The sequence below is a fragment of the Novosphingobium nitrogenifigens DSM 19370 genome (genome assembly GCF_000192575.1).
GTDB lineage: Bacteria > Pseudomonadota > Alphaproteobacteria > Sphingomonadales > Sphingomonadaceae > Novosphingobium > Novosphingobium nitrogenifigens.
Genome location: NZ_GL876926.1, coordinates 930787 through 987821, shown reverse-complemented (window position 1 = coordinate 987821; position 57035 = coordinate 930787). Strand labels below are relative to the sequence as shown.

The 57035-nt window shown below is 63.8% G+C and carries 55 protein-coding genes (2 of these 55 only partly in view); 28 read left to right on the top strand and 27 right to left on the bottom strand.

The genetic code is table 11. The features are described 5' to 3' along the window. The 6 genes from ahpF to Y88_RS04730 all read left to right on the top strand — a co-directional run. Nucleotides 1-133: the end of an alkyl hydroperoxide reductase subunit F gene (gene ahpF / locus Y88_RS04755; RefSeq protein WP_008066767.1), read on the top strand. Its footprint begins 1424 nt before the window's first position; the window shows 133 of its 1557 coding nt (coding positions 1425-1557); the start codon falls outside the window, past its left edge; the stop codon is at nt 131-133. A gap of 98 nt (nt 134-231) precedes the next feature. Then, entirely contained in the window at nt 232-1695 is a 1464-nt protein-coding gene (locus tag Y88_RS04750; RefSeq protein ID WP_008066765.1) for an ATP-binding protein, read from the top strand. A gap of 95 nt (nt 1696-1790) precedes the next feature. After that, nucleotides 1791-2174: a c-type cytochrome gene (locus Y88_RS04745; RefSeq protein WP_008066764.1), complete on the top strand. Its 384-nt coding sequence runs from the start codon at nt 1791-1793 to the stop codon at nt 2172-2174. Nucleotides 2175-2376: 202 nt separating this feature from the next. Further along, complete coding sequence (locus Y88_RS04740) at nt 2377-3675, top strand: sugar MFS transporter (RefSeq protein WP_026166804.1); 1299 nt, start codon at nt 2377-2379, stop codon at nt 3673-3675. A gap of 138 nt (nt 3676-3813) precedes the next feature. Then, nucleotides 3814-4266 (top strand): RrF2 family transcriptional regulator, encoded by a 453-nt coding sequence (locus tag Y88_RS04735; RefSeq protein WP_008066761.1) that lies wholly within the window; start codon nt 3814-3816, stop codon nt 4264-4266. 87 nt (nt 4267-4353) lie between these two features. Further along, entirely contained in the window at nt 4354-5160 is an 807-nt protein-coding gene (locus Y88_RS04730; protein ID WP_008066760.1) for an outer membrane protein assembly factor BamD, read from the top strand. A gap of 60 nt (nt 5161-5220) precedes the next feature. Here Y88_RS04730 and Y88_RS04725 read toward each other — a convergent pair whose 3' ends face one another. Next, on the bottom strand, nt 5221-6291 hold the full coding sequence (locus Y88_RS04725; RefSeq protein ID WP_008066759.1) for a glycosyltransferase family 4 protein: 1071 nt from the start codon (nt 6289-6291) through the stop codon (nt 5221-5223). Beyond that, entirely contained in the window at nt 6288-7220 is a 933-nt protein-coding gene (locus Y88_RS04720) for a UDP-2,3-diacylglucosamine diphosphatase (RefSeq protein ID WP_050805614.1), read from the bottom strand. The genes Y88_RS04725 and Y88_RS04720 overlap by 4 nt, the downstream gene beginning before the upstream one ends. A 224-nt stretch (nt 7221-7444) precedes the next feature. On the opposite strand from Y88_RS04720, the gene recN reads away from it, so the two are divergent. From recN to Y88_RS04700, 4 genes are read left to right on the top strand one after another with little or no spacing between them, the layout of a single operon-like run. Beyond that, entirely contained in the window at nt 7445-9109 is a 1665-nt protein-coding gene (gene recN / locus Y88_RS04715) for a DNA repair protein RecN (protein ID WP_018075358.1), read from the top strand. A 30-nt stretch (nt 9110-9139) separates the two neighbouring features. Then, the gene (locus tag Y88_RS04710; RefSeq protein ID WP_008066756.1) at nt 9140-9811 is read left to right on the top strand and encodes a GNAT family N-acetyltransferase; all 672 of its coding nucleotides are present in this window, start codon (nt 9140-9142) and stop codon (nt 9809-9811) included. Nucleotides 9812-9829: 18 nt separating this feature from the next. Then, complete coding sequence (ligA, locus tag Y88_RS04705) at nt 9830-11878, top strand: NAD-dependent DNA ligase LigA (RefSeq protein WP_408637189.1); 2049 nt, start codon at nt 9830-9832, stop codon at nt 11876-11878. 6 nt (nt 11879-11884) lie between these two features. Next, nucleotides 11885-12517, top strand: coding sequence for a LysE family translocator (locus Y88_RS04700; RefSeq protein ID WP_008066751.1), 633 nt, complete (start codon nt 11885-11887; stop codon nt 12515-12517). Nucleotides 12518-12545: 28 nt separating this feature from the next. Here Y88_RS04700 and Y88_RS04695 read toward each other — a convergent pair whose 3' ends face one another. Then, entirely contained in the window at nt 12546-13559 is a 1014-nt protein-coding gene (locus Y88_RS04695; protein WP_008066749.1) for a 50S ribosomal protein L11 methyltransferase, read from the bottom strand. Between the two features lie 242 nt (nt 13560-13801). Between Y88_RS04695 and sdhC the strand changes: the two genes are divergently transcribed. The 3 genes from sdhC (at nt 13802) to sdhA (ending at nt 16498) form a co-directional block, all read left to right on the top strand. After that, nucleotides 13802-14230 carry a succinate dehydrogenase, cytochrome b556 subunit gene (gene sdhC, locus Y88_RS04690; protein ID WP_018075359.1) on the top strand — a complete coding sequence of 143 codons (429 nt, stop codon included), beginning with the start codon at nt 13802-13804 and terminating at the stop codon, nt 14228-14230. Nucleotides 14231-14305: 75 nt separating this feature from the next. Then, entirely contained in the window at nt 14306-14689 is a 384-nt protein-coding gene (sdhD, locus tag Y88_RS04685) for a succinate dehydrogenase, hydrophobic membrane anchor protein (RefSeq protein WP_018075360.1), read from the top strand. 3 nt (nt 14690-14692) lie between these two features. Further along, nucleotides 14693-16498, top strand: coding sequence for a succinate dehydrogenase flavoprotein subunit (gene sdhA / locus Y88_RS04680; protein WP_008066740.1), 1806 nt, complete (start codon nt 14693-14695; stop codon nt 16496-16498). Nucleotides 16499-16620: 122 nt separating this feature from the next. Here the strand turns inward: sdhA and Y88_RS04675 are convergent, their stop codons facing one another. From Y88_RS04675 to ypfJ, 12 genes are all read right to left on the bottom strand, one after another. Continuing rightward, nucleotides 16621-17460: a F0F1 ATP synthase subunit gamma gene (locus Y88_RS04675; protein WP_008066739.1), complete on the bottom strand. Its 840-nt coding sequence runs from the start codon at nt 17458-17460 to the stop codon at nt 16621-16623. Beyond that, nucleotides 17453-18958: a F0F1 ATP synthase subunit alpha gene (locus tag Y88_RS04670; RefSeq protein ID WP_008066737.1), complete on the bottom strand. Its 1506-nt coding sequence runs from the start codon at nt 18956-18958 to the stop codon at nt 17453-17455. The genes Y88_RS04675 and Y88_RS04670 overlap by 8 nt, the downstream gene beginning before the upstream one ends. Continuing rightward, the gene (locus Y88_RS04665; RefSeq protein ID WP_008066735.1) at nt 18945-19682 is read right to left on the bottom strand and encodes a hypothetical protein; all 738 of its coding nucleotides are present in this window, start codon (nt 19680-19682) and stop codon (nt 18945-18947) included. Before Y88_RS04665 ends, Y88_RS04670 begins: the two co-directional genes overlap by 14 nt. A gap of 6 nt (nt 19683-19688) precedes the next feature. Further along, on the bottom strand, nt 19689-19943 hold the full coding sequence (locus Y88_RS04660) for a F0F1 ATP synthase subunit C (RefSeq protein WP_008066733.1): 255 nt from the start codon (nt 19941-19943) through the stop codon (nt 19689-19691). After that, a complete protein-coding gene (locus Y88_RS04655; protein ID WP_008066732.1) occupies nt 19940-20629 on the bottom strand; it encodes a F0F1 ATP synthase subunit A in 690 nt (229 codons plus the stop codon). Before Y88_RS04655 ends, Y88_RS04660 begins: the two co-directional genes overlap by 4 nt. Further along, nucleotides 20626-20883, bottom strand: coding sequence for an N-ATPase subunit AtpR (locus Y88_RS04650; RefSeq protein WP_018075361.1), 258 nt, complete (start codon nt 20881-20883; stop codon nt 20626-20628). Before Y88_RS04650 ends, Y88_RS04655 begins: the two co-directional genes overlap by 4 nt. Then, nucleotides 20880-21152, bottom strand: coding sequence for an AtpZ/AtpI family protein (locus Y88_RS04645; protein ID WP_008066729.1), 273 nt, complete (start codon nt 21150-21152; stop codon nt 20880-20882). Before Y88_RS04645 ends, Y88_RS04650 begins: the two co-directional genes overlap by 4 nt. Continuing rightward, on the bottom strand, nt 21149-21580 hold the full coding sequence (locus Y88_RS04640) for a F0F1 ATP synthase subunit epsilon (RefSeq protein ID WP_008066728.1): 432 nt from the start codon (nt 21578-21580) through the stop codon (nt 21149-21151). The genes Y88_RS04645 and Y88_RS04640 overlap by 4 nt, the downstream gene beginning before the upstream one ends. Beyond that, entirely contained in the window at nt 21577-23013 is a 1437-nt protein-coding gene (gene atpD, locus Y88_RS04635; protein ID WP_008066727.1) for a F0F1 ATP synthase subunit beta, read from the bottom strand. Before atpD ends, Y88_RS04640 begins: the two co-directional genes overlap by 4 nt. 105 nt (nt 23014-23118) lie before the next feature. After that, nucleotides 23119-23559 (bottom strand): hypothetical protein, encoded by a 441-nt coding sequence (locus tag Y88_RS04630; protein ID WP_008066726.1) that lies wholly within the window; start codon nt 23557-23559, stop codon nt 23119-23121. 202 nt (nt 23560-23761) lie between these two features. Further along, nucleotides 23762-24349, bottom strand: coding sequence for a hypothetical protein (locus Y88_RS04625; protein WP_232280913.1), 588 nt, complete (start codon nt 24347-24349; stop codon nt 23762-23764). Next, nucleotides 24342-25226, bottom strand: coding sequence for a KPN_02809 family neutral zinc metallopeptidase (gene ypfJ / locus Y88_RS04620; RefSeq protein ID WP_008066724.1), 885 nt, complete (start codon nt 25224-25226; stop codon nt 24342-24344). The genes Y88_RS04625 and ypfJ overlap by 8 nt, the downstream gene beginning before the upstream one ends. 263 nt (nt 25227-25489) lie before the next feature. On the opposite strand from ypfJ, the gene Y88_RS04615 reads away from it, so the two are divergent. From Y88_RS04615 to Y88_RS04600, 4 genes are all read left to right on the top strand, one after another. After that, nucleotides 25490-27010 (top strand): M28 family metallopeptidase, encoded by a 1521-nt coding sequence (locus tag Y88_RS04615; RefSeq protein ID WP_008066723.1) that lies wholly within the window; start codon nt 25490-25492, stop codon nt 27008-27010. Between the two features lie 105 nt (nt 27011-27115). Next, the gene (gene guaB / locus Y88_RS04610; protein ID WP_026166807.1) at nt 27116-28573 is read left to right on the top strand and encodes an IMP dehydrogenase; all 1458 of its coding nucleotides are present in this window, start codon (nt 27116-27118) and stop codon (nt 28571-28573) included. Nucleotides 28574-28594: 21 nt separating this feature from the next. Then, nucleotides 28595-29776, top strand: coding sequence for an RsmB/NOP family class I SAM-dependent RNA methyltransferase (locus Y88_RS04605; protein ID WP_008066721.1), 1182 nt, complete (start codon nt 28595-28597; stop codon nt 29774-29776). Then, on the top strand, nt 29773-30348 hold the full coding sequence (locus tag Y88_RS04600) for a tetratricopeptide repeat protein (protein ID WP_008066712.1): 576 nt from the start codon (nt 29773-29775) through the stop codon (nt 30346-30348). The genes Y88_RS04605 and Y88_RS04600 overlap by 4 nt, the downstream gene beginning before the upstream one ends. Nucleotides 30349-30402: 54 nt before the next feature. Here the strand turns inward: Y88_RS04600 and Y88_RS04595 are convergent, their stop codons facing one another. Further along, nucleotides 30403-30939: an RNA pyrophosphohydrolase gene (locus Y88_RS04595; protein ID WP_008066711.1), complete on the bottom strand. Its 537-nt coding sequence runs from the start codon at nt 30937-30939 to the stop codon at nt 30403-30405. After that, nucleotides 30936-31919, bottom strand: coding sequence for an alpha/beta hydrolase (locus tag Y88_RS04590; RefSeq protein ID WP_008066710.1), 984 nt, complete (start codon nt 31917-31919; stop codon nt 30936-30938). Before Y88_RS04590 ends, Y88_RS04595 begins: the two co-directional genes overlap by 4 nt. A 350-nt stretch (nt 31920-32269) precedes the next feature. Here Y88_RS04590 and Y88_RS04585 point away from each other — a divergent pair, with 350 nt between their 5' ends. The 3 genes from Y88_RS04585 (at nt 32270) to Y88_RS04575 (ending at nt 36642) form a co-directional block, all read left to right on the top strand. Beyond that, on the top strand, nt 32270-34165 hold the full coding sequence (locus Y88_RS04585; RefSeq protein WP_008066708.1) for a 2-oxoacid:acceptor oxidoreductase subunit alpha: 1896 nt from the start codon (nt 32270-32272) through the stop codon (nt 34163-34165). Between the two features lie 13 nt (nt 34166-34178). Next, nucleotides 34179-35195: a 2-oxoacid:ferredoxin oxidoreductase subunit beta gene (locus Y88_RS04580; RefSeq protein WP_008066702.1), complete on the top strand. Its 1017-nt coding sequence runs from the start codon at nt 34179-34181 to the stop codon at nt 35193-35195. A gap of 79 nt (nt 35196-35274) precedes the next feature. Continuing rightward, nucleotides 35275-36642: a cryptochrome/photolyase family protein gene (locus Y88_RS04575; protein ID WP_008066701.1), complete on the top strand. Its 1368-nt coding sequence runs from the start codon at nt 35275-35277 to the stop codon at nt 36640-36642. On the opposite strand, the gene Y88_RS04570 is transcribed toward Y88_RS04575, so the two are convergent. The 3 genes from Y88_RS04570 to purF all read right to left on the bottom strand — a co-directional run bounded on the left by Y88_RS04570 (nt 36630) and on the right by purF (nt 39328). Beyond that, the gene (locus Y88_RS04570; RefSeq protein WP_008066700.1) at nt 36630-37007 is read right to left on the bottom strand and encodes a PilZ domain-containing protein; all 378 of its coding nucleotides are present in this window, start codon (nt 37005-37007) and stop codon (nt 36630-36632) included. The two genes, Y88_RS04575 and Y88_RS04570, sit on opposite strands and share 13 nt — an antisense overlap. A 135-nt stretch (nt 37008-37142) precedes the next feature. After that, nucleotides 37143-37868, bottom strand: a complete 726-nt coding sequence (locus Y88_RS04565) for an SDR family NAD(P)-dependent oxidoreductase (protein WP_008066699.1) — start codon at nt 37866-37868, stop codon at nt 37143-37145. Beyond that, on the bottom strand, nt 37868-39328 hold the full coding sequence (gene purF / locus Y88_RS04560) for an amidophosphoribosyltransferase (protein WP_008066698.1): 1461 nt from the start codon (nt 39326-39328) through the stop codon (nt 37868-37870). Before purF ends, Y88_RS04565 begins: the two co-directional genes overlap by 1 nt. Before the next feature lie 285 nt (nt 39329-39613). Here purF and Y88_RS04555 point away from each other — a divergent pair, with 285 nt between their 5' ends. The 7 genes from Y88_RS04555 to Y88_RS04525 all read left to right on the top strand — a co-directional run bounded on the left by Y88_RS04555 (nt 39614) and on the right by Y88_RS04525 (nt 49980). After that, on the top strand, nt 39614-41008 hold the full coding sequence (locus tag Y88_RS04555; protein ID WP_232280912.1) for a GGDEF domain-containing protein: 1395 nt from the start codon (nt 39614-39616) through the stop codon (nt 41006-41008). 102 nt (nt 41009-41110) lie between these two features. Next, nucleotides 41111-42352 carry a lipoprotein-releasing ABC transporter permease subunit gene (locus Y88_RS04550; protein ID WP_008066696.1) on the top strand — a complete coding sequence of 414 codons (1242 nt, stop codon included), beginning with the start codon at nt 41111-41113 and terminating at the stop codon, nt 42350-42352. Next, nucleotides 42345-43028 (top strand): ABC transporter ATP-binding protein, encoded by a 684-nt coding sequence (locus tag Y88_RS04545; protein ID WP_008066694.1) that lies wholly within the window; start codon nt 42345-42347, stop codon nt 43026-43028. Before Y88_RS04550 ends, Y88_RS04545 begins: the two co-directional genes overlap by 8 nt. A gap of 22 nt (nt 43029-43050) precedes the next feature. Further along, entirely contained in the window at nt 43051-43542 is a 492-nt protein-coding gene (locus tag Y88_RS04540; protein ID WP_008066692.1) for a glutathione peroxidase, read from the top strand. A gap of 71 nt (nt 43543-43613) precedes the next feature. Then, nucleotides 43614-47204 (top strand): DNA polymerase III subunit alpha, encoded by a 3591-nt coding sequence (gene dnaE, locus Y88_RS04535; RefSeq protein WP_008066691.1) that lies wholly within the window; start codon nt 43614-43616, stop codon nt 47202-47204. 20 nt (nt 47205-47224) lie between these two features. Beyond that, complete coding sequence (locus tag Y88_RS04530; protein ID WP_008066690.1) at nt 47225-48865, top strand: long-chain fatty acid--CoA ligase; 1641 nt, start codon at nt 47225-47227, stop codon at nt 48863-48865. A 56-nt stretch (nt 48866-48921) separates the two neighbouring features. Further along, nucleotides 48922-49980 (top strand): tyrosine-protein phosphatase, encoded by a 1059-nt coding sequence (locus tag Y88_RS04525; RefSeq protein WP_008066689.1) that lies wholly within the window; start codon nt 48922-48924, stop codon nt 49978-49980. Nucleotides 49981-49996: 16 nt separating this feature from the next. Here Y88_RS04525 and Y88_RS04520 read toward each other — a convergent pair whose 3' ends face one another. The 7 genes from Y88_RS04520 to Y88_RS04495 form a co-directional block, all read right to left on the bottom strand. Further along, a complete protein-coding gene (locus tag Y88_RS04520) occupies nt 49997-51067 on the bottom strand; it encodes a PA0069 family radical SAM protein (protein WP_026166808.1) in 1071 nt (356 codons plus the stop codon). 61 nt (nt 51068-51128) lie between these two features. Next, the gene (locus Y88_RS19500) at nt 51129-51551 is read right to left on the bottom strand and encodes a hypothetical protein (RefSeq protein ID WP_232280911.1); all 423 of its coding nucleotides are present in this window, start codon (nt 51549-51551) and stop codon (nt 51129-51131) included. A gap of 30 nt (nt 51552-51581) precedes the next feature. Next, nucleotides 51582-51851: a radical SAM family protein gene (locus Y88_RS04515; RefSeq protein WP_008066686.1), complete on the bottom strand. Its 270-nt coding sequence runs from the start codon at nt 51849-51851 to the stop codon at nt 51582-51584. 57 nt (nt 51852-51908) lie between these two features. Beyond that, nucleotides 51909-52235, bottom strand: coding sequence for a ribonuclease E inhibitor RraB (locus tag Y88_RS04510; protein ID WP_008066684.1), 327 nt, complete (start codon nt 52233-52235; stop codon nt 51909-51911). 73 nt (nt 52236-52308) lie between these two features. Beyond that, nucleotides 52309-52794 (bottom strand): MogA/MoaB family molybdenum cofactor biosynthesis protein, encoded by a 486-nt coding sequence (locus Y88_RS04505; protein WP_008066682.1) that lies wholly within the window; start codon nt 52792-52794, stop codon nt 52309-52311. After that, complete coding sequence (locus tag Y88_RS04500; RefSeq protein ID WP_018075367.1) at nt 52784-54514, bottom strand: lytic transglycosylase domain-containing protein; 1731 nt, start codon at nt 54512-54514, stop codon at nt 52784-52786. Before Y88_RS04500 ends, Y88_RS04505 begins: the two co-directional genes overlap by 11 nt. Nucleotides 54515-54561: 47 nt before the next feature. Beyond that, complete coding sequence (locus Y88_RS04495) at nt 54562-55338, bottom strand: uracil-DNA glycosylase family protein (RefSeq protein ID WP_008066680.1); 777 nt, start codon at nt 55336-55338, stop codon at nt 54562-54564. A gap of 134 nt (nt 55339-55472) precedes the next feature. Between Y88_RS04495 and Y88_RS04490 the strand changes: the two genes are divergently transcribed. Then, nucleotides 55473-57035 carry the 5' portion of an electron transfer flavoprotein-ubiquinone oxidoreductase gene (locus tag Y88_RS04490; RefSeq protein WP_018075368.1) on the top strand. 84 nt of this gene lie beyond the right edge of the window, so only the first 1563 of its 1647 coding nucleotides appear in the window; the start codon lies at nt 55473-55475; its stop codon lies beyond the right edge, outside the window.

The window sequence follows — 57035 nt, the reverse complement described above, 5'->3', positions numbered from 1 at the left end:
TTGCGAAACCAATCTGCGCGGCGTCTTCGCCGCCGGGGACGTCACCACCGTGCCCTACAAGCAGATCATCATCGCGATGGGCGAAGGCAGCAAGGCGGCCCTGTCGGCTTTCGACTACCTGATCCGCAACTGACCGATCGGTCGCCCGGCCATCCACTCCTTGCGTAAAGGGGTGGATAGCCGGGCATCCGGGGCTTGCCGCGCCGGGTTCCTTCGTTAAAGCGTCCCCTTGTGAGCGCAGCCATTGTCATCGGCGCCGACCGTTCCGGTGCGCCGATCAGAATCGATATCGAAGAGCTTCTCGCGACCCGCCTGCTGGTGCAGGGTAATTCCGGGTCCGGAAAGTCGCATCTTCTCCGCCGGTTGCTTGAACAGAGCGCCAATCTGGTGCAGCAGGTCGTGATCGACCCGGAAGGCGACTTCGTGTCGCTGGCTGACCGCTTCGGTCACGTCGTGGTCGACGGATCGGCTTATGATCAGGCCGAGATCGTGCGCATTGCCGCCCGCATCCGCACTCATCGTGCCTCGGTGATTCTGGCTCTCGACGGTCTCGAAATCGAATCGCAGATGCGGTGCGCGGCGATGTTCCTCAACACGCTGTTCGATGCGCCGCGCGACGAATGGTATCCCGCGCTGGTGGTCGTCGACGAAGCGCAGATGTTTGCGCCTGCCGCAGCCGGTGACGTGGCCGATGATGTCCGGCGCCTCTCGCTGGCCGCGATGACCAATCTGATGTGCCGCGGGCGCAAGCGCGGTCTGGCAGGTGTGATCGCAACCCAGCGTCTGGCCAAGCTTGCCAAGAACGTCGCGGCGGAAGCCTCGAACTTCCTGATGGGGCGCACTTTTCTCGACATCGACATGGCGCGCGCTGCCGATCTTCTGGGTATGGAGCGCAAGCAGGCCGAAACCATCCGTGATCTCGAACGCGGGCACTTCCTCGGCCTCGGGCCCGCGATCGCGCGGCGCCCGGTTTCCGTGCGGATTGCCGATGTCGAGACTCGCGCCCGCAACGTGGTGCACGGGTTGATGCCCTTGCCCAATGTGGCAGGCTCGGAAATGGAGGACCTGCTGCTGACCGAAGTCAGCATGCCCGAAATGGCGCCGCGTCCTGCGCCTGTCCCTGAACCCGTGGTCGATGCCGGTGAATTGCTCGAACAGATCGAGGACAGCCAGCCGCTTGCCGAACAGGTCGAGCGTCCGGTTGAACCCAGTCTGTTCGAAGCAGAAGAAAACGCGAGCGCGATTGTCGAGATTCTCGCCGAAATGGCGGTCGAACCCGATTGCACGTTCCAGCCTGCCGCCCAGCTTTTCCAGGATTTCACCGTGCGTTGCCGCATGGCGCGGATCACCAACAGCGGGATCGATCTTGCAGCGTTCCGTCGCCGGTTCGCCATGGCGATCGCGGGCATTCCCGATGACAAGGCGCCGCAATGGCGAGAAATCGTCGCTCTTTCGGCCGATGTTCCCGACGATCTCCTGGCTCCGTTCCTGGTGCTGGCGGTTGCGGCAAGCGAGGGCGCGGTCTGTCCGGACGACGATCGTCTGGCCGAAGTCTATGGCACGCGTTCGTCGGGGCGTATCCGCCGCTTGCTCGACCATCTCGAGCGTCAGGGGCTGATCGTTGTGCGGACCGATTACGGCGGTCGCCGTTCGGTCGGCATCCCGGCACTGGGGCTCTTGACCCAGCCAGCCTGAACGGCAAACTGTGATCGCTAAAAAAGAAGTGGCTATTCAGCCCGCCGACAGCCATGGGCGCGTAAGCAAATACGGTCCTTAGGGGAGTTTTTGACATGAAGTTTGCCGCCGTGATGCTTGCTGGTGCCGCGCTCGCCGCCGCCGGGATTGCAACCAACGCCAATGCTGCCGGGGGTGACGCTGCCCACGGGAAGACCGTTTTCGCCCGTTGTGCTGCTTGCCACGACCTCAACACCGGCAAGACCCTGCTGGGCCCCACGCTGAAGGGCATTGTGGGCCGCAAGTCGGGCTCGATCGCCGGTTTCGCCTATTCGCCCGCGATGAAGGCCAAGGGTGTGGTGTGGACCCCGGGTAACCTCGACCAGTTCATCACCTCGCCGACCAAGTTCGTGCCGGGTACCCGCATGCCCTTCGCTGGCCTGCCCGATGCGAAGGATCGCGCCGACGTAATCGCCTACCTGCAGCAGGCGGCTCACTGAGCATCTGATCCAAGGCATAAGTTTTGGTGATCTGGAACGGTCGGTGCGCTTGAGCGCATCGGCCGTTCTGCGTTTTGGGGCGGTTTTTTTACAAGCTCGGGATGCGCCATACGTATGCGATTGGACTTCCTGCCTTTGAGAGGCCTAGCAATCGCCAACCACGATGGCGCCGAACTATGGCGCTGCGTCAGGAGAGGAAAACATGGCACTTGCCCCCGGCAGCACCGATGCCGCCGCATCGACCGACGAAGGCTATCACATCGATGCGCCCGAACTGCGCATGCTCGTCCTGGGCTTGTTCTTCCTCTTTGGGGGCATCACGTCGCTCAACGACGTCGTCATCCCCAAGCTGAAAGACCTCTTCACGCTCGATTACATGCAGGCGATGCTGGTGCAGACGGCGTTCTTTGCCGCCTATGCGATCATCGGCATTCCCGGAGCCGCCTTGGTCAAGCGGATCGGCTATATGCGTGGGGCAGCGTTCGGGCTTGCGACGATGATGGTCGGCTGCCTGCTTTTCATTCCGGCATCGAACAGCGCGACTTTCGGCCTGTTTCTCTTTGCCCTGTTCGTGCTCGCGAGTGGCGTGACGATCGTTCAGGTGGTTACGAACCCGCTGATCTCGCTCCTCGGGTCGCCGCATACGGCGCATAGCCGCCTGACTTTTGCTCAAGCGTTCAATTCTGCTGGAACTGTGATCTTTCCTTATTTCGGCTCGGTGCTGATTCTTGGGTCGTTGGCAAAGAAGAATGCAGGGAGCCTGACCGGGGCCGCGCTCGACGCCTATCGGGTCGCTGAAACGCAAGTGGTCGAGCATGCTTATCTCGGCCTTGCCCTTGTCCTCGCGCTGGCGGCAGGCATCGTCTTTGCCAATCGCAATCGCCTTCGCGGAGAGCATCATTCGGGCGGCTCGATTCTGGGCAGTCTCGACCTCTTTGCCCGCCCGCGCTTTGCCTTCGGGGTCGCCTGCATCTTTCTTTATGTCGGTGCCGAAGTCTCGATCGGCTCGCTGATCGTCAACTACATGAAGCAGGCGCATGTTCTCGGTCTCGACGAACAGAGCGCGGGCAAGATGATCCCGTTTTACTGGGGTGGGCTTCTGGTCGGCCGTTTCGCGGGCTCCGCGATCCTGCGCATGATCGATCCGGCAAGGGTTCTTGCGTTCAACGCGGTCGGGGCGATCGTGCTCATTCTGGTGACCGCGAACACCACGGGCGAATTGGCGGCTGTGACCTTGCTTGCGATCGGACTGATGAATTCGATCATGTTCCCGACGATCTTCAGCCTCGCGAGCGAAGGGCTGGATGAGCGCGCCGCCGACGGGTCCGGGATCCTGTGCGTCGCGATCGTCGGCGGCGCGGTTCTGCCGCCCTTGACGGGGCGTCTTGCCGACACGACCGGCAGCCTTCAGTTCGCACTGATCATTCCGGCGCTGTGCTACGTCGTGATCGGCGCCTTCGGTCTCTTTTCGCGCCACAAGGGGAAATGGGCGCAGGAGTGAGCGATTTTCCGCTACGACCACGGGGAAGGGGCGTGCATTGCCCCTTATCGTGCAAAAATTGTCGCGGTCATTCAGGCAAACGCGGGAAAACCTGACTCTTCACGTTGACAATCATCGCGGAGCGGCCATTCTCGCGCCATGCTGTCGCAGAAAACGCGTTATACGATCCGAGCCCTTCAACATCTGGCCGATGCCTTTGGGCAGGGATCCGTGCGGCTTGATGCGATTGCCGAGGCGCAGAATATCCCGCGCAAGTTTTTGACCGTAATCCTGTCGGAAATGGCGCGCGAGGGCATCGTCATTTCCCAGCGCGGTCGGGACGGCGGCTATGAACTGGCGCTGCCACCGGTCGATATCCGCTATGGCGACATCATCCGACTTTGTCGCGGCAGTCTGGCGTTGGTTCCTTGCGCCAGTCGCAACGCGCATGAAACCTGCGCGAATTGCCTGCCCGAGGAGGAATGCCGGTTGCGCGGGTTGATGCTGCAATTGCGCGATGAAACGGCAGCCATTCTTGATCGTATCACGCTTGCCGATCCGATTCAGGTCGAGCCGCCTTTCGATCAGATGGATGATCTCGCTCACGTCTGACGAAGACGGCACCTTTTCGCGACGTTCCGGGTCTTGTGACTGCGAACGTGGCTTGGCGGCGCGCAGGTCGCTGGTTATACGGACGGCATGACGCTTCAAGCCCTTGGCCGCCATCCGTTGCGCCTTCCGCTCCTTGCCCTTGCCACGCTGTCGATCGGCCTTGCCGGTTGTGCAGGCGGCAACAAGACAAAGAAGGACGTCGCATACGTCGCGCGTGACGTGGACACGCTCTACATGGCGGCAAAGCTGCGTCTGGATCAGGGCGATGCCAAGGCAGCAGCGGCGCTGTTCGACGAAGTCGAGCGTCAGCACCCTTATTCCCCCTGGGCTCGTCGCGCGCAGTTGATGAGCTCGTTCAGCTATTACATGGCCCGCGACTATGCCAAGTCGATCCAGGCGGCGCAGCGTTTCCTGTCGATCCATCCGGGGAACAAGGACGCGCCTTACGCCTATTATCTCGTCGCCTTGTGCTATTACGAGCGGATCAGCGACGTCACCCGCGACCAGAAGGATACCCAGCAGGCGCTGCAGGCTCTGAACGAAGTGATCCGTCGCTATCCTGCGACCACTTATGCGACCGATGCCAAGGTGAAGCTTGACTTGGTCAACGACCACCTTGCGGGCAAGGAAATGGAAGTCGGGCGTTTCTATGAACGCAGCGGCAAATGGCTTGCCGGGACCATGCGTTTCCGCGCCGTCGTCGACAAGTATCAGCAGACCAGCCACACGCCCGAGGCGCTCTACCGCCTGGTTGAATGCTACCTCTCGCTCGGTATCCCCGAGGAAGCGCAGAAGGCAGCTGCTGTTCTCGGCAACAACTATCCCGGCAACGAGTGGTACGAGCGCGCGTTCAAGCTGATGAACAGCAAGGCCCCGGGCATTCACGCCAGCTGACCGGAATTCCCGCCCCCCGGCCGGTTTGGGATGACCACGGGCCGGGGGGGGCGGGCAAGATCAGGCGGCGATGGCCGTCCGCTCCATGCGACAGGCGAGCGCTTCGGTGATGGCCGCCTCGAACTGGTCGGTGGCACGATCCCAGGAATAGCCGGCGCCGTAAACGGCAGCGCCGAGACGATCGCAGCACAAGGCGCGCCGGATTGCCGTGCCGAGATCCTCATCGAGTGCGCCCACCTGCATCGGCAGATCGGCGAGGGGGCCGCGCCCGCTCTGCCCCACGATGTCGAGGGGACCCGGAACCGGATAGGCCGCCACCGGCAGCCCGCAGGCCAATGCCTCGATCATGACCAGCCCGAAAGTATCGGTCCGGCTCGGAAAGACGAAGACGTCGGCCGAAGCATAGGCACGCGCCAGTTCCTCGCCCGCGAGCGCGCCGACAAAGACGGCTTGCGGATATTTTACCCGCAACCCGGCGAGATCCGGCCCGTCGCCGACGATCACCTTGGTTCCCGGAACGTCCGCGTCGAGAAAGGCGGTCAGGTTCTTTTCGACCGCGACGCGACCGACATTGAGCATGATCGGGCGTGGCAGCGAATCCCACTTGGGAAGCGGTGCATGATCGGGGCGGAACAAGTCCGCATCGATCCCGCGCGACCAGATGCGGGTATGCCCGATTCCCTGTTCGGCAAGTTCATCGGCCAGCGTCTGCGTCGAGACGAGCACGGCTTCGCTCGGCGCATGGAAACGACGCATCAACGGCCAGAAATGCGACGGGGACAGGCCCGTGCGCACGGCGGCATAATCGGGAAAGCGGGTGTGAAACGCGCTGGTGAACGGGATCTTGCGATCCTTGCACCACGCACGCGCGCTCCAGCCGATCGGGCCTTCGGTCGCGATATGGACGATGTCCGGGGCAAAATCGTGAAGCGTGCGGCGCGTGCCGAACCGGGGCGCCATGGCAAGACGGATTTCGCTGTAACCGGGAAGGGCGACCGTGAAGAACTGCGCGGGCGTGACCAGCATGACTTCGTGGCCGCGCCGTTGCAGGCATTCGACCGTCGTCGAGAGAGTGCGCACGACGCCGTTGACTTGCGGAGCCCAGGCGTCGGTACAGATGGCAAGCTTCATGCATTTTCCTTTGCGCGCGCGCTCGGTTCGCTTGCCGGGGCAAGGGGCTCGGCGATGTCCTCGATCGTTTCGGTCACGCGGATGCCTTGCGGGCGGGCGCATTCCTCGGCCCAGTCCACGATCGAGATTTCGCCCAGCGCATCTTCGACCAGCGCGGTGCAGCTTTCGACCCAGTCGCCGTCGTTGTAATAAGTGACGCTGCCGATCTGGCGGATTTCGGCGCAGTGGATATGGCCGCAGACAACGCCGTCGACGCCCATGTCGCGCGCTGCGTGGGCCACCGCTTCCTCGAAATCGCAGATGAACTGAACGGCGTTCTTCACCCGCTTTTTCATATAGGCGGACAGCGACCAGTAAGGCAGCTTGAACTGGCGGCGGATCACGTTGACCCAGCGGTTGGTCTTGAGCAGCACTTCGTAGGCCTTGTCGCCGAGAAAGGCGAGCCAGCGGGCATAGAGCACCACGCCGTCGAAGCCGTCCCCGTGCGTGACGTAAAGGCGGCGGCCGTCGGCGGTGACGTGGATGGCATCGAGCGCCAGTTCGACACCGCCAAAGCTCATCCCCGCATAAGGGCGCAGCATTTCGTCATGGTTGCCCGCGATCAGCACGACCCGCGTTCCCCGATGCGCCATTTTCAGCACGCGGCGGACCACTTCGTTGTGCGCGTCGGGCCAGTACCAGCCTTTCGACAGGCGCCATCCATCGACGATGTCACCGACGAGATAGAGCGTCTCGCACTCGATCGATGACAGGAAATCGAGCAACAGCGGGGCGTTGCAGCCGCGCGTGCCGAGATGGATGTCGGAAATCCACACCGTGCGCACCTTGCGCTTGGGGCGGAACCCGCGCGGTTCGGGAACGTCGAGCCAGGCCGGGATCGAGGCCGCCAATTCCGTGACGAGAGGCAACGAAGTCTGGGATGCCCTCATGAGCGCGCGATTTGCCATCGCCTGACCTTTATGCAGTGTGGTTACTGCCTCGAATCATTGTCACAATCACGTTTCGTTCCCATGGCAGTCTGTCACGTCGGTGCAACAAACCGGGCGCCTCCGGTTCGGGGCATTTCGACGGAGGATCAGGAATTGTCCCTTTGGGAAGAGAGGGTGACGCGGGCGATGACGCAGGGTAAGGCGAAAGGGTTCGGGAACCGGAAATGCTGACCGCTCTAGCCATCCGCAATGTCGTTTTGATCGAGGCGCTCGATCTGCCCTTCCACGCGGGCCTGTGCGTGCTGACCGGGGAAACCGGGGCGGGCAAGTCGATCCTGCTGGATTCGCTTGGACTCATTCTGGGCGATCGGGCCGATGCCGGATTGGTCCGTGCCGGTGCCGATCAGGCGAGCGTGACGGCGACGTTCGAATTCGATCGCTTGCCCGAACCCATTCGCGCGGCCTTGCACGAGGCCGAAGTGGATGTCGAACCGGGCGAGCCGCTTCTTATCAAGCGCCGTCTGCGTGCCGACGGCGGCAGCCGCGCGTTCATCAACGACCAGCCGGTCGGCGTTGCCTTGCTGCGCGAGATTTCACGTAATCTGGTCGAGCTTCACGGGCAGCATGACGATCGCGGTCTGGTCAATGCGCGCGGCCATCGCGCCCTGCTCGATCGGTACGCCCATGCCGATGTCGGCGAAGTCGCGACCGCCTGGACCCGCTGGGCCCGGGCGGAAGAGGAACTGGCAACCGCCCGTGCGGCGGTCGAGGCTGCACGCGCGGACGAGGAATTGCTGACCGCGCATCTTGCCGAATTGACCGCGCTTGCGCCCGTCATCGGCGAGGAAGAGGATCTCGCCGAACAACGCGCGGCCATGCAGAAGGGCGAGCGGCTTTCGGGCGATCTTTCGGCCTTGCAGAGCCTGTGGGAAGGGTCGGATTCGGCCCTCGCCATTCTGCGCAGCGCTGCGCGGCGGCTTGATCGCATCGCCGGGGAACACCCCTTGCTGGGCGAGGCGCTGGCCTCGCTCGACCGTGCCGTGATCGAGGCCGGAGAGGCCGAGGATCGGATCGGGGCGGCGATCGATGCCTTGGCTCATGATCCTTTGGCCCTCGACCGGATCGAGACGCGGCTGTTCGATTTGCGGGCGGCCGCGCGCAAGCACGGTTGCACGGTCGACGAACTGCCGGTGAAGATCATCCACATGCGCGAGGCGCTCGACGCGATCGAAAACGGTGAAGGACGTATCGCCGCACTCGAACGCGCGGCGCAGGAAGCAGGCCTCGACTATCGCGCCAAGGCCGAGTCTCTTTCGGTCGAACGTGCCGAAGCTGCTGGGCGGCTTGACGCGGCGGTGGCGCAGGAACTCGCCCCGCTCAAACTCGATGCGGCGCGTTTCCGGACGGCGGTGGTCCGCTTGCCCGAGGACCGCTGGGGCCCTGGCGGCGTTGATGCGGTCGAATTCCTTATCGCTACCAATCCCGGCAGTCCCTTTGCCCCGCTCGGAAAGATCGCGTCGGGTGGCGAACTCTCGCGCTTCATTCTCGCGCTCAAGGTTGCGCTGGCGGAAGAAGGCGGCGCCGCGACGGTCATTTTCGACGAAATCGACCGGGGGGTCGGTGGCGCAGTCGCCAGCGCGATCGGCGAACGGCTCGCCCGGCTTGCCCATGGCGGGCAATTGCTGGCCGTGACGCACAGCCCGCAGGTGGCAGCGCGCGGCAACACGCATTTCCTGATCGCGAAGTCGAGCGAGGGGATCGTGACTCGCACTTCGGTCACTTTGCTCGATCCGGCGGGGCGGCAGGAGGAAATCGCCCGGATGTTGTCGGGCGCCGAAATCACGCCCGAAGCCCGCGCTCAGGCGGACCGCTTGCTCGAACAGGCTTGATCGGGCAAGCGCGCGTTCATGACAGGAGACATGCATCCGCTCGACCGCCCGGTGTGGTCGGCGCTCAACGGCCCGCAATCCGCACTTGCGCAAGGAACCTTGCCCGCATTGCGGATCGATCCCGCTTATGGCCCGTTTGCGGCAGCTGCACCGGGACACGAGGCTGCGCTTGCAGGGCTGCTTTGGGACGCGGACGATGAAATCTGGCTGATCGAGGGGGCTATTCTCTCGCCGCCGCCCGGCCTTGCCGTGCGCAAGGAGGCCCATCTCGTGCAGATGGTGGCACAAGGCCCCGCCGGGGCCGCCGATGACGACGATCTGGTTCTGCTCGGCGAGGCTGATGTGCCCGAGATGACCTCGCTTGCGCTTGCCAATCGACCGGGCCCGTGGGGACCTTCGACATGGCGGTACGGCTCTTTCTACGGTGTCCGCCGGGAAGGGCGTCTCGTCGCCATGGCGGGGGAACGGTTGCGCCCGACGCCCGGCTTCGTCGAAGTCAGCGGTGTGTGCACCGATCCTGCCTTTCGCGGTCAGGGTTTTGCGGCAAAGCTTATTCGGCAAGTCATGGCAGGTCATCGCGCACGGGGCATGGCGTCGTTCCTGCACAGCTATGCCGACAATGCCGGAGCGATCGCGCTTTACGAGGCATTGGGATTCACGGTGCGGGCCGAGCGGTACGTTACTATTTTTGGAAAGGCTTGAGGCGTGACGATCGACGCCATGACCGAGGCGGATGCCGCCAACGAACTGATGCGCCTTGCCCGGCAGATCGCGTATCATGACCGGCTTTATCACACGCTGGATACGCCTGAGATTGCCGACGCGGAATACGACGCGCTCGTTCGCCGCAATGCCGAGATCGAGGCCGCGTTCCCTCATTTGATCCGTGCGGACAGCCCCAGTCGCAAGGTCGGGCATGACGTTGCCGCCTCGCCGCTGTCCAAAGTCACGCACGAGGTTCGTATGATGAGCCTCGACAACGCCTTTACCGACGAGGAAGTCGAGGAATTTGCCGCACGCGTGCGCCGTTTCCTCGCGCTTCCCGCCGAGGCCGAAGTGGCGATGACAGCCGAGGACAAGATCGACGGGCTGTCGTGTTCGCTGCGTTATGAACACGGGCGCCTCGTGCGCGCGGCGACGCGCGGTGACGGGCAAGTGGGCGAAGACGTCACTGCCAACGTCGCCTTTATCCCCGACATTCCCCAGCACTTGTCCGGCGATGTGCCCGAGGTCTTCGAGATCCGGGGCGAAGTCTACATGGCCAAGGCCGACTTTGCCGCGCTCAACGTCGCGCAGGAGGAAAAGGGGGAAAAGCGCTTTGCCAATCCGCGCAATGCGGCGGCCGGGTCGCTGCGGCAAAAGGATGCCAGCGTCACGGCCAGTCGTCCCTTGCGATTTCTGGCCCATGGCTGGGGAGCGCACAGCGGCCTTCCGGCGCAGACCCAGTACGACGTGATGCAAGTGATTGCCGGGTGGGGCGTGCCGGTCTCGCCCTTGTTGGTGCGCTGTGCGACGACGGCGGACATGCTCGCCCACTATCGCGCCATTCAGGCCCAGAGACCCGATCTTCCCTATGACATCGACGGAGTCGTCTACAAGGTCGACCGCCTCGACTGGCAGGAACGGCTCGGTTTCGTCGCCAAGGCCCCGCGGTGGGGCATGGCGCACAAGTTTCCCGCCGAACGCGCCGAAACGGTGGTCGAGGCGATTGATGTTCAGGTCGGCCGCACCGGCAAGCTGACCCCGGTCGGGCGGTTGCGCCCGGTGCTGGTAGGCGGCGTCACCGTCACCAACGTGACTTTGCACAATCGCGATGAAATCGCCCGGCTCGGCGTTCGCGTCGGCGATCGCGTGGTGTTGCAGCGTGCAGGCGATGTCATTCCGCAGGTCGTCGACAATCTGACGCGCGAGGAAGCGCGCGAGGCTTATGTCTTTCCCGACCATTGTCCCGAATGCGGATCCGAAGCCGTCGCCGAGGAAGGGGAAGTCGATGTGCGCTGCACCGGCGGGCTAATCTGTCCGGCGCAGCGTACCGAGCGGCTCAAGCATTTCGTCAGCCGCGCCGCGCTCGACATCGACGGACTGGGCGAAAAAACGATCGTCGAATTCTTCGCTCTGGGCTGGCTCGAAAGCCCCGCCGACATCTTCCGCCTCAAGAACCGCCGCGCCGACATCCTCGGGCGCGAAGGGTGGAAGGACAAGTCTGTGGAAAACCTGTTGATGGCGATCGAGGCGCGGCGGGCGCCCGATGCTGCGCGACTGCTGTTCGCGCTGGGTATCCGCCATGTCGGGCAAGTGACCGCGCGCGACCTCATGAAACGGTTCGTGACGTTGCCTGATTTGCGCGCCGTTGCCGAACGGGCTCACGCAGGCGACGAGGACGCGCGGGCCGAACTGCTCGGGATCGACGGCGTCGGCCCGGTCGTGGTCGAGGCTTTGGGTGAATTCTTTCACGAACCGCACAACCGCGCCGTTTGGGACGATCTGCTTTCAGAACTCAGCCCGCCGCCCTATATTGTCGAAACGAGGGCAAGCGTGGTTGCGGGAAAGACCGTTGTTTTCACCGGCAAGCTCGAAACGATGAGCCGGGACGAGGCCAAGGCGCAGGCCGAGGCGCTCGGCGCACGGGCGGCGGGATCGGTATCGGCCAAGACCGATCTGGTTGTTGCCGGCCCGGGCGCGGGGTCGAAGCTCAAGCAGGCAGCAGCGCTCGGCATCGAAGTGATCGACGAGGCGGCATGGGCCGAAATCGTCCGGAATGCGGGGTAGGGTCGGATGGCGTTGCATACCTGGTGGCTGTTCATCGTCACCGTTTTCTTCATTTCCGCTTCGCCGGGGCCGAACATGCTCCATGTCATGACGCGTAGCCTCGAACATGGTGTGTCGCTGGCGATCATGGCAATGATCGGCTGCTTCACGGCGGTCCTGTGCCTGCTGGCAGCGTCAGCGGCGGGGCTTACCGCAGTGCTCCTTGCCATTCCCGGCGCCTTTTCGGTCATGAAGATCCTTGGCGCGGGGTATCTCGTCTGGCTCGGCTACAAGGCGTGGACGTCCCCTGTCGCGGAAGGGGAAGGGACCGTCGATATCGCCCCGGAAACCAGCACGCCCTCGCGCTGGCAGCTGTTCCGCACAGCTTTCACGATCAGCATCAGCAATCCCAAGGCGCTTGTCTTTGCAGCCGCCTTCCTTCCGTTGTTTCTCGACCCCGCGCGGCCAAAGAGCGGTCAGTTCGCGGTCATGGTCGCGACATTCGGGGTGGTCGAATTTTCGTGGTATTTCATTTACGCGCTGGGTGGGCGCAGCCTTGCCCGCTGGTTGCAGCGTCCGGAACGGCGGCGCCTGTTCAATCGCGTGACCGGCGGCGTATTCGTCGCATTCGGCCTTGCCATGGCCGGGACGCGGGCCTGATCGAAAAGGCCCGCGCCGCAGCGCAGCTTCACCAGCGGCGCGACCATTCCGGCAATTGGCCGACGCGGGTCGTGCGCACCCGGCCCATCAGTCGCCGCCGCAGCCACAGGATCGACCAGTCGCCGCGGGTCATCCGGGCGGCAAGGCGCATGCCTGCTCGCGCATAGGCGGCCCGCACGGCCGGTTCCTGCGTCGTGAGCAGTCCGGCAAGCAGGATATGTCCGCCCGGCGCGACCGCTCCGGCAAAGGACGGGGCCAGTTCGACCAGCGGTCCTGCCAGAATATTGGCGATCAAAAGGTCATAAGGCGCACTCGTCGCAAGGAGCGGATGATCCATCCCGGGGGCGATCACCATGGCGAGCTTGCCTGGGCCGTCACCGAGCGAAACGTCGTTTGCCCGCGCATTTTCGACCACGACCGGGCCGCAGACGGCATCGATGTCGCTCGCGATCGCGCGCGCGCGCGGCCAGAGATGCAGGCCGGCAAAGGCAAGGAGGCCGGTGCCGGTGCCGATGTCGGCGAGATTGCGGATCACGACTCCGCGCCGCTTCATCGTTCCCAGCATCGCGAGGCACCCGGCCGTCGTTGCATGTTGGCCGGTGCCGAATGCCTGGCTTGCGGGGATCAGGAAATCGCGAACGCCCGGTTCGTCGAGCGGCGGAAATTCGGCGGTATGGACGTGGAACGGCCCTTCGCGGATGGGCTCCACGCCCGCCTGGCTCAGCGTGACCCAGTCGGTCGGAGGCAGGTGTTCGACTTTGGCTTCCGGCGCGTTTCCGTCGAACAGGGCTGCGAGCGCCGAAAGATCCTTCTTTCGCGGCTTGCGCGACAGCCACGCTTCGAGTTGCCAGTCCTCGGGACGGTCTTCGGCAATCTCGCTTCCGGCGATCACGATCTCGGGATCCCAGTCGAAGGCGTCCTCATGGGCGACGAGGGCGGCCTGAATCAGCGTACGTGGGCCGTGGAAAGTGACTTTCCAGGCATCGTCGGCACCGGCGAGGTCATCGGTATCGGCGACTTTGGGGGATGTGTTACCGGACACTCGGTTTGCTCCATTGGCCTTTTCGGCAGTTTCCCGGGCGCTTTAGGCAGCGTGGGCGGGGGCTGCAACGGGCTTTGGCAGGGGCGGTTTTGCGCGATCGGGCCGCCTAAATCGGCTCCGACTCTTAATACCTATGCATGTTACACCCCTGCACAGGTTGCGCGTTGCGGCATTTTCACTAATACGAATCGCAACCGCGTTGCGGGATATTCCCGCGACACCCTTTTGCTTGAGGAGTTTCCATGGCGCAGGCACACAGCAACAGGCCGATTTCGCCGCATCTCCAGATCTGGCGCTGGGGCCCGGCGATGCTGGTTTCCATCCTGCACCGTGTCACCGGCAACGGGCTTGCTTTTGCAGGCCTCGCCCTGTTGCTCTGGTGGGTCGGTGCGATCGCCGGTGGTGAACAGAGCTACCAGACTTTCATCAGCTTCGTCTGGACCGGCGCCGGTTCGCCTCTCGCCGCCCTGACCGCGATCCTGGCAAAGCTCGTCCTCGTCGGGCTGACCTGGGCGTTTTTCCAGCACATGGCCAGCGGCCTGCGGCACCTCGTGCTCGACATCGGCGTTGGCTACGAACTGCACACCAATGCGCGTTGGTCGGTGCTGACGCTGGTCTTCTCCGTCCTTGCCACCGCCCTGTTCTGGGCATTCGTGCTGATGCCGCGCTGATCGCGCGACCGGCTTTTCCGGCCTCGTCCGCTCCGCCGTCCGGAGCATGGGGCCGCCTCTTTGAACGAGGGTTACATGGGTAACGGTACTTCCATCGGCCGGGTGCGCGGGCTGGGTTCCAGCCATCAGGGTGCGCATCACTGGCTTCTCACTCGCCTGACGGCGGTGGGCAATCTCATCCTTATCCCCTACCTGATCGTCAGCCTCGCGCTGCTGCCTGACTTCGAATGGGCGACCGTCCACTCGTGGCTGGCCAAGCCGGTGCCCGCCACCGCGCTGATCCTGACCTTCATCAACACCTTCTATCATGCGCGCCTGGGCATCCAGGTCATGCTGGAAGACTATGTGCACGAAGAAGCCGGCAAGATTGCCGCGTGGCTTCTGGTCAACATCGTGCCCTTCGCCGCCGGCGCTTTCGGCGTCGTCTCGGTCATCCGCATCGCGCTGGGAGCTGCCTGAGCCATGACTGCCGCATACAAGATCATCGACCATACCTATGACACCGTGGTCGTCGGCGCTGGTGGTTCGGGCCTGCGCGCGACCATGGGTTCGGCTCAGGCCGGTCTGCGCACGGCGTGCATCACCAAGGTGTTCCCGACTCGCTCGCACACTGTTGCGGCACAGGGCGGCATTGCCGCTTCGCTGTGCAACAACACGCCCGACCACTGGACCTGGCACATGTACGACACCGTCAAGGGGTCGGACTGGCTGGGCGACCAGGACGCGATCGAATACATGGTGCGCGAAGCGCCGGCCGCGGTCTACGAACTCGAACACGCCGGTGTTCCGTTCAGCCGCAACGCCGACGGCACCATCTATCAGCGTCCGTTCGGCGGTCACATGCAGAACATGGGCGACGGCCCGCCGGTTCAGCGCACTTGCGCCGCGGCTGACCGTACCGGTCACGCCATGCTGCACGCGCTCTATCAGCAGTCGCTGAAGTACGACGCGGACTTCTTCATCGAATATTTCGCTATCGACCTGATCATGGAAAACGGCGTTTGCCGTGGCGTGATCGCGCTGTGCCTTGATGACGGTTCGATCCACCGCTTCCGCTCGCACGCCGTTGTGCTGGCGACCGGCGGTTACGGTCGTTGCTACTACACCGCGACGTCGGCTCACACCTGCACCGGCGACGGCGGCGGGATGGTGCTGCGCGCGGGTCTGCCGCTGCAGGACATGGAATTCGTGCAGTTCCACCCGACCGGCATTTACGGCGCGGGCGTTCTCATCACCGAAGGTGCGCGCGGCGAAGGCGGCTATCTCACCAACTCGGAAGGCGAACGCTTCATGGAGCGTTATGCTCCTTCGGCGAAGGACCTTGCCAGCCGTGACGTCGTGTCGCGTTCGATGGCGATGGAAATTCGTGAAGGCCGTGGCGTGGGGCCGCACAAGGACCACATCTACCTTCACCTCGACCACATCGACTCGAAGGTTCTGGCCGAACGTCTTCCCGGGATCACCGAAAGCGGCAAGATCTTCGCGGGCGTCGACCTTACCCGTCAGCCGCTGCCGGTCGTGCCGACCGTCCACTACAACATGGGCGGTATCCCGACGAACTATCATGGCGAAGTCGTCACGCTCGGCGCCGACGGCAACCCCGATACGGTCGTTCCGGGTCTCTTCGCGGTTGGTGAAGCAGCCTGCGTGTCGGTCCACGGTGCAAATCGCCTCGGCTCGAACTCGCTGATCGACCTTGTCGTGTTCGGTCGCGCTACCGGTCTGCGTCTCAAGGAAATCGTGAAGCCGGGCGCTGCCCACGCTTCGCTGCCCAAGGACAGCGCCGACCTCGCGCTTACCCGTCTCGACCACTTCCGCAACGCCAAGGGCGGTTCGCCGACCTCGCAGATCCGCGTCGAAATGCAGCGCGCGATGAGCCAGCACGCGGCGGTGTTCCGTACCGACGAAGTGATGGCCGAAGGCAAGGTGAAGCTTGCCAAGACCTACGAACGGATGCAGGACGTTGCCGTCTCCGACCGTTCGCTGATCTGGAACTCGGACCTCATCGAAACGCTCGAACTCGACAACCTGATCTCTCAGGCCAACGTGACGATGTGCAGCGCACACAACCGCAAGGAAAGCCGCGGTGCCCATGCGCACGAGGACTTCCCGACCCGCGACGATGCGAACTGGATGAAGCACACGATCGCATGGTTCGATGGCTGGGGCGGCAAGGGCGGCAACATCCGTCTCGATTACCGTCCGGTCCACGAATACACGCTGACCGACGATGCCACCTACATCAAGCCCAAGGCTCGCGTGTATTGATCACGCAGGCCCAAGCCTGATCGCGAAAAGGCCGGGGCGGAAACGTCCCGGCCTTTTTCTTTGGTTTGTCGATGGTTGCTGCGAAATCTTGTGCGGCTTGCGGAGCCGCTGCCGCATGGTCTTCAGACTTGTTGTGAAGAAGCGGCGAGCTCGGTGATTTCGCTGGTGATGGTTTCCTGGCGCAGGCGGCGTGCGTCGGCGGTCAGCGTGTCGAGGCGTTGTTCGACATTGCCGCGCGCAGCGATCATCGCGCGCATGCGAGCCTCGTTCTCGGCAGCGTAACTGAGCATCAGGGCTTCGCACAGTTCGGCGAAGACATATTCCTCGCTCAGCCGCGTCAACAATCGTGCGGGTGGAAGATTGAACAGGGGCGGCTGTCGCGATCCGCTTGGGGCGAACCGCCCGAAATCGAACGGCAGCAGATTGCGGTCGGCGATCCGCGTCTCGGCACTGTGGCCTGGACGGGCATGGACGATGGAGACCGAGCGCGTGTTGCCGTCGAGAAGACGCGCGTAAAGAAGATCGCCGACCCGCGTCGCAAGGGCAGGAATTTCATCGGCATGGGCTGCCATCGGCAAGCTGTGCCACGGTGAAATCCCCCGATCCTGCGCTTTGGCGAGTGCGTGATCGCCGACCAGCAGAAGGTCCTTGTCGGAGCGGACCTGTGCCATGGCGCGGTCGAGCAAGGCCTCGTCGTGGCGACCGGTAAAACCGTGTTCACCGCACAGGGCGATGACAAGATGCCCGTCTTCGCGCCGTGGGGGGCCTGCAGCCGCCGGCGCAAGAGCCAGTGTCTCGCCAATGGCCTCAGCCACGGTTCGCGCATGGGCGCGAATGCCTTCGAGTCGGGTTTCCGCTTCGCGCAGACGGACGGCAGCGATCCCGCGCATGGCGCCGATGACGGCGGACAACTGGCGAACGCTGCCGATCCGAGCTTCGATCTCGCTGAGGCGTTCAGCCATTGCCGACTGCGCGGATCAGCGCCGATTTTTGCGCATCGTCGAGCGTTCGCCCTTCTTCGATCGCGGTGATCGCGTCATGGGCGCCGGCATCGATCCGTGCGCCGACCTTGCTGCGCAAGGCGCGCAAGTCCTGCGTCGACAGCGTGTCGAAAGCGCCGTCTTCGAGTGCAGCGAGCAAGGCGATCTGGTCGATTGCCCGCAAAGGGGTGAAGCGCGGTTGTTCAAGCAAGGCGCGGATGGCCTGTCCGCGTGCGAGCTGTCCCTTGACCCGGGTGTCCGACATGCCGCCGAAACGCGTGAACATTTCAAGCTCGAGGAACTGTGCGTATTCGAGCCGGACACGTCCGGAAAACTGGCGCATGGCTGGTTTTTGCGCCTTGCCCCCGACGCGGCTGACACTGAGCCCGACATTGACCGAGGGGCGCTGGTTGGCGGCAAAGAGGCGGGAATCGAGAACGATCTGACCATCGGTGATCGAGATCAGGTTGGTCGGGATATAGGCGGAGAGATTGCCCGCGTCGGTTTCGGCAATGGGAATCGCGGTCAGGGACCCGCCGCCCAATTCCGCCGACAGCTTGCCCGCACGTTCGAGCAGGCGGGCGTGGAGATAGAAGACATCCCCCGGATAGGCCTCGCGCCCCGGCGGCTCGCGCGTGAGCAAGGCGAGTTCGCGATGGGTAGCGGCGTGTTTGGTCAGATCGTCGACCACGATCAGGGCATGCTGTCCCCGCGCGCGGAACCATTCGCCGATCGAGAAACCGGCAAAAGGTGCGATCCATTGCAGGCCGGGGGCAGCCGCTGCCGGAGCGACCACGAAAATGCAGCGTTCGGGCGCGCCATGGGCGCGAACGGCTTCGATGGCCCGCTCGACGGCGCTCGCGCGCTGGCCGACCGCGACATAGATGCAGATCATGTCGCTGTATTTCTGGGCGATGATGGCATCGAGCGCGAGCGAGGTCTTGCCTGTCGCGCGGTCGCCGATCACAAGTTCGCGTTGACCGCGTCCGAGCGCAAAGAGCGCGTCGACGACAAGGACGCCGGTTTCCACCGGTTCGGAGACGAGATCGCGCTCGATGATGGCCGGAGCCGGGCGCTCGATCGGCCAGGTTTCGTGACAGGCGGGAGCCGGGCGTCCGTCCAGCGGACGGCCGAGCGGATCGATGACCCGGCCAAGCAGGGCTTCCCCGACCGGGACCCGCACGACATCGCCCGTTCCGCTTGCCCGGGTGCCTGCTCCGAGGTCGGGCAGGTCGTCGAGCACGACGGCCTCGACCGTCTCGGTGTCGAGCGTCAGGGCAAAGCCCATCGCGCCGTTCGCGAATTGCAGCAGTTCGCCCATGCAGACTTCGGGAAGCCCGGCGATGCGGGCAATGCCGTCGGCAGCGTGAACGACATGGCCAAAGCTTTCCGAGGCAGGGCCGAGCGGAAGGGCGTCCAGGCGCGCCTGTTCGCGGGCCAGCCATTCTGCGTCGCGGGGGGAGGGATCAGCCTCGCTCATCATGGTCCTCGCGGGTGGCGATGTGGTCGAGATCGGCACGCAGGTTGTTGCGCACGATCGCGTCGGCGCTCGACAGTTCAAGGCCTGCGATCAGGGTGGGATCCTCGGCAAAGGTCAGGTCGAGCGTCTGCCCCAGCGCGGTTTCGAGCGTCTGTCGACACGTCTGCCGGGTTGCCTCGTCCGGAGTGCGGGCGAATGTCAGAGTGATCGGCCCTTGCGCAATGCGAGCGCGCGTGGCGTCGGGAAGGGCGCCCAAGGCTTCGACCAGTCCGGGAAGCCAGGCTTCGGCCCGGGTGAGCCCCGGCGCGCGAGCCAGCAGGCGCGCGGTGATGTCGGCGGCGAGCAGGCGCGCGCGCAAGCCGATTTCACTGTCCGCTTCGGCGAGAAGGCCTTTGGCCTTGGCTTCGGCTTCCGCGCGCGCCGTATCCGCTTCGGCGCGCGCTCCATCGAGCAGGGCCTTGCGCTGTTCCTGCGCTTCAGCTTCTGCAGCAGCGAGTGTCGCAGCTTTTTCGGCCGCGAGTTTGTCGCGCTCTGCGTCGAGAGCCTTGCTTTCGCTCTGAGCCTGATCCCGGGCGGATGCAGCCTCGTCGAGCAGGCGCTGCGCCTCGGCCTGTCGCGCGGCGACGATGGCGGCCAGCGGTTTCAGCAGGAAATGTCCCAGAAGCGCCACCAGAACCAGCAGGTTGATTGTCTGCAGGCCCAGTGTCCACCAGTCGATGGTCATGGCGCGTCAGCCGCCGTTGCCGTGGATGAACGGGTTGGCGAACAGCAGGAGGAGCGCGACGACGAGGCAGTAGATTGCCATGGTTTCGATCATCGCCAATCCGACGAACAGCGTGCGGGACAAGGTCCCCGCCGATTCGGGCTGGCGGGCGATGGCATCCATGGCCGCCGCGACGGCGCGGCCTTCGGCAAGGGCCGGACCGATCGCGCCGAAGGAGACGGCAAGTGCGGCGGCCAGAATGCTGATCTGTTCGGTGGTCATGCCGGTTTGTCCTTTTCGGTCCTGTCGTTGCCTTCGCTGACCGCCGCGCCGATGAAGACCGTGGCCAGAATGGCGAAAATATAGGCTTGTACCGCCCCCGTCAGCAGGTCGAGCGCCATAAGCGGGATGGGGACGAGCAGGCCCGCGAGCGAGAGAATGATGCCGACGACGAAGACCCCGCTCATGACATTGCCGAACAGGCGGATGATGAGCGAGAAGCTGCGGGTGATCTGCTCCACCAGATTGAGCGGGATCATGACCCAGGTCGGCTCGGCAAAGCTTTTGAGATAGCCGACAAGGCCTCTGGCGCGGATGCCGTAGGCAATTGTCGCGACCAGCACGATCAGGCCGAGCGCGGCATCGGTTTCGAGATGCGCCGTCGGCGGTTCGATACCCGGAACGAGCGAGCACCAGTTGGCGATCAGGACGTAGATCAGGATCGTGCCGATAAGGCCGCGATAAGGGGCAGGGTCGGATAGGATCACCTCGCGGATTTGCCCGTCAATCGTGCCCGCGATCATTTCCGCGACCGCCTGAACCCGACTGGGACGCATGGTGAGGTGACGGCGGAGCCAAAGGCTTCCCGCCAGCAAAGCGGCCATGATGACCCACGTCACGACCACAGGCTGCGTCACCGGAACCGGCCCGACGTGAAAGAGCGGTTCGAGGACGAGCGGGGAATTCACCGCCGCAACCCCATGATGACGATGCGTCCGGCAAAGATCCCGAGCGCGCCCGCCAGCAACGGGCCGGTGCCGGTGCGCGCAAGGGCATAGAGAGCGCCGCCCAGAACGACCATGCGCAGGGCATGAACCGCAAGGGCAGTGCCGGTGCGTCCATCGACGTATCGGGTGACCGCAAGGTTGAGGCTGGCAAAATGGACGAGGCCCAGCACCAGTCCGCCGAAAAAGGCGAGGATCAGGAGAAGGTTGGCAGTCATAGCTTGCGGTGCATCCATTTCCATGCGGCCCAGCCGCCGATCACCGCGCCCAGCATCAGCAGCGGCGCGGACCAGAAAATGCCGGTATCCAGTTTGCGGTCGAGCCAGCGCCCGGCGAAAAGGCCAAGCAGCATCGGGCCGACGATTGTCCACCCCAGAACGCCGATCTGTCCGAGGCGGGCGGCGAGCGAGGGTTCGGGATCGCGGGCGCCGGCATCGGACCGTTCGCGTGCCTTGCGCGCGGCTTCTTCCATGGCATTGCGGGTCATGACCAGTTGCCTCCGGAAGATCCGCCGTCGGGCATAAGGTAATGAACCATCTGTCGCACGGCACGGGCATGGAGGCGCGTCTGTTCGGCGCGGGCCCGACGGTCGGCGTCGGTTTCGCCTTCCTGCGCATGAAGGACGTCTCCGGCAAGATCGGCAAGCGCCCCGCCGGGAACGCCTTCTCGCGCGGCAATCGCCACCTGACCGTCGCGCACGGAGAGGACGCCCGCGCGCAAGGCGCAGACCTTTTCGCTGCCGTCGCTCAACCGCCAACGCACCACTGACGCCGGCAGGACGGTGAGGAATGCGGCATGGCCGGGCAGGATGCCGAAGCTGCCGGTTTCGTCCTCTGCGCGCAGGGCCACCACATCGTCGCAATCGACGAGCATCTGCGTCGGCGTCGCGATGGTGAGGTGGAGCGGCGCTCTCATGCAGCGGCCTTCTTTGCGGCGGCTTCCTTGGCCCGGCCTTCGTCGAGCGTCCCGATCATGTAGAGCGAGGCTTCGGCCCAGTCGTCGCATTCCCCGTCGAGAATGGCGCGGCATCCGGCAATCGTGTCGGCCAGCTTGACCGACCGGCCGGGCGTCCCGGTCAGTCCCTCGGTCACGGTGAAAGGCTGGGTCAGGAAACGCTGCAGGCGGCGAGCCCGCCCGACGATGCGGCGGTCTTCGGCACCCAGTTCCTCCATTCCGAGCAGAGCGATCACGTCTTCGAGCTCGCGGTAATGCTCGATGGCGCGCCGCACTTCGAGGGCGGTCGTCGCGTGTTCCTCGCCCACCACCAGTGGATCGAGCAGGACGGACGAGGAGGCGATCGGGTCGACGGCGGGATAGATCCCTTCGGCGGCCATGGCGCGCGAGAGGACCACCATCGAGTCGGCATGGGCGGCAATCGTGGTGACGGCCGGGTCGGTGAAGTCGTCGGCCGGAACATAGACCGCCTGAATGGCCGTGACTGAGGCACCGCCGACTGAGGCGATGCGTTCTTCGAGCGCGGCGACTTCGCTGGCGAGCGTCGGCTGATACCCCACGCGCGAAGGCAGGCGCCCGAGCAGCCCTGAGACTTCCGCGCCCGCCTGAACGAAGCGGAACACGTTGTCCATCAGCAGCAGGACATTGCGGCGCGCTTCGTCGCGGAACCATTCGGCAATGGTCAGCGCGCTCATCGGCACGCGCCAGCGGGCGCCGGGCGGTTCGTTCATCTGGCCGTAGACGAGGACGGTGCGGTCGAGCACGCCTGATCCGCGCATGTCGAGCAGCATTTCGTGTCCTTCGCGCGAGCGTTCGCCGACACCGGCAAAGACCGAAATGCCGTCATAGCCCGCGACCATGGCGTGGATCAGTTCCATGACGAGCACGGTTTTGCCCACACCGGCGCCGCCGAACATCGCCGCCTTTCCACCCTGAGCCAGCGGCGTCAGCAGGTCGATGACCTTGATCCCGGTCATGAACAGGTCGGACGTGCCGGTCTGGGCCGACAGCGGCGGCGCGGCGCGATGGATTGGCCAGCGTGGGGTGTCGCCGGGCAAGTCCGCGCCATGGTCGCCGACCGTGCCCGTCACGTCGAGCAGGCGTCCGAGCACGGTATCTCCCACCGGCACGGTGATCGGCGCCCCCGTCGCCAGGGCGACAGTCCCCCGGCGCAATCCGGCCGTCGGCCCGAGCGCGAGGGCGCGAACCTGCGTGGGGTCGAGGTGGGCCTGCGTTTCGGCGACGAGCACGCGGCCGTCGGCAAGAGCAATGTGCAGGGCTTCGTTGATTGCAGGAAGCGACCCTTGGGCAAAGGCGACATCGAGCACGGCCCCGCGCACGGCGGAAACCAGCCCATGGGAAAGGGTGTCGGCGTTGCTCTGTGTCGCGTTCATCAAACCTGCAATCCGTTCACTCTCTGTGGTGCGAGACTACGGAAATCCTGCTGATTTGTCAGCGGAAAATCCCGGTTTCGCGAAAGATGCCGGTGTATCGACCGGTCATTTGCGCTTTGCCGTCTCTTTCGGGGCCTGAGCTGGCAGCGGGGGGAAGGTGCAATGCTGGCTCACGCCATAGCCTTTGAGGAATGAGCGGCGCAGGCTGCCCGCGTAAAGATAGAGCTGGCGCTTGCGGTCGCTGGCATTGGCGCCGGATACCACCCGGACGACGCCGTCGAAGGGGATGAAGCTGCTGACCACTTCGCGGGCGGCAGTACCGACGGCACGCGTACGCTTTTCTCCGGTGGTAAGGGTCGGAGCGGAGTCGATGTCGGGGCCCAGCGCGCTGTCGAGTGCTGCAATTTCCAAGGCCAGCGATGCGCATGTTGGAGAGTTACGCAGTCCATAGGGGTCGGCGAGCGCGGCATCGAGAATCGGCGCGAGCCGATCACGCTTGATATTGAGGTCGTCGAGCGGCTTGGTGGCAATATCCTGCGCGGTCACGGGCTTTGGCGCGACGACGGTTTGCGCCGATAGGGGCAGGGCCAGCCCGAGGGCCGCAACCAGACCCAGGGGGAGGGCGGAGCGGGGGAAATTGGACATGGTGGGTTTCGCAGCCTCGCAATTCAGTGCCCATCATAGGACCGCAAGGCCTTGGAAAGCGAGTGCAAAGGGCGTTTGCAGGATTGCTGTCGTGCAATCGCGCTCATTTGCCGGTGTCTTTGCCTGCTCCTTGGGTGGCAAGAGCCTTGTCGCGAGGTGTCGCCGGGCCCGCCGGATAGCGGCAGCCATGGGTCGTTCCATACCCTTTCAGGAATGCGCGGCGCAGGCTGCCTGCATAAAGATAGAGTTCGCGTTTGCGCTGGGCGGCATTGGCGCCGGTGATTTCGCGGATCACGCCGTTGAAGGGGATCAGGCTGCCGACGGCCGCGCGGGCGGCATTGCCGAACGCCCGGGCCCGCTTCTGCTTGAGCGTTGGCGAGGGTGCGGTGTCGATATCCTGTCCCAGCGACGCGTTCAGTTTCGTCACTTCGCGCGCGAGTGCAGCACAAGTGTCGGGGTGCGGAATGCGGTAGGGATCCTCAAGCGCCAGCCGGAGCGTGTCCGGCACGCGGTCGCGTTTGAGATTGAGGTCGTCGAGCGGCTTTGTCGCGATGTCCCCGGCGGTGACCGGTTTGGGCGCAACGACAGTCTGGGCCTGCCCCGGCATGGCGGGCAAGGCCGCCAGCGCCATCGTTGTCAGCAGCAGGGGCCCAAACCGGAGGCGGGCGGAAGGACGAGGACGGTCAGTCATTCCCCTTGAACGTATCGCAGGCCTTCGGGTTCCCTCCGCTGTCGAGACCGGTCTTGAGCCAGTGCATGCGCTGTTCCGCGCTGCCGTGGGTAAAGGCCGCTTCGACCGGGGTGCGACCGGCTTCCTTCATCAGGGTGTCGTCGCCGATCTGGTGTGCGGCTTTCAGGCCGGACTCGATGTCCCCGGCTTCGATCCGGTCCTTGTTGAGCGCGGCCCAGACACCGGCATAGCAGTCGGCCTGAAGTTCGAGCTTGACCGACAGCGGGTTGGCTTCGCCCGGATTGCGTTCCTGGGCGGTGCGGACCTTGTCGGACGTGCCGAGCAGGTTCTGTACATGGTGTCCGAATTCATGCGCGATCACGTAGACGCGTGCGAAATCGCCCCCTGCGCCGAGCTTCCCGGCGAGTTCGTCATAGAAGCTGGTGTCGAGATAGATGCCCATGTCGCTTGGGCAATAGAATGGTCCCATGGCGCTTTGCGCTTCGCCGCAGCCGGATTCGCCTTCGCGCGAATAGAAGACCAGCTTGGGCGCGCGGAACGGCACGTCCATGCGGGCAAGGACCGGTTTCCACGTCTTGTCGAGCGAGGACAAGGCGTTGCAGCTTTCGTGACTATAGGCGTTGATGTTGCAGCTTTGCTGGAGCGTGTGCCCGCCTTGCACGGCGGACGAACCGCCGACCGGGCCATGGGCGGCAAACTGGAACGCGCCGAAGAGGGCGACCCCGCCCAGGAGGACCGCGACGCCGGTGCATCCGAACATGCGCCAGACCGTGAAAAGCAGCCACATCGGCAGGCCGCCGAAGCCCCCACCTCCACCAAAGGAGCGCCCCCGCTGGTCTTCCACATCGATCGAGGAATCGTAATCGTCGAGCCGCACTGTCCTTGTGTTCCTCTTTGTCGTGGTCCTGACCGGCTGCTGTTCTGCCAGTTTTCCACCACGGCATCGCCATGCCATCGCGCCGCCGCTTTTGCCACTCCTGCGATGAACCGAAGCTGTTCAGGCAATTGGGAACTTGCGCCATCCTTCGCCATTTGTCAGGCAGGGTTCGTGCGACGGGACGTTGGGGATCGACGATGGAGTGTTGGCAGGTAGCGGGGTGGAGGGACCCGGACGGGTCTTGGCTGCTTCGTACTCTGGCCATGGCACTGGCATTGCTGCTGTCCCCGATCATGGCGTCCGATGCGGTTTCGGCGCGCTCTCGTGCGCCCCAGCCCCAGGTGAACAGCCCGCTCGAAGCAGCCTTGCGGCGACATGTCGAAACGCTTGCCAGTGACGAGTTCGGCGGCCGTGAGCCGGGAACCGACGGCGAGACGCGGACTTTGCGGTACCTTGCCCGCCAGTGGTTCGACATCGGTATGGTCAGCGGGACCAACGATCCGGGCAACGAATGGTTTGCGCCGGTCGAAGTGGTCGAGCGCGTGCCCGACCTTAGCCGGATGGTGTTCCTGCGCGGTCATCGCCGCCTGCCCATTGATGGCAACGGCGTTTTTGTCGTGACGTCGGGTTTGCGCAGCCTGATCGAGGATGCGCCGCTGCTCTTCGTGGGCAAGGGGGCCAATCCCGATGCCGCGCGGACCGAACTTGCCGGGCGGATCGCGGTCATTCTCGATAGTCAGACCGTCGCCGCCGAAGGCGAAGGACAGGACGCGCGCGCAGGGCGCCTCCTTGATGCAGGAGCGGCGGCGGTGATCACCGTGCTCGATGCAAAGCGCACGATCGAGGACGTGGTCTCGCGGCGTCGGCGTCCCGGCTATGCTCTCAACGGCGAACGTCTGGGCGGGGACCTGCAGGCCTACATGACTCCGGCGGTTGCCGAGCAGATTCTGGCTGCGGCAGGCGGCGGGGGGCTCGACGCCTTGCGCACGCTTGGCGAGCAGGAAGATTTCAGTTCGCGCCCCATCGGCCTCACCGGCACGCTCGAGGCGACGAGCCGCGAGACGCGCATCCATACGCACAACCTGATCGGCAAAATCGAAGGCAAGCGGCACGATCTGGGCGCGGTCGTGCTGGTGGCGCACTGGGATCATTTCGGGCGTTGCGCCGAACCGCCTGCCGAACACCTGATCTGCAACGGCGCTGTCGACAATGCCAGCGGCCTTGCCGTCGTGACCGAGGCGGCGCGCATGCTGTCGGCCGGGCGCCAGAGCGATCGCGACATCTATGTCCTGGCGACGACCGGCGAGGAAGTCGGGTTCCTGGGTGCGCTCGCCTTTGCGGAAAATCCACCGATCCCGCTCGATGCCATTGTCGCGGTGCTCAACGTCGACAGCACCGGGCTCGTGCCCGCCGGGCTTCCGGTCAGCGTGATCGGGTCGGGCATGACCGATCTCGACGACGGGATCTCCACCGTGCTCAAGGGATTGCACAAGAAGGAGGTCTCCGGAAATGCTGCCAATGCCTATGTCCGGCGACAGGATGGGTGGGTGTTCATCCAGCATGACGTTCCGGCCGTGATGGTCAGCAGTGCCTATTCCGATCAGGCCCGGCTCGACCGTTTCATGGACGAACGCTATCATCGCCCGACCGATATCGCGGCACAGGTGCAATATGGCGGCATGGCCGAGGATGTCGTGCTCCAGGTTGAACTGGCCCGTTTTTTTGCCGATTCCCGTCGGTTTTCCGGGCCGCCGGTCCCGCATCAGGAGATCACCAAGCGGTAGGCGCAGATCTCTTGTGCAAGGAGGCAATAACCCCTCTAGCCATATTCGCCCCGCTTGATTACATGGGCCGCCACGATTCCCCCCGGAGAGAAAGTGGCCGCCGTGATCGATATTCCGCTTGGTTTGACTTATGACGATGTCCTGCTGCGCCCGGGGGCGTCCGACATCCTTCCCAGCCAGGCCGACACGCGTACGCGCCTGACGACCGGAATCTCGCTCAACATTCCCGTGCTGTCCTCTGCTATGGACACTGTGACCGAAGCCGACATGGCGATCGTCATGGCCCAGCTTGGCGGCATCGGCGTTCTTCACCGCAACCTGACTGTCGTCGAACAGTGCGCCGCCGTCCGCGCGGTCAAGCGTTTCGAAAGCGGCATGGTCGTCAATCCGATCACGATCGCGCCCGACGCCACTCTGGGCGAAGCGCAGGCGGTCATGCGCAGCCACAAGATCAGCGGTATCCCGGTGGTCGAGGCTTCGGGCAAGCTGGTTGGTATCCTCACCAACCGCGACGTGCGTTTCGCCGACAATGCGTCGCAGCCGGTGCGCGAATTGATGACGCAGGAAAATCTCGCGACGGTCAAGCTCGGCACCAGCGGCGACGATGCCCGCCGTCTGCTGCATCAGCGCCGGATCGAGAAGCTGCTGGTGGTCGACGAGGCCTATCGTTGCATCGGCCTCATCACGGTCAAGGACATCGAAAAGTCCGAAAACTATCCCAATGCGACCAAGGATGCGGCCGGACGGCTGCGCGTGGCCGCAGCGACCACGGTCGGTGAAAAGGGCTTTGCCCGGACCAAGGCCCTGATCGAAGCCGAATGCGACGTCATCGTCATTGATACGGCCCACGGCCACAATGCCGACGTCGCGCGTGCGGTCGAAGCGGTGAAGAAGCTGTCCAACGATGTCCAGGTGATCGCGGGCAACGTTGCCACCGCCGAAGCGACCCGTGCGCTGATCGACGCAGGGGCGGACGCGGTGAAGGTCGGCATCGGGCCGGGCTCGATCTGCACCACCCGCATCGTTGCCGGTGTCGGCGTGCCGCAGTTGACGGCCGTGATGGAATGCGCCGAGGAAGCCGGGCGTTCGAAGGTTCCGGTTATCGCCGACGGGGGCCTGCGCACGTCGGGCGACGCGGCCAAGGCGCTTGCCGCCGGTGCCAGCACGATCATGATCGGGTCGCTGCTTGCCGGGACCGAGGAAGCGCCGGGCGAAACGTTCCTGTACCAGGGGCGCGCCTACAAGTCCTATCGCGGGATGGGTTCGGTCGGCGCGATGGCGCGCGGTTCGGCCGACCGCTATTTCCAGCAGGACATCAAGGACCAGATGAAGCTGGTTCCCGAAGGGATTGAAGGCCAGGTGCCTTACAAGGGCCCCGCTCGGGACGTCGTCCATCAGCTGGTCGGCGGGATCAAGGCAGCCATGGGCTATACCGGCAGCGCGACGATCGAGGACCTTCGCCACAATGCGAAGTTCGTGCGCATCACCAATGCCGGTCTGCGTGAAAGCCACGTCCATGACGTGACGATCACGCGCGAGGCCCCGAACTACCCCACCCGGTAAGGCTTCGGGTAGCGCACTCCCGTGAACCCTGCGGCGCGTGTTCAGGCGGCGATCGACATCCTTGACGAGGTGATCGCAGCCGCGCGTCGGCAGGGCGCGTCGGCAGACCGCATTGCGGCCGAATGGTTTCGCCAACGTCGCTTCGTCGGGTCGAAAGACCGGCGGGCGATCCGCGATCTCGCCTGGGACGCGATCCGGGCCTGCGGAGATATTCCGGCGGACGGACGCGCCGCGATTCTCCGTCTTGCATCGGGCAATGCCGACCTTTCTGCCCTGTTTGATGGATCGCGGTATGGTCCGGCTCCCATCGACCCGTCGGAACGGCCCGCTTCGGGCGGTGTCGCGCCGGGCTGGCTCGTCCGGCGTCTGACCCAAAGCGGTCTCGACGAGCGTGAACAGGCTGCGCTTCTCGATCGCGCGCCACTCGACTTGCGCGTCAATCGCCTTAAGGTCACGCGCGACGCCTTGCTCGCTCGGTTGCCGGTTGCCGCAGAGCCGGGGCCTGTCCCCGATTCCCTGCGTCTGGCATCGGGAACGCCGGCGGAAAGCTGGCCCGAATTTGCCGAAGGTCTGTTCGAGGTGCAGGACGCGGGCAGTCAACTGGCCTGTACCGCCCTTCATGCTCAGCCGGGCGAAACCGTGATCGACCTTTGCGCCGGAGCAGGGGGCAAGACTCTGGCTCTTGCAGCGGCGATGGAAAATCGCGGGCGCCTTGTCGCCTGCGACATCGACCGGGCACGCCTGTCGCGGTTGCCCGAACGGGCTGCGCGGGCAGGGGCCACGGTCGAAACCTGCCTGCTCGACGCGGGGCGCGAACGGGAAGCCTTGCGCGGCTTTGCCGGCAAGGCGGACGCGGTCCTGGTCGATGCGCCGTGTTCGGGGACGGGCACATGGCGACGCAATCCCGAAGCGCGCTGGCGCCTTACGCCTGAGACCATTGTGCGTTATGCGCGGGCGCAGGCCCATGTCCTCGATCTTGCGGTGGAACTGGTTCGTCCCGGCGGTCGGATCACGTTCATCACCTGCTCGCTGCTTGATGAAGAAGGCGCCGATGCGGTTGGCGCCTTTCTCGCTCGTTATCCGGGATGGCGCACCGTGCCTGTCGATGCGCCGATCGGGCGCGGGCACGGGCCGGGCTGGCGCCTCACTCCGGGACATGACGGAACCGACGGGTTTTACTTCGCAAACCTGGTGGCCGCATGATAATCGATACGGCCATGCAAACCGGTCGCACACGAAAGACCGATACGCCGGTCAAGGAGTTGCTGATGCGCTATTTTCCCGCCGCCCTTGCCTTGTCTCTCGCACTGGCCGTGACGGGGAGCATGGGATCGGCGCGGGTCAACGATCCGGTGGATCCACGGGCGCAGGCTTTGCTGGCAGCAGGGCGGGCCGCGCTCGAACATGGCGATCTCAACAGCGCCACGGATGCTTTCGAAGCCGCGCTGACGATTGATCCGGGTTATGTCGGGACGTTCGTCGCGCTGGGCGATACTGCGCGCAAGGGAGGCCTGCCCGGCAAGGCGATCCATTATTACAAGGTCGTGCTGGATCGCGATCCGGGCAATCTTGCTGCGATTTCCGGTGAAGGCACCGCGATGGCGGAGAAGGGCGCGCTGGACAAGGCGAAAGCCAATCTCGTTCGCCTCGAAGGCCTGTGCGGCAAGGGATGTGGCGAGACGCAGGCTCTGGCGGCTGCGATTGCCAAGGGACCCGCGCCCAAGGTCGTTTCGGCCGAGGCGGTCAAGCCGCAACCGGTGGCCGAAACGAACTAAGGGCAGGTCTTATCTCCGGAACGGGCCTGAAACGGGCCCGCAACCGGGAGCAAATCAGATCAGAGTGCGGAATTCTTCGAGCACCTGGCGATAGACGCGGCGCTTGAACGGCACGATCAGTTCGGGAAGCAGTTCGGGGTCGACCCATTTCCATTCGGCAAATTCGGCCGGGTTATGGACGTTGAGATCGACCTGGCTGTCTTCGCCGTTGAAGCGGATCAGCAGCCACTTCTGGCGCTGACCGCGATAGCGCCCCTTCCACAGCTTGCCGATGAGTTCGGGTGGCAGGTCGTAGAAATATTCCTCGCGCGATTCGGCAAGGACCTGCACCAGCTCAGCGGTTATGCCGGTTTCCTCATAGAGTTCGCGCAAGGCCGCCGGGCGCAGTTCCTCGCCATCGTCGATCCCGCCTTGCGGCATTTGCCAGGCGTCGCCTTCGCCGGTCGAGGCCTCGCCGCGCAGGGCACGTTCGCGGCTGTCGATTCTCTGGCCCACAAAGACCCGGCCATGCGCATTGACAAGCATCACGCCCACGCAGGGGCGATAAGGAAGCCCGGCAAATTGATCAGTCGCAGATTGATCAGTCATCATATCCGTTCCAGTTGCTGCCGGATGGCAGCGAAGATGGTCGCAATGTCGTCCTGTGCGCTCGGGATCGCCTTGCGCAACTGGATAAAGCCATGGATCGTCCCCGACATCTCGAGGAACGTCAGGCTGGCTCCGGCGCGGACCAGTTCCGCCCCGTAGACCCGCCCGCTGTCGCGGATAGGGTCGAGTCCGGCGGTCACTAGCACGGTCGGCGGGGTTTGCGCATGGTCATTGTACACAGGATAGGCACGCGGATGCCCGGCTTGTGGCTGATAAGCATTGGAAAACCATGACATGGTGTCGGCCGTCAGCATGAAGCCGTCGGCAAATTCGCGAAACGAGGGGTGATCGATGCGGTCGTCGGTGACCGGATAGATCGGCGCCTGCAGAATGACCGGCACGGCGGCGGGCTGTTCGACCAGTGCTCGTGCGGTCACGATGGCAAGATTTCCCCCTGCCGAGTCGCCGGTCAGGATGAGGCCGGTCGCGATGCGCCCCAGTTCCGGCGGATTTTGCGCGACCCAGCGTGCAGCGGCCTCGCAATCGTCCGGGGCGGCAGGGAACGGGTGCTCGGGGGCGAGGCGATAATCGACCGCCACCACCGGAAGGTCGAGCGCGCTTGCAAGTTCGGTACAGAACGCATGGTGTGTGGCAAGGTCGCCGATGACGAAACCTCCGCCGTGGAAGAACAGGATGACCGGCCCCGGTTCCCGTTCCGCGCGCGCGTCATAGAGGCGCAAAGGGATCGCGCAGGCAGGGCCGGGCGCGGCAAGATCGCGGATGACGGGCAGGGGCAGCGGTTCGCGTTCGCCAACGCTCGTCATCGCAAGATACGTCTGGCGCGCCAATTCGGGCGTCAGCGCGCTCATCGGCGTGCTGCCCATGGTGTTGAGGAAATCGAGGAAAGCCCGGACATCGGGGCGGATGAACGGGGTGTCGGCGGGCGGGGTGTTGACCGTTTCGAGTTCTGCCATGATCTGCATTGATCCTCTCAACCATTGGGGCGGCCCACTGGTGCGGGCCGGAGTCGCGCATCGGGCGCAGAGGCCGATTGTGGGACTTCATGGCATGGGTAAGTGCGGTTTTGAAACTTGACTAGGTGCCTTGGGCGCGATCATGGATAGGGAAACAAGGGCGTTTGAGAGGCTGTAGCCGGTGATCGGGCAAAAATCGTCACTGTGCGGGTTTGGAATCATGCGCGAAGAGAATTTCTTTTTTGCGCTTGACGCGAACGGGCGGTAGGCGCGCCGGCAAGGTTATACAGATTTGTGACCGGATTTGTGATGGGGCAGGGCCAACGGCGACAAACCGGCCCCCGCGAGCGAGGAATACGATGGCGACAGCAATGATGGACGGGCCCGATGCGCTGACCGGCGGAAAGGACAGCGCGGGGCTCGCGGCTCCCGAGGCAGTGGTAGTCCGTTTTGCCGGTGACTCCGGCGACGGGATGCAGCTTACCGGCGGGCAATTTACCCTTTCGACCGCGCTTTCGGGTAACGATCTTTCGACGTTCCCCGACTTCCCGGCAGAAATCCGCGCGCCGCAAGGGACGCTGTTCGGCGTTTCGGCGTTCCAGATCAATTTCGGCTCGACCGAGATCGATACCGCCGGGGATCGTCCCGACGTGCTGATCGCGATGAACCCTGCTGCGCTCAAGGTGAACCTGCCCCTGCTCAAGCCGGGCGGGCTCATCATTGCCGACAGCGGGGAGTTCTCGAAGCGCAACCTGGAAAAGGCCAAGTACGAGAGCAACCCGCTCGAGGACGGCAGCCTTGAAAAGTGGCAGCTGCTCTCGTTCGACATTTCGGCACGCACGCTCGATGCGGTGAAGCCCTTCGGCCTTGGCAACAAGGAAGCGCTGCGCTGCAAGAACATGTGGACGCTCGGCCTTGCGCTGTGGATGTTCGACCGCGATCGTCAGCCGCTGATCGACTGGCTCAATGGCAAGTTCGCCAAGAACAAGGTTCTGGCCGACGCCAACATCGCTGCGCTCAATGCCGGTCACGCCTATGGCGAAACCGCCGAACTGTCGGGCCCGCTGCGTCAGGTCCACATCGGTCCGGTCGAAAGCGAACCGGGTCTCTACCGCACGGTCACCGGCGCTGAATCGATCAGCTACGGTCTCGTTGCCGGGGCCCAGCTTGCCAACCTGCCGATGTTCTTCGGCGGCTATCCGATTACGCCCGCCTCGTCGATCCTCCACAACCTTGCCAAGCTCAAGGAATTCGGAGTGACGACGTTCCAGGCCGAGGACGAAATCGCCGCGATCGCATCGGCGATCGGCGCGTCCTATGCAGGACAGCTCGGCGTTACCTCGTCGTCGGGGCCGGGCATCGCACTCAAGACCGAGGCCATGGGCCTTGCGGTCATGACCGAATTGCCGCTGGTGATCGTCAACTCGCAGCGTGGCGGTCCCTCGACCGGTCTTCCGACCAAGACCGAACAGTCGGACCTCTATCAGGCTGTCTATGGCCGCAACGGCGACGCGCCGATCCCGGTGATCGCCGCGCGCAGCCCGTCCGACGCGTTCGACTGCGCGATCGAGGCTTGCCGTATCGCGACGCAGTACATGACCCCGGTCATTCTGCTGACCGACGGCTACATCGCCAATGCCTCCGAACCGTGGAAGGTGCCCGATCCCAAGGCTTATGAGCCGTTCCCGGTCACGTTCCTTGAAGAACCCAACGGTCCCGATGGGGAGCTTCATCCCTTTGCTCGCGACGAAAAGGGCGCTCGCCCCTGGATCAAGGCCGGCACGCCGGGCTTGATGCACCGCATCGGCGGGATCGAGAAGAACCCGCTGACCGGTGCGATCGACTATTCGCCCGCCAGCCACCAGATCATGAGCGACGCCCGCAAGGCGAAGGTCGATGGTATCGCCAAGAGCATTCCGGCGCAGGAAGTCACTCTGGGTGATGCGAGCGGCAAGCTGGTTCTGGTCGGTTGGGGCAGCACGTTCGGCCCGATCCATCAGGCCGTTCGTCGTGCGCGCCGCAAGGGGCTCGACGTCAGCCATGTTCACGTCCGTCATGTCTGGCCCTTGCCGGAAAATCTCGGCGACCTTCTGCGCGGATACGAACGCGTGCTGGTCCCCGAAATGAACTCCGGCCAGTTCAAGACCGTTCTGCGCGACCAGTATCTGATCGATGCCCGCCCGCTGACCAAGACCAGCGGCCAGCCTTTCACCATTGCCGAGATCGAAGCCGCGATCGAAGCAGCGCTGGCCTGAGGGAACCATTTCCATGAACGAGATGACCGCGATCAAGACCACTATCAAGGATTGGGAAACCGATCAGGAAGTTCGCTGGTGCCCGGGCTGCGGCGACTATGCGATCCTGAAGGCGGTGCAGCGCACGCTGCCCGAAATCGGCGCCGACCCGTCCAAGACCGTGTTCGTGTCAGGGATCGGCTGCTCCAGCCGTTTCCCCTACTATGTCGAAAGCTATGGCTTCCACACGATCCATGGGCGCGCTCCGGCGTTTGCCACCGGGATCAAGCTTGCCAATCCGGAGCTCGACGTCTGGCTCGTGACCGGTGACGGTGACGGCATGTCGATCGGCGGCAACCACACGATGCACGTGATCCGTCGCAACGTGAACACGCAGATCCTGTTGTTCAACAACGAGATCTACGGCCTGACCAAGGGGCAGTATTCGCCCACCAGTCGCGAAGGCACGCCGTCGCCGACGACGCCGCTCGGCTCGGTCGATCACCCGGCCTCGCCTTGCGCATTCGCGCTGGGCTCGGGCGGGCGCTTCATCGCGCGCGCCTATGACGTGTCCAAGGATCTGACGACCGTTCTCAAGGCCGCGCATGCCCATCAGGGCGCTGCGTTCGTCGAGATCTTCCAGAACTGCATCGTCTACAACAAGGATCGTTTCGACGATTTCACCGCCAAGCCGGTGGCCGATGCAACCCAGCTCTGGGTGAAGCACGGCGAACCGATGCTCTATGCCAAGGGCACCAAGGGTATCGCGCTCGATGTGGCGGCGCTGCGTCTCAAGGTCGTCGATGTCGTCGATGGCGACTGGCAGGCGGCGGGCGTTCTGGTCCACGACCAGACCAACCGTGCAATTGCGCACATGCTCGTCGAAATGCCGTTCGGTGCTTATCCGATGGCGCTCGGCGTGATCTATGACGATCCGCGTCCGACCTACGAAAGCGCGCTGCTGTCGCAGGACGCCAAGGCGCGTGCGGGGCGCACCCCCGATCTCGCCGCCTTGCTGGCCAAGGGCCAGACCTGGACGGTCGAGGGCTGATAACCTTCCTCTCTCTGTAGTCCGCGATCTGCCCCAAAGGGCAGGTCGCGGGATTGCCGGGGGAGAGCAGAAGGGGGCGATGACCGCCCCCGTTCTTGTCTGGCTGCGCCAGGATCTTCGTCTGGCCGATCAGGCCGCATTCCTTGCTGCCGCAGCCGAGGGACCGGTTGTCCCGGTCTATGTTCTCGACGACGAAACCCCGCGACATCGCCGGATGGGCGGCGCGTCGCGCTGGTGGCTTCACCACAGCCTGAAAAGCCTCGACGAGGGGTTGCGACAACGCGGTTCGCGTCTGATCCTTCGGAGGGGACCTGCGCATCGGGAATTGGCCGAACTGGCGCGCGAAGTTGGTGCCCGGCGCGTCCATGCGCTTGCTCATGTCGAACCCTGGTGGCGCAATGCCGAACGAGCAGTCGCCAAGACGCTCGATCTTGTCCTTCACGAGGGTCAATATCTCGCACCCCCGGGAACCGTGCTGACCGGATCGGGTCTGCCCTACAAGATATACACCCCGTTCTGGCGAGCCTTGTCGGAACGGATGCCGACGCATCGACCGGTGCCAGCGCCGGGCAGGATCGATGCACCGGCATCATGGCCCGACGGTGACCGCCTTGATGACTGGACCCTTGTGCCGACAAGGCCGGACTGGGCCGCCGGTTTCAGGACGAGATGGACGCCGGGTGAGGTCGGTGCGCACGAACGGCTCGACATGTTCATCGGCAAAGCGTCGCGTTATGGCGAGTGGCGCAATTTTCCCTCGGTGGAGGGGACTTCACGGCTTTCCCCCCATTTGCATTTCGGCGAGATTTCGGCTGCGACCGTATGGCACTCTGTCGCCGATGCGGGGGGATCGGTTTCCACTTTCCTCGGCGAAGTGGGTTGGCGGGATTATGCCGCCAATGTGCTGTTGCAGATGCCCGACTATGCCGGACGCAGCGCGCGCGAGGCGTTCGAACGGTTTCCCTGGCGCGAGGATGCGGACGACTTGCGTGCCTGGCAGACGGGGATGACCGGCTATCCGATCGTCGACGCGGGAATGCGCGAACTGTGGGCGACCGGATGGATGCACAACCGGGTCCGCATGATCGCGGCCAGCTTCCTCGTAAAGCACCTGCTGATTGACTGGCGGGAAGGCGAGCGGTGGTTCTGGGACACGCTGGTGGATGCCGATCACGCGATCAATGCGGTCAACTGGCAGTGGACGGCCGGGACGGGCGTCGATTCCAACATGTTCGTCCGGATCATGGCGCCGCTGACCCAGTCACCCAAGTTCGATGCGGCAGGCTATATCCGCCGCTGGGTGCCCGAGTTGTCCGATGTAGCGGATGCGGACATCCACGATCCGCGCATTCGTCCTCGGGGCTATCCGGCGCCGTTGATCGACCATCCCCATGCACGGGCACGCGCGCTTGCCGCCCATGCCGGTTTCAAAGCTCAAGAGGGCTGATCGGGATCGAGGCTCAGCCCCAGGTTCGAATGGCGATTGACGATCTCTTCGAAAATCGCGGGGTGAAGCATGGTGTCAAAGGCCGCGCCGACGATTCCCGCTTCCCACCAGATCACTTCGGCCTGCATCGCCTCAAAACCGGGGAATGTGATCCAGCACCGGTTTTGCGGTTGCAGCCGTCCGGGGGACGAGGCGGTAAAGCCACCAAGCGACAGATCGCGGACGGTTGTCGAAAAGCCGCGCGCGCCGGAAGGACGCAAGGACGCGGTGATATGGACCCGCACGCGGGGCGCACTGCGATCCTCTTGCGAGGAATGTTCGTAACTGCCCGGGCCGAACCGGGAATCGTTCCAGGTGGTGCTCATTGGCTCTGCCTCGAGTCCGCAAACGCCTGCCGTTACCCGACGGAATTCGCCTCATCCTGAGAGGAATACCGCTTGGAAAATTAACCCGTTCTTTGCTGATTAGGTTAATTCGGCATTTGTCGCGTGACGCTTGGGTCAGGCCGGTCTTTCGACCCGTTCGCGGTGGGGGCTGGCGAAGTCTTCGCTTGCAAGTGCCGTGATCCGGTCCGCCACGACTTCGGGTGCCTTCACGCTTTCCGGGTCCTCACCCGGATAGGCTTTTGCCCGCATGCCGGTGCGCGTGGCGCCGGGATCGAGAATGGCGACGCGGATCGCGGAAATGCCGCGCACTTCTTGCGCATAGGAATCGAGCAGGTTGTCGAATGCCGCCTTGGTTGCGCCATAGGCCCCCCAATAGGCGCGCGGATTGGCGCCGACGCTGCTGGTGACGCCGATCACGCGGGCACCCTTGCTCTTTTTGAGCAGGGGGTGAAAGGCCGCGATCAAGGCCTGCGTTGCCGCGACATTGAGCACGAGCGCGCGATTGAGATCGCGCGGTTCGATCTGCCAGACCGGGGTGAGGACCGGCAGGACCGCCGCATTGATGACCAGGATGTCGAGTGCTTCCCAGCGTTCGGCTAGGGCGGTCGCAAGGCGGGCGATGGAATCGGGCTCGGCCAGATCGGCAGGCGCGATTGTCGCGCTGCCGCCTGCGTCGAAAATCGACTGTTCGACGGCTTCGAGGTCGCGCGCCGTGCGCGCGACCAGAATGACATGGGCGCCTGCCGCAGCAAGAGCCTTGGCGGTAGCCGCACCGATGCCCCGGCTTGCGCCGGTGACGAGTGCGACCTGTCCGGACAGCGGACTTGCGCCCATGGTCATCAGGCGACCGTTTCGATACCGCGCTCGGCGGCTTCCTTTTCACCCAGATCGGTGAGCCGGGTCGGGTATTCGCCGGTGAAGCAGGCGTCGCAATACTGCGGGCAGCTGCGATTACGCTGGGATTCGCCGACCGCACGATAGAGACCGTCGATCGACACGAAGGCAAGGCTGTCGGCCTGGATAAAGCGGGCCATTTCCTCGACATCCATGCGCGCGGCGAGCAGCTTGGACCGTTCAGGCGTATCGACGCCATAGAAGCAGGAATGCTCGGTCGGCGGGCTGGCAACGCGGAAATGCACTTCGCTGGCGCCCGCTTCGCGCATCATCTGCACGATCTTGAGGCTGGTGGTGCCGCGCACGATCGAATCGTCGATCAGCACAATGCGCTTGCCCGCAACGAGCGCGCGGTTGGCATTGTGCTTGCGCTTGACGTCGGCGTTACGCTTGCCGTCCGAAGGCTGAATGAAGGTCCGGCCGACGTAGTGCGAGCGGATGATCCCCAGTTCGAAGGGGATGCCCGACTGGCGCGCGAATCCGAGAGCTGCGGGAACGCCGCTGTCGGGAACGGGAATGACGAGGTCTGCGTCAACGCTCGATTCGAGCGCGAGCTGCTCGCCGATTGCCTTGCGCACTTCATAGACCGAAAGGCCGCCGATGAGGGAATCCGGGCGGCTGAAATAGACGTGTTCGAAAATGCACATCCGCGAGGACGGGCTGCCGAACGGGCGATGAGTTGAAATCGTGCCGTCGGGAGCGACCTGGATGAGTTCGCCGGGGTCCACTTCGCGGACCAGTTCTGCCCCGACGACGTCGAGAGCGACCGTTTCGCTCGAGAAGATCACTGCATCGCCCAGTTTGCCCATGACCAGCGGGCGGATGCCCAGCGGATCGCGGCAGGCAATCATACCTTCGGGCGTCATGCAGATCAGCGAATAGGCGCCTTCGACCAGTCGCAGGGCATCGACGAAGCGATCGAGCAGGGTGGGGTAGCGGCTCGTCGCGACGAGGTGGATGATGACCTCGGTGTCCGAGGTGGACTGGAAGATCGCGCCCTTGTTCACGAGATCGCGACGCAACGTCATCGCGTTGGAAATGTTGCCGTTATGGGCGATGGCAAAGCCACCGGCGGCAAGATCGGCGAAGAGCGGCTGCACATTGCGCAGGCCCGACCCGCCGGTCGTCGAATAGCGGACGTGGCCAGCAGCCATACGGCCGGGCAGTTCCGAGATCGCCTCGCCGGTCGAGAAATTCTGGGCGACATGGCCAAGCCCGCGCCGGGAATAGAATTCCTGGCCATCAAAACTGGTAATGCCGACGGCTTCCTGGCCGCGGTGTTGCAGGGCGTGGAGGCCGAGTGCGGTCATGGCGGCGGCGTCGCGGGACCCCAGCACACCGAAAATGCCACACTCCTCGCGGAGCTTGTCACCGTCCGCATCGCGGAAAGGATTGGTCAGGTTCATTGGTCTCGCGTCAGTCCGCAGGCGCAAGGGATTTAGCCCTTGCTGGTTGGCCGAAAAGCGCCCGCACACGGGTGCCTTGCGTTTTGCGCGCCATGTGGCGCCGTTTGATCCGGAACGCAAGGGGCAGCTGAAACATTGCCGTCACATCGCGGTGGTCCCTGCAAGGGCGCGCGCCATGCGGTTCGAAACGGACATTGCCCTTTCGGGCATTTTAAATCGAAATTCACCACTATGGGGTCAATGGGAGGCATGCGGATTCTGCGTAGCCCGATAATGATTCTGACTGTGTCCCTGGTCTATCTGGCCGGGGTCGTTCTGGCTTGCGGGTATATGCGGCTCGACGGCAGCGTCGCGATGATCTGGGTTTCGAGCGGTGTTCTGGCGGGTGCTCTCGTTGCGGTGGATCGTTCGCGATGGCCGGCGTTGCTTGCGCTTTGCGGAGCCTGCAACATTGCGGGGACCGGGTTTCTCGGACTGGGGTGGGCTGTCGCACTGCCGCTGATGGCGATCAATCTGGCAGAGGCCGTAGCAGGGGCGACCCTGCTTCGCCGACTGGTCGACCGTTATTGGCCCAGAGCAACCATGGAAATCGTTTCGGCGATGCTGCTCGGCACGATGCTGTTCATTCCGGTGATCAGTGCGCTGTGCGCTGCGGGCGTCGCATGGGGGCTTGTCGGACTGCCTTTCGCCCCGTCGTTCGTGAACTGGTGGATCGGCCATGCGGTGGGAATGATCGTGGTGCTTCCCTTCGCGGCAGTTCTGATGATGCGCCTTGCGGATGGGCAGGCGCCGTTCGGGGAGCACCGTCATCTGCTGTCGGTGTTGATGGTGGCAACGATGCTGCTGTTGTGCATCGGGGTTTTCTCGCAATTCAATCGCTGGACGCTTGCTGCGCCGCTTACTTTTGCCCTGTTCTGTGCGGTCTGGGCGGATGCTCTGGTTGCACTCACCATGCCGATCATCGTCGTTGCGGTCGCCACGGCGTTCACGATCCGCGGGATCGGTCCGCTCTCGACCGGGCTCGGCGACATGGCGGACCGCGTCCATGCCGGGCTTCTTTATGGCGGGATGGTTTCGCTCGGCACGTTACCGATCGTGACCGAGCAGGCACGGCGGCGTCGCGAACTCGCGCAACTGAGCCTCTCGGAAGCCCATTATCGGGCGATGTCCGAGCGGGCCGACGACCTCATCGACGAATTGCGGCGCGCGGCCTTTACCGATCCGTTGACGGGCCTTGCCAATCGTCGCCTGTTTTTCGAGACTTTGCGCGAGCGGGCCACCGGTACCGAGCGGGCCTGTCTGGCCATGGTCGATATCGACCACTTCAAGCAGGTCAACGACAGGTACGGACATGCGGTGGGAGACGCGGTCCTGTGCCATTTCGCGGATCTCGCCCGCTCCACGTTGCGCTCGCGCGATTTCATCGCCCGCATCGGCGGGGAAGAATTCGCGATCATCATTCAGGACACGACGATCGAGCAGGCATGCCAGGTGTGCCAGCGCTTGCTCGACCGGCTTGCGGCATCACCCGTCGATACTGCCGCGGGCCCAGTCTCGATCACGCTCAGCAGCGGCGTTGCGGCCGTCGGTCCCGATTGCGACGCTTCTCTCGCAGCGGCGGACGAAGCCTTGTACCAGGCGAAGCGCGACGGGCGATCCCGGCTCGTTTCGGCGGCCTGATAGCGCGGAGATGCGGCGGGGCGTGCGCAAGAGCATTGCCACCTTGCGGGTGAGCGCCTAGATCGGGCTTCTCTAGTCGCAACCGCGAAAGTGGCCTCCCGCTTGTTCCTGTCTTCCTTCGAACGGACCATCGCCCGGCGTTATATCTTGCCCGGCCGAGGTGAAGCCTTCATCGCACTTGTGGCCGGGATCAGTCTGGTCGCGGTCATGCTCGGCGTTGCGGCGCTGGTTATCGTCATGAGCGTCATGAACGGCTTTCGCGCCGATCTCATGGACAAGATCGTCGGGCTCAATGGCCATGCGGTCATTCAGGCTTACGGTGGGCGCCTCGACGATTGGCAGGGCCTTGTCCGCCAGCTCGAGAAGACGCCCGGCATTACCCGCGCGACGCCGCTGATCGAACAGCCCCTCCTGGCGACGTTCAACGGCCGTGTGGAAGCGATCATCGCGCGCGGCAATACGCAGGCGGACATCGCCCGCATGGCCGAAAAGAAAGTCGCCGGATCGTTCAAGGACATCCAACCGGGCGCAAGCGAAGTTGCAATCGGCTCGCGCCTTGCCGAAAATCTGGGCGTGCAGGTCGGCGACACGATCACGGTCATCAATCCGGCGGGGCGCACGACGCCATTCGGCACCGTGCCGCGCGAGATCGGCTATCGCGTCGCGGCGATTTTCGAAGTCGGCGTCTATGACTACGATAATGCCTTCGTCGTCATGCCGATCCCCGACGCGCAGACCCTTTTGCTGACCGGTGACACCATCGGCATGATCGAGGTCATGACCAAGGATCCCGATACCGTCGGGCAAACTCTGGCGCCGATCAAGCAGGCGTTGAACGGGCGCGCGGTCGTGACCGACTGGAAGACCTTGAATGCCAGCCTGTTTCAGGCACTGGCGGTCGAACGGGTGACGATGTTCGTTGTCCTGTCGATCATCGTGCTGGTCGCGGTGTTCAACATTCTCTCTTCGCTCATCATGCTGGTGCGGGCCAAGACGCGGGACATTGCGATCCTGCGAACGATGGGGGCAACGCGCGGCAGCATGGTCCGCATTTTCGTGACGATCGGCTTCGTCATCGGCGCCGTCGGGACCGTGATTGGCCTTGGTCTCGGGCTGGTGTTCCTGCATTTCCGCCAGAACGTCGTCGATGCGGTTCAATGGATGACCGGGCAGAACCTGTGGGATCCTTCGATCCGGTTCCTGACCGAATTGCCGAGCCGGGTCGATCCGGTCGAAATCGGCGGCATTTGCGGCATGTCGCTGCTGCTCAGCTTCCTCGCGACGCTCTATCCGGCGTTGAAGGCTGCAAGTACCGATCCCGTGCAGGTGTTGCGCTATGAATGATCATCAGGGGCCGGTCGTCAAACTGGTCAATCTCAAGCGGACCTTCCATCAGGGCGGCGTCGCCATCGAGGTGCTGCGCGGCATCAATCTGGAGATCAATCCCGGCGAGATCGTTGCTTTGCTTGGCCCTTCGGGTTCGGGCAAGTCGACCATGCTTCAGGCGATCGGCCTGCTCGAAGGCGGTTTTGAAGGAAAGATCGAGATTGCCGGGACCGAGGCTTCGGCCCTGTCGTCCGACGCTCGCACGACCTTGCGGCGCGATCATCTCGGCTTCGTCTATCAGTTCCACCACCTGCTTCCCGATTTCAACGCGACGGAAAATGTCGTGTTGCCCCAGTTGATCGCGGGACAGGCGAAAGGGCCTGCGAACGATCGTGCGCAAGAGCTGCTGACGGCACTGGGGCTCGGGCATCGGCTCGATCACCGGCCGAGCCAGCTTTCCGGCGGCGAACAACAGCGCGTGGCAGTGGCGCGCGCGCTCGCCAATCGTCCGGCGCTGGTGCTGGCGGACGAACCGACCGGCAATCTTGACGAAGGCACGGCCGATCGTGTGCTCGAAGAATTCCTGCGGCTCGTTCGCGGCGAAGGCAGTGCCGCGCTGGTCGCGACGCACAACGAACGCCTTGCCTTTCGCATGGATCGCGTGCTCCGTCTGCATGAAGGCCTGTTGGCCTAAGCTTCGCCGGGAGAAATAAGCCGTGGCCGATCCACGCACGATTGCCGATTTCACCGCGAAACTGCCTAATGGCGAGGATGTTTCGCTTGCCGACAAGCGCGGCAAGGTCCTGCTGGTCGTCAACACCGCGTCCCAGTGCGGCTTCACCCCGCAATACGAAGGGCTGGAGGCGCTCTGGCGGCGCTATGGCGCGCAAGGGTTCGAAGTGCTGGCCTTTCCCTGCAACCAGTTCGGCGGGCAGGAACCGGGCACGGCTGACGAGATCGCGACGTTCTGCAAAGTCAATTTCGGGCTCAGCTTCCCGCTGTTTGCCAAGATCGACGTGAACGGCCCGAATGCGACGCCGCTTTTCCAGTGGCTGAAAGCCCGGGCACCGGGCATTTTCGGCACCCGGTCGATCAAGTGGAATTTCACCAAGTTCCTGATCGACCGTTCGGGTCGCGTCGTGCGCCGCTACGGCTCGCGCGCCAAACCCGAAGCGATCGCTCGGGACATCGAGAAACTGCTCGGCTGATCCTGGAAGAGTTGAAGATAACCCGTCTGCCCCGGCTCCCAACTCGGGGGGCTTTGGCATAAGGTCTTGCCATGCCTCACGCGCCGTTCGTTTCGCTTCGTGTCTTTTCGTCCTACACCATGCTCGACGGCGCGGTGGATCCCAAGGTCATTGCCAAGACGGCGGCGGAACGCGGATTTCCCGCCATTGCGATCACCGATCGTAACGGACTTTACGGCTCGGTCGCCTTTGCCAAGGCGTGCAAGGACGTCGGTGTGCAGCCCGTCATCGGGACCATGCTGGCGGTTGCCCGACCTGAACGCGGTGGCGCGACGACGACCTTCGGGCCACAGGCGCCGACGATCGACTGGCTGGCGCTCTATGCGCAGGATTCGACCGGCTACGACAATATCTGCCATCTGGTCAGCCGCGCGCATCTCGATCGTCCGCTGGAATTCGCGCCTCACGTCCGGGTAGAGGATCTCGCCGGGCATACCGATGGTTTGCTTTGCCTTTCCGCCGGGGGCGAAGGTGCGATCACGCGTCTTCTGGCCGAAGGGCAGCAGGATGCTGCAGAGGCTTATGCTGACGAGATTGCGGGCTTGTTCCCAGACAGGTTCTATATCGAACTGGCCCGGCGCGGTGATCCGGTCGAGGAACGCGCGGAAGACGCGCTGATCGACCTTGCCTATGCGCGGGACTGGCCGCTCGTTGCGACCAACCCTGCCTGTTTTGCCGAACGCGCCTTTTACCCCGCGCATGATGCCATGTTGTGCATTGCGAGTTCGACCCATGTCGACAGCGCCGATCGCCCGCGCTCGTCGGTCGAATGGTGGATCAAGCCCGCGCCGGTCATGGAGGAATTGTTCAAGGACATTCCCGAGGCGCTCGCCAACACGTTGGTGGTGGCCCAGCGTTGCGCGGCGATGCCGCCCAAGCGCAAGCCGATCCTGCCCAGCCTTGCCGGGGACAAGGAAGGCGAGGCCCGCATGTGCGCGGCGGACAGCCGCACCGGCCTTGTCGCGCGGTTGATGCCTTATTACCCCGCCGATACCCACGAGGAATTGTCGGCTCTTCTGACCATGGGGCCCGAGGGTGAGCCGGTCGAAGCCGAGTTCCCTGCACTGAGTGCAGCCGGAATTTTTGGCGAAGTGTGCAATTATCGCCATCGTCTCGAATTCGAGATCGGCATCATCAACCGCATGGGCTTTGGCGGCTACTTCCTGATCGTTGCCGACTTCATCAAATGGGCAAAGGAACATTCGATTCCGGTAGGGCCGGGCCGTGGTTCGGGCGCGGGCTCGCTGGTCGCCTGGGCGCTGACCATCACCGACCTCGATCCGATCCGGCTCGGCCTGCTGTTCGAACGTTTTCTCAATCCCGAACGCGTGTCGATGCCCGACTTCGACATCGACTTCTGCGAAACCCGGCGCGGGGAAGTGATCCGCTATGTGCAGCGCAAATATGGCGAGGATCACGTCGCGCAGATCATCACCTTCGGTAAGCTGAAAGCGCGAGCGGTTCTGCGCGATACCGGGCGCATCCTGCAGATGAGCTATGGGCAGGTCGACCGTCTGTGCAAGATGGTGCCCAACCATCCGACCGATCCCTGGCCGCTTCCCCGTGCGCTGAACGGCGTTGCCGAGCTCAAGCGCGAATACGATCGCGACCCGGAAGTGCGCCGCCTGATCGATCTGGCGATGCAGCTCGAAGGTTTGCCGCGCAACAGCTCGACCCACGCGGCGGGCGTGGTTATCGGCGACCGTCCGCTGGCACAGCTCGTGCCGCTCTATCGCGATCCGCGTTCGGACATGCCGGTGACGCAGTTCGACATGAAGCATGTCGAGGACGCGGGGCTGGTCAAGTTCGACTTCCTCGGGCTCAAGACGCTGTCCGTCTTGCGCAAGGCCGTCGACCTGCTCGGCAAGCGGGGGATCCAGATCGATCTTTCGACCCTTGGGTGGGATGATGCGCAAGTCTATCGCCTGCTGCAATCGGGCGACACGGTCGGCGTGTTCCAGCTGGAATCGGAAGGCATGCGGCGCACGCTGGCCGCGGTGAAGCCGACCAATTTCGGCGACATCATCGCGCTCGTGTCGCTGTACCGTCCGGGGCCGATGGACAACATCCCCCTGTTCGGTCGACGCAAGAACGGCTTGGAAGAGATCGAATACCCTCACGACAAGCTGGCGGGCATCCTTTCGGAAACCTACGGGATTTTCGTCTATCAGGAACAGGTCATGCAGGCCGCGCAGATCCTGGCCGGATATTCGCTCGGCGACGCCGACTTGCTGCGCCGCGCGATGGGCAAGAAGATCCAGGCGGAAATGGACCAGCAGCGCGCCCGCTTCGTCGCGGGGTGCAAGGAAGTCTCGCAGATCGACGCGGGCAAGGCGAACGAACTGTTCGACTTGATCGACAAGTTTGCCGGTTATGGCTTCAACAAGAGCCACGCGGCGGCCTATGCCTTGCTCGCCTATCAGACGGCATGGCTCAAGACGCATTATCCGCATGAATTCTATGCCGCCGCGATGTGCTTCGACATGCATCAGTCGGAAAAGCTCAACATCTTTGTCGACGACATGCGGCGCAACGGCTTTGCCCTGGCTGGGCCGGACATCAACCGCTCGGTCGCCGAATTCACGGTCGAACGCACCGAGGAATCCTACGCCGTGCGCTATGCCCTCGCCGGGCTGCGCAATGTCGGCGAAAAGGCGATGGAAGCGATCGTCGCCGAGCGCGAGGCCAATGGTCCGTTCCAGACGCTCGACGAATTGTTCCGCCGTCTACCGGCCGGGGCGATGAACCGGCGCCAGCTAGAAGCGCTGGCCGCGGGCGGCGCGCTCGATTGCCTTGAGCCCAATCGAGCCAAGCTGATTGCCAATGCCGAACTGCTGATGGCGGTTGCCGATGAAGCGAGCCGCGCGCGGACATCGGGGCAGGGCGGCCTGTTCGGTGGTGACGACCATGTGGAACAGGCGACCCGTCTGGTCGAGACCAAGCCTTGGAGCCGCGCCGAGCAGATGGCGGCCGAACGCGAGAATTTCGGTTTCTATTTCGCGGCCCATCCGGTCGAGGAATATCGCGCGATTTCAAGTGCCAATGGTGCGCGCACTTATGCCAGCCTGATGATGGGGGGGGGCACGGCGACGGGCCGCACCGGAGCGGTCATGGCCGCGCTCGTCGAAGGGGTGCAGAAGCGCAAGACCAAGCGCGGCAAGGACTTCGTCATGGCCGACTTTTCGGACAAGAGCGGGCTTTTTTCCGCCTGCTGTTTCGAAGAGGCAATGGTCGAGCCGTTCGTGCAATGGGCGCGCGAAGGGACCTGCGTCCTCCTGAATGTCGAACTCGATCGCCCCAATGCCGATGAACCGCCGCGCGTCACCGTGCGCGGGGCTCGTCCGCTGGCCTCGGTCACCAGCGCCTCGCGCATGATGCTCCAATGCGAAGTCAGCGAAATCGACGCGGTGCAGGAATTGGCCATGCTCTTGCCGCGTGCGCCCGATGCGAAAGGCGAAGTGCGCGTTCACCTGCGCACCGGCGGGCCGCGCGAACCCTGGGCGTTTCTGGGAAGCGATTTCTGCCTGGACAGTGAATTAATCGAACGGTTGATTCCGATCGAAGGTCTTGCCAATGTTGCTCTGACGGCGCGTCCGGAAAGGCATCTCCGGCTCGTCGAATAAAAACACGACGACATGGAGAGATGGCGATGCTGGGCGGGATGCAGGACTGGAAGCTGCGGGTAACCGCTCTGATCGATCATGCCGGGCGCGAATACGGGCATCGCGAGATCGTCTCGCGCTGGGCCGACGGCAGCGAGAGCCGCACGACCTGGGGTGGGGTTCGCCACGATGCCTTGCGCATGGTGCAGGCTTTGCAACGGTTGGGCATAGCCCGCAACGATCGCGTGGCGACGCTCGCGATGAACCACCATCGTCATCTTGTTGCCTGGTACGGCGCGATCGGCGCAGGCGCGATCCTGCACACGATCAATCCGCGGCTGTTCGACGACCAGCTCGATTTCATCGTCAATCATGCCGAAGACCGCGTGCTGATTTTCGACAAGGTCTGGGCGGGCGTGGTCGAGCGGATGAAGCCGCGCTGGCCGACGATCGAGCACTATATCTGTTTCGATGGTGAGGACTGTTGCGGGGATGCGGGACAGGTGCCTTCGTTCGAAAGCTGGATCGCGGGCGAGGACGGCCAAGTCCAATGGGTCGATGGCGACGAGCGTGACCCATGCATGTTGTGTTATACCAGCGGCACGACCGGCAATCCCAAGGGCGTCCTCTATGAACACCGTTCGACCATGCTCCATGCGATGACGTGCATGACGGCGCCGGTCTTCGGGCTCGACAGCCGCACGGTGATGATGCCGATCGTGCCGATGTTCCATGCCGCAAGTTGGGGAACGCCATGGGCCGGGGCGGCGGCGGGGGCGAAATTCGTCTATTCGGCGGTCAACGATCCGGCGGTCCTGTGCGAGCTGTTCGAGCGGGAAAAGGTGACCGCCGCTGCCGGGGTTCCGACCGTCTGGCTGGGCATGCTTCAGCATCTGGAGGCGACGGGAAAGCCGATCCCGCCCAGCCTGATGCAAGTCGTCTGCGGCGGCTCGGCGATGCCGCGCGCCATGGTCGAGACGTTCATGAAAGCGGGACGTCGTGTTGCCCATGCCTGGGGCATGACCGAAACCTCTCCGATCGGAACCACGGGCGCCGAAACCGCCGACTGGGACGACTTGTCCTTTGACGAGCAGGTTCGGATCAAGGCGATGCAGGGGCGCCCGCCGTTCGGCGTCGAATTGCGCTGCGTCGATCTGGGCGATCCCGGCAAAGTGCTTCCCCGCGACGGGGTGACGGCCGGGGCCTTGCAAGTGCGCGGACCATGGGTGGTGAAACGCTATTTCAAGGCCGAGCGCGATGCAGTCGATGCCGAGGGCTGGTTCGATACGGGCGATGTTGCAGTGATCCATCCCGACGGCACGCTGCAACTGACCGACCGGACCAAGGACGTCATCAAGTCCGGCGGAGAGTGGATCAGTTCGGTGGAACTCGAAAACGCGGCGGTCGGTCATCCGGCCGTGGCCGAAGCAGCAGCCATCGGCGTGCATCACCCGCGCTGGGACGAGCGTCCCTTGCTGGTGGTGGTGCGCAAGCCGGGCGCGGTGTTGGAGGAGGCGGACTTGCGCGGATACCTTGCCGGGCAAGTGGCCCGCTGGTGGGTGCCGGACGAAGTGGTCTTCATCGATGCCTTGCCGCACACCGGCACCGGCAAGATCAGCAAGAAGGACTTGCGCGAACGCTTTCGCGATCATCGCTGGCGCGCCGAAGCGGGAGCGCACTGACGCGGAGGTGAAACAGTGACCGGCGATGGCGGGGCGAACTCGAAGAGGAGTCGTTCATGCGCGTCGGGATGCTGTTTCGTCTGGGTTTCGTTTCCGCGATCGCGTGGGCGACGGCAGGTGTCCCCGCGTTTGCCGCGCCACCCGACCATGTCGAACTCGCCCGTACGGATGCGGCAACGGTCGCTCTCCATTGGACGTCGTCCGATCCGGTCGACGTGCTGGTGGCCGAACGGGCCGATGCGGCGCCTTACGCCGCCGTGGTGGTTGCGCATCGCGTGGCGGACGGCAAGGCCAGCGTGGCACTTGCATCCTCGGTCCGCCGTTATGTTCTCTTGCGCAACGCCCGGACGGGCGAAATCACGCGTGTCGGCGAACGGATCCTGCCGTTGGAGGCTGGATCGAATTTTCGCGATATCGGCGGCTATCCCGCTGCCGGTGGGCGACATGTGCGCTGGGGCCTGATTTTCCGGTCGGGGGCGACCCCGATGCTGACGCCGGGCGACCTTGCGGAAGTCGGGCAATTGCATCTGACCAATATGGTCGACTTGCGCTCGGACGAAGAGCGCCAGCTTGCCCCGACGCGGATCGACGGCGTGCCCTATACTGCGGTCGGCTATTCGATGCGCGATGTCATGGTGCCGGGCGGGATGGAAGGAGTCTATCGCGGCCTGCCGACGCTGATGCAGCCGCAGTTGCGTCAGGTTTTCGCTCGCCTTTTGCGCAAGGAAGGGCCGCTCGCCTACAATTGCTCGGCAGGGCAGGATCGCACGGGTTTTGTCACCGCGGTCATCCTCTCGGCTCTGGGCACGTCTTATCCGGTGATCGTCGAGGACTATCACCTGTCGACGCAGGCCCGGCATCCTCAATTCGAAATGCCCAGGATCGATCCCGCCCAGTTCCCCGGAAATGCTGCGGCACAGCTTTTCGCCCATTACCAGCAAATGCCCAATGCCAACGTGCCGCAGCCTTTGATGGGCAAGGACGGCAAAGCCTTTCTTGACACTGCCTTTGACGAGATCAGGGTAAAGTGGGGGAGTGTCGAGGGGTATCTGCACGACGCTCTTCACCTGACCGATGCCGACATCGCCGCCTTACGTCAGGCCTATACGGAATAAGGCGCATCTCTCGTCGTCAGAACAATGCCAATTGTCCTTCTGGGCCGGGAGGGCGAAAGCGGCTGATATCCAGCAGCGGCTTTTCCTGCGCTATTCCGGCGCGACGGCGAGCAAGTCGCATGCGGGTGCGGATGAGGTCGGCCCAGACGCCGCGCGCTTTCATGCGTGAAAAGAAGGCCGGATCGTTGTCCTTCCCGTCGCGCATGGCCCGGATGATCCCCATCACTTTGTCCGCGCGGTCGGGGAAGTGGGCTTGCAGCCATTCGCGGAACAGTGGGGCGACTTCATGGGGCAGGCGGATGACGATCCAGCTTGCCGTGCGGGCGCCCATCGCACCGGCTTGCTCCACGATCTCCTCCAGGAACATGTCGGTGATCGCCGGAATGATCGGCGAGACATTGACCCCGACGAAGATCCCCGCCTGAGCCAGTCGTCCGATCGCTTCAAGCCTCTTTCCGGGTGTCGAGGCGCGCGGTTCGAGCCGTGATGACAAGCGGGCATCGAGCGATGTGACCGAGATGGCGACTGCGACCAGATTTTCGCGTGCGAGTTCGGCAAGGAGGTCGAGATCGTCGCAGACCCGCGCCGACTTCGTCGTGATCGTCACCGGATGGCGGGTTTCGAGACAGAGTTCCAGAATCTGCCGGGTCAGGCGATAGCGCCGCTCGATCGGCTGATAGGGGTCGGTATTGGTGCCCAGCGCAATGGGCTGGGGCCGATAGTTCCGGGCCGCGAGTTCCTTTCTCAGGAGGCGGGCGGCATCCGGTTTGGCAAACAGCCGGGTTTCGAAATCAAGTCCCGGCGACAGGTCATGCCAGGCATGCGTGGGCCGCGCATAACAATAGACGCAGCCGTGCTCACAGCCAGAATAAGAATTAACGGATTGGGTAAATCCGATGTCTGGCGAACTGTTCCGCGTGATGATTGTGCGCGGATGTTGAATGGTAACAGTTGTGCGGAGCCTAGGGATTTCGCCATCTACGGCTTCTTGATCGTCAAGCCAGTCGCCGTCTGCTTCCCGCTCTGACAACCCAAAACGGCTGCTGGTCTGATTGTGCGTTGCGCCTCGTCCACGTTCCCTAAGCATTGCGTCGTCAGAACATAAAGAGAACAAATGGTCAAGCCATACGATTGTCTACATCAGGCGGCTAGGGGTTGGAGGAGCGACGGAGAACGCGAGCAATAGGAATGGAAAATCCAAAGGCCGCTAGTGAGCAGCCGCCAATAACATAAGCTGCTCCAAGTAGGCTGTTAATGGCAGTGAAGCCCGACAGGATTCCTATCGCTCCAAATGCCATTCCGAATATCGCCATACTGATAGGCATAACCGCCAGGATTTTAAGCAAAGTAGGCCAGTAAGGACGTCTAGGAAGGGTTGGCCTGCCCTCGATTGATTTACGCCATTTCCGACGTGCACCAATCATTGGTGCTTTAAGATAATCCTCTCGTTCTTCAGAAGAGACAGGAATCCCATACGACCAAGCGTTTGGGTAGTAGATAAATCCATCCGCAGCTTGTTCGAAGCTGAGAGATAGGATCGCTCGCTGCTGCTCAGGTGATGAAAAGGCCATATCCCACTTATAAATAAGTCGTATTCCACATCAACGTCTGGTTCGGGCTACACAACTGTTACGGGGATGCTCACACCCGCCATAGGCATTGATCGAGCGGTCGAAAGGGATGTCGGGAGAGGCATTGCGCGTCAGGATGGTGTGCGCGGCGAGTTCGGTGACCGTCGTGCGCAGGCGGGGCGTTGGCCCGTCCAGATCCTCGACCTGATCGAGCCAGTCCCCGTCCGTCGTGCGCAAGGGCAGGGCAAAGCGACCGCTTGCCTGATTGGTGACCGCGCCTCTGCCCTTGGTGGTTCGCATAAATGGAACATAATGCGAACATTGTCACCCTGTCAAACATGCCGGGAGGGAAGGGGCTTATTCCTCTTCGTAAAGTCCCCAGCCGCTCGGTTCGCCGCTGTGCTGGCGAGCGAGCGTGGTGAACCGTTGTTCCAGTTCGGTGATGGTCTCGGCAGTCGGAACGATTTCGAGCGTGATGGCCACGTCCCAAGGTTCGCCTTCGTCTTCGGGCTCGAGAATGTCGGCTTCGAAGTCTTCGGCCTCGATCGCCTGAAGAAAGGCCTCGGCATTGGCCTCGTCGGAAAAGACGTGGGTGAATTCGACCGCCGCAGGGCGTGTGAGGTCGAAACCGTCGGCGGCGAGATCCTGAAGGATGGCGGTGTTTTCTTCGAGCAGGGTCGTCATGCGGCTGTGCCTCGCGGGGGGAACGATTTTCCGTTGCCTAACCCACCTTCAAGGCAGTTTTACGACTATGAGATCAGCCGCGCGCAAAGTGGGGCAGAACGTCGGCAAGGATCTGGTCCCAGACGATGGCGGCGGCTTCGGCATTGTCGGGCAACGTGAAAATCGCGGTTCCGCGCGCCAAGACGGCGGCGGAGCCGTCGAGCGCCATCGCCGATCCAAGAGCGGGATGGCACAGGCGCCGGACGAGTTCCCCGAAACCGGGAAGAGTGCGCGTGGCGACACGGTCCACCGCTTCGGGGGTTACGCCTTGCGGTCCGATCCCGGTTCCGCCTGCGACGATTACGGCGTCGATGGTGCGATCGTCGATCCAGTTGTTGAGGCGCGCGCCAACCCGGTGAAGATCGGGCTTTTCGCTGGCCTTGGTCACGAGCGCATGGCCGTGACCGCGAATCCGCTCGGCAAGAACCGGCGCTGCGCCGCCATCACCCATGGCGCCGTCGGCGACGGTCAGAAGGGCAACGGCAACCGACTTCGACGTGTGTTCGGGCTCAATTATCACGCGTGGCGAGCCTGACGCTGCTGGCGCCGGCAAGCCCGGGGAACTTGGGCCACATTCCCTGAACCAGACCCAGGCGGCTTTCCGACGGACCGCCCGCCTGTCGTTCGTACATCCAGTAATTGCGCATGACCGCCGCGACGTATCCGCGCGTTTCCCAATAAGGGATCGATTCCATCCACAGCAGCGGATCGCCCTTGTCGTGGATCAGCACGTTCCAGCGGTCGATCGGCAAGGGACCTGCGTTGTAGGCGGCGATGACCTTGGGCAGCAGCCCTTGCGTCGCAGGCTTGTCGCGCAGCTTTGTCAGATAGGACTGACCGAAGGCGAGATTGACGTCGGGCAGTTCGAGTTGCTTGTCGCGTCCCTGCATGGCCGGATCGACACGTGCTAGATCGCGGGCGGTGCCGGGCAGGACCTGCATCAGCCCGCGCGCACCGGCAGGACTCGTCACTTCGGTCCGGAAATTCGATTCCTGCAGGGTATGGGCGAAAAGCAGGGCCGGATCGACTTTCCAGCCATTGGCCGGAACCCATTTGGGAGCGGGGAAGCGGGCCGCTTCGTCCGCATGGGCACCTGCGGGGGCGTTGCTGGCCATCCACAGCTGCGTCGCGGGAAGGCCGAGATCGCGCGCAAGGCGTGACAACGGCGCGTAAAGCGAGGGATCGCCGATCCGCGCCTGATAGCGCAGGACCTGGTCGGCAAGGCCGTCCGAGCCGACTTCGGCAAGCTGCACCGCAAGGCGGACATTGGGAAGAGTGCGCAGCTTCTGCCAGTCTTCCGAGCTGAAGTCGGGCGGAGTGCGGGCCGCTTCCTCGCGCAGGCCCAACGCTTCGGCGGCAAGCATGCCGTAAAGCGTATTGCGCCGCGCCGCCGCCGCACGCAGCGCCGGCGTGACCTTTTGCGGGTCGCCCGCGCGTGTCCATGCACGCGAGGCCCAGTAATTCCCGGCCGAGGACAGTTCCGGATTCTCGGTCATTCCGGCGGCGCGGGCAAAATCGTCCGCCGCTGCGGAATAGTCGGCAAGGCGCCAGGCTGCGAGCCCGGACGTCCACATCGCCTCGGCGACCCACGGACCGCTGCCGCCGTCGAACGCCGACTTGGCGACCTGGCGCGCCGTCGCGTCGTCGTTGTTGATATAGAAGGCCCAGCCGACCTTCTGTCGCCATTCGGCGCGTGCATCGCTCGACAAAGTTGCGTCGATGCCGTCGAGAAGCGCGCGGGCCCCGACCGGATCGTCGGCCTTGATCCGTGCGTCGATGGCAGCGGCAACCGTGTCGGGCATCGTGCCGTCGGCAGTCTTGCGCGGCTTGGCGCGTCGCGCGAGCGTTGGTTGCAGGAACAGCTGTTGCGCGTTGGGCAGCGTTGCGGGAAGGCTCGTCGCTCCGCGCTTGAGCGCAAGTCGCGCAAGGGCTTCGGACCAGGGCAAGTCAGGCGACTTGGTAAGAAGATCGGTCAGCGGCTGCAGTTCGACCCGGGGCGAACCGGATGCCAGATAGAACTGGGCGCGGGCCACGTCGTGCAGCGGGCCGTCGGGGCGCTGGTCGAGCAACTGGCGCGTGCCGGTCCAGTCCTGCCGCGCGAGCGCTGCAAAGACCTGCCGGTAATAGTCGCGATCATCCTGCGAGAGCAGCGTCGGAACGGCGGTGCGGTCCGCACGGCTGCGGAAATATTCGGCAGCAGCCGAGTTCGCGTGCGCCGGGACGGCGACGGCAGCAGCCATCACCCCAGCGGTGGCGAGTGTCGAAACGCGGAAAAGCCGCTTGGAAATCACGTTGCGTTTGCCCCTGTCCAGTCCAGCCAGCGAGACCACAGCTTCGCCTTGAGCGCCGGCCGTGCCACCATCGTTTCCAGATCGTAAGCCGATAGTACCGGAATGCCTGCATCACCTTGGTAAATTGGACGTAAATGCCAGCAGGTATTCGGTGAATCGTTGCCCAGAAGCGTTGAAATGCCGCTTTGGCCGAACAGAATGAGGCGTTCGGGACGGATCAGCCCGACATGATGGGCAATGAGGTCGCCAAGACCCTGTTTGGCGAGATCCGCCCAATCGGGAGCCGCGACTCGCGCCGGAAGGGCCGAGGCGAGATAGATTTCAGCCCGCGACAATCCGGCTGCGGCCAGAAATCCGTCAAGAAGATTGCCTATCGGACCGGCAAGCAAAGTTTCCCGGTCCGATTCTTCGGGCATCGGCACGATCACCATCAAGGGTGGCGTCTCGGGGCCGACAGGGGCCATGCGCACGGCGCCGGCGGGCGCCAAGCTTGCTTCCGACAGCCACCAGGGCACGAATTCGGCCAGCGTCGCGGGCCATGCCGAGCGGCCGCCGCCGATCGTTTTCGTCACGGCTTCGGGGGCTTTTGCCGCCGATTTCGTCAATGGTTTGACGGGTTTTGGATTGCTTGCGGCAAGCCAGTCCTGCGGTTCGTCGGCAAAGTCGCAATCGACGCCCGCATCGTGCCACCATTGCAGCGCGGCGTTGATCGCCGCCGCCAGCGAAGGGCCCGACAATGCGGTTTCGACACGAGGTATCTTGTCGAGAGTCATGATTTACGGAAATGTTCCACCATGGATAGGGTATTGACCTTGGCTGTCTCAGCTTTCAAGGCAAACCCGTATATCAATTACGCAGTTAATCCTGTCTTCGGACCGGATGGGCGTGTTGCAGGACGGAGCGGGGAATGAGTGAACGGGAATCGATGCCCTATGACGTTGTCATCGTCGGCGGTGGCCCGGCGGGGCTGGGGGCTGCGATCCGGCTGAAGCAGGTCAATCCGGACATCTCCGTCTGCATTCTCGAAAAGGGTTCGGAAATCGGCGCGCACATCCTTTCGGGTGCGGTTGTCGATCCCAAGGCTCTTGACGAATTGCTGCCCGAATGGCGCTCGTCCGGGTGTCCGATGGCCGAAACGCCGGTGACCGACAACTGGCACTGGGTCCTCACCAAGACGGGCAAGTATGCGGTTCCGCACTGGCCGATGCCTCCGTTCATGTCGAACGACGGCAATTACACGGGCAGCCTCGGCAACCTGTGCCGCTGGCTCGCTGAACAGGCGACCGAGCTTGGCGTCGAAATCTTCCCCGGCTTCCCGGCTGCCGAAGTGCTTTTCGATGAAAAGGGCGCGGTCATGGGCGTTGCGACCGGCGACATGGGCGTTGCCCGCGACGGCACGCACAAGCCCGATTACCAGCCCGGCATGGAGCTTCATGCCAAGTACACGCTCTTCGCCGAAGGCGCGCGCGGGCACCTGACCAAGCAGCTCAAGGCGCATTACGACCTTGAACGCAATTGCCAGCCGCAAGTCTACGGTATCGGCATCAAGGAACTGTGGGACATCGATCCGGCCAAGCACGTGCCCGGTCGCGTCCTGCACACGCAAGGCTGGCCGCTGTCGGAATCGAACAGCTGGGGCGGCGGCTTCCTCTATCATCAGGCCAACAACCAGGTCGCGCTCGGCTTCGTCACCGCACTCGACTACGCCAACCCCTATGTTTCGCCTTACGAAGAGTTCCAGCGCTGGAAGCAGCACCCGGAAATCCGCGCGATTCTCGAAGGCGGGCGCCGTGTGGCCTATGGTGCGCGCGCGATCAACGAAGGCGGTTGGCAGTCGGTTCCCCATCTTGCGTTCCCCGGCGGTGCGCTGATCGGTTGCTCGGCGGGCTTCGTCAACGTGCCCCGGATCAAGGGCAGCCACACTGCGATGAAGTCGGGCATGCTCGCTGCCGAAGCGATTGCGGCGGCGATCTCGTCGGGTCGCGAACATGACGAACTGGGCGAATACGACACCGCCGTTCGCGAAAGCTGGATCGCGGTCGAGCTGAAGCTGGTGAAGAACGCGCAGCCGCTCGTCGCCAAGTTCGGCGGCGCGCTCGGCACCGTGCTGGCGGGCGCCGACATGTGGGCACGCGTCCTGCGGATCAATCCGGTCAAGGCGATGAAGCATCACATCGATGCCGAAGGAACGCAGCGCGCGGACCTTTACAAGCCGATCGAATATCCCAAGGCCGACGGTGTCATCAGCTTCGACCGCCTGACCAACGTGTCCTATTCCTACACCAATCACGAGGAGGACCAGCCGTGCCACCTCGTGCTCAAGGATCCGGACGTGCCGGTCAACGTCAACCTGCGGCTTTATGCGGGGCCGGAAGCCCGCTTCTGCCCGGCCGGGGTCTATGAATTCGTGGGAGTTGCCGAAGGGCAGCCGCGCCTGCAGATCAACGCGCAGAATTGCGTCCACTGCAAG

Coding starts and splice junctions, on each gene's coding strand:
- Y88_RS04590 (WP_008066710.1), bottom strand. CDS start 31,919: ATGCAGATCATGGCAGAACTCGAAACGGTCAACACCCCGCCCGCCGAC.
- Y88_RS04545 (WP_008066694.1), top strand. CDS start 42,345: ATGAATGATCATCAGGGGCCGGTCGTCAAACTGGTCAATCTCAAGCGG.
- Y88_RS04700 (WP_008066751.1), top strand. CDS start 11,885: ATGGCGTTGCATACCTGGTGGCTGTTCATCGTCACCGTTTTCTTCATT.
- Y88_RS04580 (WP_008066702.1), top strand. CDS start 34,179: ATGAACGAGATGACCGCGATCAAGACCACTATCAAGGATTGGGAAACC.
- Y88_RS04500 (WP_018075367.1), bottom strand. CDS start 54,514: ATGGCTGCTGCCGTCGCCGTCCCGGCGCACGCGAACTCGGCTGCTGCC.
- Y88_RS04645 (WP_008066729.1), bottom strand. CDS start 21,152: ATGACCCGCAATGCCATGGAAGAAGCCGCGCGCAAGGCACGCGAACGG.
- Y88_RS04530 (WP_008066690.1), top strand. CDS start 47,225: ATGGCGATGCTGGGCGGGATGCAGGACTGGAAGCTGCGGGTAACCGCT.
- Y88_RS04670 (WP_008066737.1), bottom strand. CDS start 18,958: ATGAGCGAGGCTGATCCCTCCCCCCGCGACGCAGAATGGCTGGCCCGC.
- Y88_RS04570 (WP_008066700.1), bottom strand. CDS start 37,007: ATGAGCACCACCTGGAACGATTCCCGGTTCGGCCCGGGCAGTTACGAA.
- Y88_RS19500 (WP_232280911.1), bottom strand. CDS start 51,551: ATGGCCTTTTCATCACCTGAGCAGCAGCGAGCGATCCTATCTCTCAGC.
- ligA (WP_408637189.1), top strand. CDS start 9,830: ATGACCGAGGCGGATGCCGCCAACGAACTGATGCGCCTTGCCCGGCAG.
- Y88_RS04730 (WP_008066760.1), top strand. CDS start 4,354: ATGACGCTTCAAGCCCTTGGCCGCCATCCGTTGCGCCTTCCGCTCCTT.
- sdhC (WP_018075359.1), top strand. CDS start 13,802: ATGGCGCAGGCACACAGCAACAGGCCGATTTCGCCGCATCTCCAGATC.
- sdhD (WP_018075360.1), top strand. CDS start 14,306: ATGGGTAACGGTACTTCCATCGGCCGGGTGCGCGGGCTGGGTTCCAGC.
- Y88_RS04510 (WP_008066684.1), bottom strand. CDS start 52,235: ATGACGACCCTGCTCGAAGAAAACACCGCCATCCTTCAGGATCTCGCC.
- purF (WP_008066698.1), bottom strand. CDS start 39,328: ATGAACCTGACCAATCCTTTCCGCGATGCGGACGGTGACAAGCTCCGC.
- Y88_RS04740 (WP_026166804.1), top strand. CDS start 2,377: ATGGCACTTGCCCCCGGCAGCACCGATGCCGCCGCATCGACCGACGAA.
- Y88_RS04665 (WP_008066735.1), bottom strand. CDS start 19,682: ATGACCATCGACTGGTGGACACTGGGCCTGCAGACAATCAACCTGCTG.
- Y88_RS04520 (WP_026166808.1), bottom strand. CDS start 51,067: ATGCTTAGGGAACGTGGACGAGGCGCAACGCACAATCAGACCAGCAGC.
- Y88_RS04725 (WP_008066759.1), bottom strand. CDS start 6,291: ATGAAGCTTGCCATCTGTACCGACGCCTGGGCTCCGCAAGTCAACGGC.
- atpD (WP_008066727.1), bottom strand. CDS start 23,013: ATGAACGCGACACAGAGCAACGCCGACACCCTTTCCCATGGGCTGGTT.
- Y88_RS04745 (WP_008066764.1), top strand. CDS start 1,791: ATGAAGTTTGCCGCCGTGATGCTTGCTGGTGCCGCGCTCGCCGCCGCC.
- Y88_RS04625 (WP_232280913.1), bottom strand. CDS start 24,349: ATGACTGACCGTCCTCGTCCTTCCGCCCGCCTCCGGTTTGGGCCCCTG.
- Y88_RS04495 (WP_008066680.1), bottom strand. CDS start 55,338: ATGACTCTCGACAAGATACCTCGTGTCGAAACCGCATTGTCGGGCCCT.
- sdhA (WP_008066740.1), top strand. CDS start 14,693: ATGACTGCCGCATACAAGATCATCGACCATACCTATGACACCGTGGTC.
- Y88_RS04615 (WP_008066723.1), top strand. CDS start 25,490: ATGGCACTGGCATTGCTGCTGTCCCCGATCATGGCGTCCGATGCGGTT.
- Y88_RS04595 (WP_008066711.1), bottom strand. CDS start 30,939: ATGATGACTGATCAATCTGCGACTGATCAATTTGCCGGGCTTCCTTAT.
- Y88_RS04735 (WP_008066761.1), top strand. CDS start 3,814: ATGCTGTCGCAGAAAACGCGTTATACGATCCGAGCCCTTCAACATCTG.
- Y88_RS04575 (WP_008066701.1), top strand. CDS start 35,275: ATGACCGCCCCCGTTCTTGTCTGGCTGCGCCAGGATCTTCGTCTGGCC.
- Y88_RS04720 (WP_050805614.1), bottom strand. CDS start 7,220: ATGAGGGCATCCCAGACTTCGTTGCCTCTCGTCACGGAATTGGCGGCC.
- dnaE (WP_008066691.1), top strand. CDS start 43,614: ATGCCTCACGCGCCGTTCGTTTCGCTTCGTGTCTTTTCGTCCTACACC.
- Y88_RS04525 (WP_008066689.1), top strand. CDS start 48,922: ATGCGCGTCGGGATGCTGTTTCGTCTGGGTTTCGTTTCCGCGATCGCG.
- Y88_RS04650 (WP_018075361.1), bottom strand. CDS start 20,883: ATGACTGCCAACCTTCTCCTGATCCTCGCCTTTTTCGGCGGACTGGTG.
- Y88_RS04660 (WP_008066733.1), bottom strand. CDS start 19,943: ATGACCACCGAACAGATCAGCATTCTGGCCGCCGCACTTGCCGTCTCC.
- Y88_RS04640 (WP_008066728.1), bottom strand. CDS start 21,580: ATGAGAGCGCCGCTCCACCTCACCATCGCGACGCCGACGCAGATGCTC.
- Y88_RS04710 (WP_008066756.1), top strand. CDS start 9,140: ATGCATCCGCTCGACCGCCCGGTGTGGTCGGCGCTCAACGGCCCGCAA.
- Y88_RS04585 (WP_008066708.1), top strand. CDS start 32,270: ATGGCGACAGCAATGATGGACGGGCCCGATGCGCTGACCGGCGGAAAG.
- recN (WP_018075358.1), top strand. CDS start 7,445: ATGCTGACCGCTCTAGCCATCCGCAATGTCGTTTTGATCGAGGCGCTC.
- Y88_RS04515 (WP_008066686.1), bottom strand. CDS start 51,851: ATGCGAACCACCAAGGGCAGAGGCGCGGTCACCAATCAGGCAAGCGGT.
- Y88_RS04600 (WP_008066712.1), top strand. CDS start 29,773: ATGATAATCGATACGGCCATGCAAACCGGTCGCACACGAAAGACCGAT.
- Y88_RS04675 (WP_008066739.1), bottom strand. CDS start 17,460: ATGGCTGAACGCCTCAGCGAGATCGAAGCTCGGATCGGCAGCGTTCGC.
- Y88_RS04565 (WP_008066699.1), bottom strand. CDS start 37,868: ATGACCATGGGCGCAAGTCCGCTGTCCGGACAGGTCGCACTCGTCACC.